This window comes from Pandoraea terrae, from assembly GCF_902459695.1.
In the GTDB taxonomy this organism is placed as follows: Bacteria; Pseudomonadota; Gammaproteobacteria; order Burkholderiales; family Burkholderiaceae; genus Pandoraea; species Pandoraea terrae.
In genome coordinates this window covers 1-51,310 of record NZ_CABPRZ010000035.1, presented here as the reverse complement: position 1 = coordinate 51,310, position 51,310 = coordinate 1, and the positions used below count along the sequence as shown (strand labels likewise).

The window sequence follows — 51,310 nt, the reverse complement described above, 5'->3', positions numbered from 1 at the left end:
ACAACGAACTGTTCTATCTCGACAAAACCATGATGGTGTTCGGCGACGCGAAGAAGGTCGTCGAGGATATGGTGAAGGCGGCTTGATCGATTGGAACGGCAGTTCGGGTCCCCAAAGGTCCGGGTTGGCGCGGTGGGGCGGCCGCGCCGGCCGCGCCGGCCCGGCGGCATTTTGGCGCTTGCGATTGAGGAGGTCACGATGCACAATCGAAGCGCAAAAAATCTTGACAATGGAGATATGCTTCCGGACACCGGCACCACCGGCCCGGGTGCGCCGGCCGCAGCCGGACCGGCAACGGCCCGCTGCGGCGATAGGGTAACTGCAGGGCCCATCCTCATGAACGTTTCGCTAAGACAGCTCAAAGTCTTCATGGTGGTCGCGCGCAGCAAGAATTTCAGCCGCGCCGGCGCCGAAATCGGTTTGACGCAACCGGCCATCAGCCGCTGCATCAACGAACTCGAAACGCAGCTCGGCCTGCGGCTCGTCGACCGTACGACGCGCGAAGTCGCACTGACCGACGCGGGACACACGCTCGCGGGCAGCCTCGACCGCGTGCTCGACGAACTCGAAATCGCCTTGCTCCAGACACACGGTGCGGAAGCCAAGACCAGCGGCCGCGTGCGCGTGGCCGCTGCACCGACCGTCTCGGCCACGCTGATGCCCAAGTGTCTGCTCGCCAGTCGGGCGCGCTACCCGGAAATCTCGCTTGCGCTTGTCGATCAGGTACAACGCGCGGTGCTCGGCAGCGTGCGCGCGGGCGATGTGGACTTCGGCATCGTCGTCGCCCCGCAAGGCGCCGACGATCTGTATGGCGAAGCGTTGATGAGCGAGCCGTTCTGCCTGGTGAGCCGCAGCGATCATCCGCTGGCATCGCAAGCCGCCGTCCATTGGTCGGAACTGTCAGGCGAGAATCTGGTGCTGCTCGATCAGGGCTCAGGCAGCCGTCCGCTCATCGACCGCGCGCTGGCCACGCAGAAAGTGCAATGCGCGGTGACCCAGGAATTGGGCCACGTGAGCACCATCTTCCGGATGGTGCAGGAGGGGCTGGGTGTGAGCATCCTCCCGCCGCTCGCACTGCCGTTGCCCGAGAACTCGGCGCTGGCCGTCCGTCCGCTGTTACCTGCTTTTGAGCGCACGATCATGCTCGTTCGCCGCAAGAACCGTTCGCTTTCTCCGGTCGCGTTGACCGTGTGGGAGTTGATCAAGGAAGTGGTGCGCGAGCGCCACAGTTTGCGGCAAGCGGTCATCTGAGGCGGCAGCGATGCGCAGACGCCGCGCGCGCATCGAAATGGCTTTCAGATCATGGGCTTGCGTGAGTTTTGCGTCGTTTGTCCACACCCTTGCTCACAAAATCTGTGGATAAGTGGCGGCCACGGAATCGTTAATACGCCGACAATTGCTCCGATCGCCGAGGGCGGATGCAAATGGCTTATGGCTCAATGAGTTAGATAGGCGTGTGAAGTGGTTATCCACAGTGTTGTGAACAAAATCTGTGGATAAGATTCCCTCGGGAACGGCGAGTCAGGGCGCGCCGTTCGCCAGCGGAAAACGCCACGATACGGAATCCAAAGCCACGTGAGCGAAATCGGCAGCGGCGGCGGTGGCGGTGGCGCAAACTCGCCATTCCGTATTGGTTTGCCGGATCCCGCGAGCATGACTTTGCGGCCGGTCTGGCGAGCCAGTCGCTTCGCTCCGCGCCATGCCGTCCACTTTCCCGTTGTCTTCCTCCCCTACGCAACCGTCGCGTTGCGTATTCTCCCCCGCCGATCCCCATTCCTTGATCGAACGGGCGGCAACGCAGTCCGTCGACGAGCTTCGCGAGACGCTGAGTTCGTCCGCGATTGGGCGCAAGATTCGCAGCGCCATGATGGCGCGAGCCATGTCCCCGCGCAGTCGGGTTGCCGAAGAAATCCACGCGATGCTGGCAGGATGCCATCGCCAGGATCGCGTGGTACGCGAGGCGCTTGCGGAATTGCTGCTCTGTGCGCCCGGCGAATTCGATATCGACATGTTGTTGCGCGCGGGGATGGAAAGACGCCTGGCGCGCCGCTTGATTCCACTGCTCCAAGTCGCCCCGCCCGGGGCGCTCGCACGCGAAATCATCGAAATACCGACGGCCGCCGATTGGATCGACGCCATGGATGAGACGGAATCCGGTGACCCGGCCGGCGTCGATTTCTTCACGTTATGCACCCTGCAGTTGTTTGGCCGCGACGTCCTCTCCGACCCGGTTGTGCGCCAGGCGATTGACAGGAGTTGCATGGCGCTGGCTCCGCTGCCGGCAGGCGGGGACCTGCACGCACGGGCTCGCGCACGGCAATTGCTTGCCCCGGTGATTGCACTGGCGCCGGACTCGCAGCGGTTGACCATGCACAGCGGCGAGCCGCCGTTGCTGTATGTGACCCGCATGAACGGGAGCGAGGCGGACGTCCGGTGGCTGCTTGCCCATTGCCTGCCGCCCAACGTGGCGTCGCCCAATTGCACGGCGCTGCCGAACCATCGTGGCCCAACCTATTCGGTGCCTGGCGCCTCGCCGCTTCACTACGCTGCACGGCATGGCAATGTGCCCGTGATACGCGCATTGTTGGCGGCTGGCGCCGACCTGCACGCGCGCGACAGCGGCGGACGTACCCCGCTACTCTCGTTCGGGGACCGGGAGGGGGTGCCGAGGCCATGCGATCGCGATCCGGCGCACCTCGATCATTGCCTGGACACCGTCGGCTGCCTGATGACTGCTGGCGCCGATGTGCGCGATATCGGCGGCACGCGAGAGACGCTCGTGATTGTCATGCTGATCGCCTGCTTCAACGCAGGGGGCGGCAGCGCGGGGGCTTATGACCGGCTCGTTCATTGGTTGGTGGACCTTCACATGCGGGGCTTTCCATTCCGTTCAGGCGAAGGTGAGCCTGCCATCGATCCGATTTGGGCACTCGACAAGCTGGCGGCGCGCGAAGGCGGCGAGTTCCTGAGATATCGGACGTTGCGCGAATTGCTGACGAGTTTCACCCGATGAACGAACCCAACGGAGACAGCGACGATGAACGAATGCAATGAAGTAGCGCGCAGCCGCACCCCGACGTCAGCGAGCGTCTACAGTCACGCCGCCATTGCCGTGCACGCCGGCTATGCCGATTTGCGCGCGATGCTGGCGGAGCACGCGCTTGCGGGGCAGGATTGCCTGAGCACCATGCGAGTGACTTGTGCGGCCGGCTGCGCCATGCGCCGAGCGGCATCATGTTTGACCGGCTGTCGGAGATCGCGGCGCAAAAGTTCAGCCCGCGAGAGGATTTCCTGCGAATCGGAGCGCCGTCGACGCCGATGGCCGAACCGCTACGACGCATCTCATGGCGGCAACGCTCGGCGCGGCAGCGCCCGCATCCTCTCAACCGTCCACCGGAAAAATTTCCCCAATCCTGCGCTTGGCGTAATCGACAAACGCTTTCGCCAATTGTGACGGCGGGTGCTGGTTCGAAGTGACGACCGCGAACTCCGAAAGGATGGTCGGCTCGAACGGTTTGACCACGACCCGCTGCGACGCATAATGCGCGGTGATCTGGTCGATCAGCGCGACGCCGGCGCCATGCTCGACGAGCACGCATATGGCGGCAGACAACTGGGATTCCGCTGTCATCACACGGTCGATGCGTTGCTCGGCGAACAGGCCGTCGATATGCATGCGCGCGTCGAACTCCTTCGGAAAGGAGATGAACGACTCGCCGCGCAGGTCTTCCGGCGTGATGACGGGCTTTTCGGCCAGCCGGTGCCCAAGCGGCAGGATGCAGCGCATCGGTGCGCTGTGAATCGTCTCGATGTTGGCGCCCGCGTGCGTGAGCGGATGCGCGATGAAACCGACGTCGCAGCGCCGTCCCACCACCAGATCGATCACGATGCTCGATGCATGAATCAGCAGCGTCGTGTTGATGCCTTCGTGCTCGCGAATGAAAGCCGTCAGCACGCCCGGCAGGAATTCGAGCGCCATGGCGGGCGCGCCGGCGATGTGCAGCGAGCCGCGCCGCAGCGACTTGATCTGCTCGGCCGTCTGCGCGATCCGGTCGAGGCCGGCAAACGAGCGCTCCACTTCCTCGAACAGCACCATCCCTTCCGGCGTCGGATGCAGCCGTCCGTTGGCGCGTTCGAACAACGCGAAGCCGACGTCGGCTTCCAGATCGTTGATCAGCCGCGTCACCGCCGGCTGCGAGACATGCAGCATTTGCGCTGCGCGGGTGACCGTCTGGCGCACGATCAGCGCGCGGAAGGCTTCGAGCTGGCGGATTTTCATGAAGGGCCCCGTTGAACGTCCCTATCGGAACGTCTCTATAACATTGGCGTATGGCTGACCGAAAAAATGTGATTTGACTGTCATCGTGTCGAAAACGATTCTATTGAAAACAAAGCAGTTTTGCGAATTTTTTGCCGTTTTCGCGTCATAACACGAGTCAGGAGATCACCAGATGAAGGTTTCGCCCCGCACCATTCGTAAGCTCGGCATGGCCGCTGCAGCCGCGTCGCTCGTGCTTGGCATGGCCAAGGCCAACGCCGACACGACGCTGTATGTCGGCGCGTATGGCGGCTCGTTCGAGCAGATGTTGAAGAAGGACGTGATTCCTTCGTTCGAACACGCCAATCCGGGCACCAAGGTCGTGGTGGTGCCGGGCGATTCCACCACTACGCTGGCCAAGCTGCAGGCGCAAAAGGGGAAAGCGGGCATGGACGTGGCCTTCCTCGATGACGGTCCGATGTACCAGGCCATCCAGATGGGCTTTTGCGGCAAGCTTGCCGACGCGCCCGTCTACAAGGATCTCTACGACATTGCGAAATTCAAGAGCGGCAACGCCGTCGCCGCCGGCTTGATTGCCACGGGCATCGCCTACAACACGCGCCTGTTCCAGGCCAAGGGCTGGCCGGCGCCGACGTCGTGGAAGGATCTGGGCGACGCGAAGTACAAGGGCAAGCTGGTGATGCCGAGCATCAAGAATACCTACGGCCTGCACGCGCTGCTGGTCGAGGCGAAGCTTAACGGCGGCAGCGATACCAATATCGATCCGGGCTTCCAGGTCATGGAAAAGCAGATCGCGCCGAACGTCCTGTCGTTCGATCCGTCGCCGGGCAAGATCGCTGAGTTGTTCCAGGCCGACGAAGTCGCCATCGCCGTGTGGGGCAACGGCCGTGTCCAGGCGTTGCGTCAGCAGGGCATCCCGGTCGAGTTCGTCTATCCAAAGGAGGGCGCGGTGGCGCTCGGCATGGGCGTGTGCGTGGTCGACAAGTCGGCCAACGATGCGCTGGCGCAGAAGTTCGTGCAGATGATCCTGTCGCCGCAGACGCAGGCGCTGCTGGCCGAAAGCCAGGGCGTCGCGCCGGCCAACCGCAAGACGCAACTGTCGATGGCCGTGGCCGCACGCGTGCCGTCGCCGGCGGCGATCGACAAGCTCGTACGCGTCGACTGGGATGTCGTCAATGCCAAGCGGGCCGACTGGACCCAACGCTGGAACCGTCAGATCGAGCGTTGATCAATCGCGCCGCCGTATGACGTGACGCGCGGCGGCGCGCGGATCTCCGCGCCGCCCGCTGCGCACCCCCGTTCCCGTGTTGCCCATGCAGGTGTGCCTGTCACCGCGCGTCGCATGGTTTGCCGCCACGTTGCGTGACGTTTCTCTTCCCCGGACGCCATCCTCATGAGCTACCTGCGCCTCGACAATCTCGGCAAGCGCTTCGGCGATACCACTGCCGTGGCGAATATCGACCTCGACCTCGGTCACGGCGAGTTCGTTTCGCTGCTGGGGCCGTCCGGCTGCGGCAAGACCACCACGCTGCAGATGATCGCCGGATTCGTCGATCCCAGTGAAGGCCGCATCTTGCTCGAAGGCCGTGATCTCACGCCGATGCCGCCCGAGAAGCGTGGACTGGGCATCGTATTCCAGAGCTACGCGCTGTTTCCGCACATGACGGTCGCGCAGAATGTCGCATTCGGGCTCGAAATGCGCCGCATCGACGCCCCGGCCCGCAAACGCCGGGTGCAGGATGCGCTCGAGCTGGTCCATCTCGGCCAGCACGCCGGGCGTTATCCGCGCGAACTGTCGGGCGGCCAGCGTCAGCGCGTGGCGCTCGCGCGTGCGCTCGTCATTGCGCCGCCGTTGCTGCTGCTCGACGAGCCGTTGTCAAATCTCGACGCCAAGTTGCGCGAGCAGATGCAGGACGAACTGCGCGCCATCCAGCGCAAGGTCGGCACCACGACGATCATGGTGACGCACGACCAGGCCGAGGCGCTGGCGATCAGCGACCGCGTGGTCCTGCTCAACGGCGGACGCATTGTGCGCATCGACACGCCGAACGCCGTGTATGAAGATCCGCAACACACGTTTGCCGCGCATTTCATCGGACAGACAAATTTCATTTCGGGCCATCTCGAACGCCTGGGCGAAGCCGCCGTGCTGTCGGCCAATGGCAGCCGCTTCAGCGTGCCGGCCCACTTGGGCGCAAGCGGCCCCGCGACCTTCAGCCTGCGGCCCGAACGCATCCGCCTTACCGGCGCGGGCGCGGGCCGCCTCGCCGGGCGCGTGGGGCAGCGCAGCTTTCACGGCAACCATTGGGTGTTGACGGTCAGCACCGGCGTCGGCGAACTGCGCGTGCTGCTGTCGAACGATGGCAATGACGCGGCACGCGACGGCGACGCGGTCGGCCTTGATTGGGCCGACGACGCGCTGCGCCGCGTGGAGGAGCGCGCATGAGCACCGCCGCAAATTCTCACGCGCCTGCCGCATCCGGCAAGCCGGACGCGGGCGTGCAATCGGCGGCAAGGCGTCAGCGGGCGGCCGGCTGGGCGCTCGTGGCGCCGGCCACCCTCTATTTCCTGTTGCTGCTCGCCGTGCCGCTGGTGCTGACGTTCGTGCTGAGCCTGAACGGTTTCGACCCGAACCTCGGTGGCATCCTCGCTGCGAAATCGCTGCACAACTACGCCGACATCCTCACCGACGCATATTTCTACGCCATCTTCCTGCGCACGCTGCTCCTCTCGCTCGGCGTAACGCTCCTGTGTGTGCTGATCGGCGTGCCGGAAGCGTATTTCCTGTTCCGCATGCGCGATCCGTGGCGCTCGCTGTGTCTCGTACTGGTGCTCGGCCCGCTGTTGATCTCGGTGGTCGTGCGCACGCTCGGCTGGTCGATCCTGTTGGGCCGCGAGGGGCTGATCAATCTCGTGCTCACGAAACTCGGCATCGTCGAGCATCCCTTGCAGATGATGTTCACGATGGGCGCGGTGACGTTGGCCATGGTGCACGTGCTCGTGCCGCTGCTGGTGCTGTCGGTGTGGACCTCGCTCACGCGCCTGGACGCGTCCGTCGCGCATGCCGCGCGTTCGCTCGGCGCCGGGCGTTTCACGGTGATGTGGCGCGTGGTGCTGCCGCAGATCACGCCAGGGATCCTTTCGGGCAGCCTGATCGTGTTTGCATTGACGGCCAGCGCCTTTGCCACCCCTGCGTTGATCGGCGGCCGCCGCCTGAAGGTGGTGGCGACGACTGCGTACGACGAATTCCTCGGCACGCTGAACTGGCCGCTCGGCGCAGCCATCGCGGTGGTGTTGCTGATCCTGAACGTGGCGATCATCACCGGCTACAACCGCGCCGTCGAAAAGCGCATCACGCGCCGGCTGGGGTAATGACGATGAACAACAACGACCGCAACGGCCTCGGCGCCATCGTGTTTCACCTGCTGTTCCTGACGTTCATCCTGGCGCCGCTGGTAGTGGTCTGCCTGGTCGCATTCACACCCGACAACTTCCTGTCGATTCCGACGAAAACGTGGTCGCTGCGCTGGTTCACATCACTGTGGGGCGACGAGGACTTCAAGGCGGCGTTGCGCACCAGCCTGTTGCTCGGCGTGCTGTCCGCGACGCTGTCGACGGCGTTGTCGGTGCCGACCGCGATGGGCCTCGTGCGCTACCGCTTCCCGGGCCGCGACGCGATCAATGCATTCCTGCTCTCGCCGCTGATGATCCCGCCGGTGGTGCTCGGCATCGCGTTCCTGCGCCTGTTCACCCTGATGGACCTGGGCGGCTCGTTCGAGAGCCTGGTCGTGTGCCATGCGCTGCTGATCTTGCCGTATGCGCTGCGTCTGGTGATGGCCGCGCTAACCGGGCAGGCCGACGACGCGGAACGGGCCGCCCGTTCGCTTGGCGCAGACAAATGGACGACCTTCCGCCGCGTGACCTTGCCGATGATCCTGCCCGGCGTCGCGGGCGGCTGGGTGTTGGCGTTCATCAACAGCTTCGACGAACTCACGGCGACGATCTTTGTGACGTCGCCGACGACGATCACGTTGCCGGTGCGCATCTACATGAACATGAGCGAGACCGTCGACCCGAGCGTGGCCGCGATCTCGACGCTGATCATCGCCCTGACGCTGGCGGTGATGCTGATCCTCGATCGCGTCTACGGACTGAACAAAGTGCTGGTAGGAAACCATTAAATGCAGAAAACCTACGATATCGCTGTCATTGGCGGCGGACTCGTCGGCATGGCGATCGCCTACGGTCTCGCCAAGCGCGGCCAGAAGGTGATCGTGTGCGACGGCGAGGACAATGCGCTGCGCGCCGCGCGCGGCAACTTCGGATTGGTGTGGGTGCAAGGCAAGGGCGCGTCGTGCACGAACTACGCACGCTGGTCGCTGCACTCGGCCAACGCGTGGCAAGCCTTTGCCGATGATCTGATGAAGCGCACCGGGGTGTCCGTCGGCTTCCAGCGTCCCGGCGGCTTCAACATCGCCGAGACGGCCGAACAGCTTGCGGTCAAGCAAGCGAGCATGCGCGACCTGTTCGCGGCGGAGCCGGCGTTGAAATACGAAGTCCTCGATCATCACGAACTGAAACGGCGCCTGCCCGCGATCGGCCCGGACGTGGCCGGCGCGATCTATTCGCCTAACGACGGTCACGTCAGCCCGCTCTATACGCTGCGCGCGCTGTTCGCGGCTTTCGAGCAGGCGGGCGGCGAGTATGCGCCGAACGAAAACGTCACTGACATCGCCCCGGCCGGCGGCGCGTTCCGCGTGCGTCTGGGCGAGCGCACGTTCGACGCGGGGCGGGTCGTGCTGGCCGCCGGTCTCGGCAACCGCACGCTCGCGCCGATGGTTGGCCTGTCGGCGCCGGTCAAGCCGCTGCGCGGCCAGATCATCGTGACGGAGCGCGTGAAGCCATTCCTCTCCCATCCGACGATTTACGTGCGCCAGACGGTGGAAGGCTCCGTGATGATGGGCGATTCGGCCGAGGATGTCGGCTTCGACGACGGCGTGACGCCGGACGTGCTGGCCGATATTGCACGCCGCGCCATCGCACCGTTCCCGATTCTCAAAGACGCGCGCATCGTGCGCGCGTGGGGTGCGCTGCGTGTGATGACGCCCGACGGCTTGCCGATCTACGAGGAATCGACGGCCCACCCGGGCGCGTTCCTCGCCACCTGCCACAGCGGCGTGACGCTCGCCGCGGCGCATAGCGAAACCATTGCGCCGTGGATTCTCGGCGCGCAACGCCCCGCCATCCTGGATCAGTTTTATGCCAAACGATTCGTTGTTTAAGCCGCTCGCGCGCGCCGATGGCGCGACCGTGGAAATCTATGTCGACGATGCCCCGCATCGCGTTGCGAGCGGTTTGAATGTCGCCGCCGCGTTGCTGCAACTGGGCGTTACCGCCTGCCGTACGACGCCGGTGTCGGGCAGCGATCGCGCGCCGTTCTGCATGATGGGCGTGTGCTTCGACTGCCTCGTCGAGATCGATGGCGTGCCCAACCGTCAGGGCTGCATGACGCCGGTGCGCGAGGGCATGCGCGTGCGCCGCATGGATGGCGCAAGGAGCCTCGCATGACCGTGAAGAATGTGGATCTGTTGATTGTGGGCGCGGGGCCCGCCGGTATTGCGGCGGCGCTTGAAGCGCGCGCCCATCGTGTCGACACGATGGTACTCGACGAGAACCCGTATCCGGGCGGTCAGATCTACCGCAACGTCAGCCATTCGCCGTTGGCCGACCCTGCCGTCCTCGGCGCAGACTATCTGCGCGGCCGGGCTTTGGTCGAAGACTTCGAACGCAGCGGCATCGCTTACTGGCCGCAGACACTTGCCTGGCAGATCGGCGCCGACAAGCGCGTGTCGGTCACGCGCCAGGGCGCGGGCGGCGGCACCCTGCAAATCGCGGCGAAGGCGATCGTGATTGCGGGCGGCGCGCAAGAGCGACCGTTCCCGGTGCCGGGCTGGACGCTGCCCGGCGTGATGGGCGTGGGTGCGGCGCAGACGCTGCTCAAGTCTGCCGGGCTCGCGCCGCAGGTGCCCGCCGTGCTGGCCGGTTGCGGTCCGTTGCTCTACCTTTTTGCCTGGCAGTTGATCAACGCGGGCATTCCGGTACGGGCGATTCTCGACACGACCGAATCGGCCGGTTTGCGCCGCGCGTTCGGGCACGTTGGCGGCGCCTTGCGCGCGCCCGGCTATCTGTCGAAGGGTTTGTCGCTGTTGCGCGCCATTCGCCGCGCCGGGGTCACCCATGTCAAGCACGTCGAGGCGTTGCGTGTGCTGGGCGACAAGCGGGCCGAAGCGCTCGAGTACACCGTCGGCGGCCACAAGCGCCGCATCGAAGCATCGCTCGTGCTGCTGCATCAAGGGGTGATCCCGAATACGCAGATCACGCGTTCGATCGGGTGCGACCACGCGTGGGACGAGGCACAGCTTTGCTGGCGGCCCCGTCTCGACGCATGGGGCGAAACGAATCTTGCGGACATTTTCGTGGCGGGCGACGGCGGCGGCATCGCCGGCGCGCTCGCGGCGGAACCATCGGGGCGTCTGGCGGCAGTGCAAGTTGCCCATCGTCTCGGTTCGCTCGACACGTCCAAACGCGATTCGCGCGCGTTGTCGCTGCGCCGCGCGTTAGACAGGCACGGCGCAATCCGTCCGTTTCTCGACGCACTGTATCGCCCGGCCGAGGCATTTCGCCGCCCGGCTGACGACAGCACCATCGTGTGCCGTTGCGAAGAGGTGACCGCCGGCGACGTGCGCGAGATGGCCAGGCTCGGCTGTGTCGGTCCCAATCAGACCAAGTCGTTTTCGCGTTGCGGCATGGGGCCTTGCCAGGGCCGCTTTTGCGGCATCACGGTGGCCGAGCTGCTGGCCGAGGCACAGGGTTGCCCCGTGCCGGACGTCGGCTACTATCGCATTCGTGCGCCGATCAAGCCGGTCACGCTCGGCGAACTCGCCGCCGCGGTGACCGCGCCCGAGATCGTGGGCGAGCGCGCGGGTTTTCCGAAATAGGTTTTCCCCTGCTTGCCGCCGACCGCGTTTTGACCGGCGCGGTGCAGCGGCGATTTTTTTGAATTCCTCGAAGGAGATCGCATGAGCGATATCAAGCGCATTCACACCAACACCCGCATGAGCCGCGTGGTGATTCACAACGGCACCGTCTACATTGGCGGCCAGACCGCCGATGACCGTACGCAGGACGTCGCGGGCCAGACCCGTCAGGTGCTCGCCAAGATCGACGGCTTCCTCGCCGACGCCGGCATCGACAAGTCGCGCTTGCTGACGGCGCAAGTGTGGCTCAAGGACATTGCGGCCGATTTTGCCGGCATGAACGGTGTGTGGGATGCCTGGACGGCCGAAGGCTGCGCCCCGACGCGCGCAACCGTCGAGTCGAAGCTGGCGCTGCCGGAGCTGCTCGTCGAAATCTCCGTGACCGCCGCGCTCATCGACTGAACGCTGGCCTGGCGGCAGCGCGGGGTACGATGCCCGGTGTTGTCGCCCATGGTGGCGATCCGCCGTCGAAACACTGCATCGCCCGGCGTGAAATGTCCGGCGAGGCGCAAGCCGCTATACTCCTTGGATTGAGGGGTTCATCCAGCGAACTTCGACACGCGAACAAGGAGCCGCCATGCAAGCACGTTCCGACACCCCGGCGCAGGCCACACGGGGCGATCAGCGCATCGCCATTCTCGGCGCGGGTTTGATGGGCGTGGGCATTGCCGCCCGTTTCGCACGCGCCGGCTACGGGGTGACCGTATTCGATGTCGATGGACAGCGCTTGCAGGACTTGCCGGCGCATGTGCGCGCCATCTTCGCGGAACTGATCGACGCCGGACTCGTACAGCCGGGGCAGGAAGCCGGCACCCTGGCGCGTATCGCCACCACGACGGTCATGGCCGATCTCGCGGGCGCGACATTCGCCATCGAGGCGATCCCCGAGCGGCTTTCGCTCAAACACGAAACGTATGCAGCGCTCGAGGATATCGTTGCCGCCGACGCGATTATCGCCAGCAATACGAGCGGCTTCTTGCCGGACGTCCTCGCGCAAAACTTGCGCCATCCGGCGCGCTTTCTGATCACGCATTTCTGGAACCCGCCGCACGCAATTCCGCTCGTCGAAATCGTGCCCGGCACGGCCACGTCGCCGGACGCGGTGGCCGCCAGCGACCGCCTGCTCGCCGCCGTCGGCGCGCGTCCGGTGGTGCTCGAAAAGGCGATTCCTGGATTCGTCGGCAACCGCCTGCAATTTGCCGTGCTGCGCGAGGCGCTGAACATCGTGCGCCTGGGCGCCGCGTCGCCGGAGGTGGTGGATACGGTGATGAAAGCGTCGCTCGGCCGCCGCTGGAACATGATCGGACCGCTCGAGGCAGCCGACATGGGCGGACTCGACACATTTCTCGACGTTGCCACGCATCTGATGCCGACGCTCGCGACGGACCAGGACGTGCTCGACCTCCTGCGCGAGCATGTCACACGCGGCGAGACCGGCGTGCGCAGCGGGCAGGGCTTCTATACCTGGACGGAACAGCGGCAGGCGGAAATCCGCGCGCGCCGCGCGCAGCAGTTGTCGCTGCGCGGCAAGGACGACGCGTGAGGTCAAAAGGGCCGGTCGTCGCCCGAACGTAATGTGAACTTCCTTGCGTGGAGTGGGTCCGTTGCCATGATGGGACGGTGGCCTGACAGGCCACAGCCGAGTACCATGTCCGGAATATCGCATTCGCGATTCCGTCATCGATGCCCTGTCCATTGGCAAACGAGGTGACCATGGCCGCACGAATCGAAGACTACGCCATGATTGGCGACTGCCGCAGTGCCGCGCTCGTTTCACGCGACGGTTCGATCGACTGGCTCTGCTGGCCCTATTTCGACTCTCCCGCGTGTTTCGCCGCGCTGCTCGGCGGCCGCGAGCATGGCCGGTGGCGGCTGGCGCCGGAGGACCCTCATGCGACCCTTTCGCGTCGTTATCACGACGACACGCTGATCCTTGAAACGCGCTTCGAGACCATCGAGGGGTGTGTTGCCGTCGTCGACTTCATGCCGTTGCGCGATGGCACCGCCGATCTGGTTCGCCTGGTCCGCGGCATTCACGGCAAGGTGACGATGTCGATGGAGTTGATCCTGCGCTTCGACTATGGCGCGTCAGTACCGTGGGCGCGGCCGCTGGACGCGGGCGATCCGAGTGGTCCGGGGATGCGGCTGGTCGCGGGGCCCGACAAGGTCGTCATTCGTACGCCGGTACCGATCGAGGACATCCCGGGCAGCCTGCGTGCAACATTCGACGTGTGTGCCGGCGAGACCGTACCGTTCGTCCTCGCGAGGGTTCCGTCGCACCACGCCGATCCGCGCGCCATCGATCCGTTGACCGCGCTGGCCGATACCGAGCGTTACTGGCGTGCCTGGGCGGGCCGTTGCGAGCTGGACGGCCATTGGGCCGACGCGATCCGGCGTTCGCTGATCACGCTCAAGGCGCTGACATTCGTGCCGACGGGCGGTGTCGTCGCGGCGCCGACCACGTCGTTGCCGGAGCAGATCGGCGGCGTCCGGAACTGGGACTACCGTTACTGCTGGTTGCGCGATGCCACGCTCACCTTGCAGGCGCTCATGCTGGGCGGCTACTACAACGAGGCGTGCGACTGGGAGCAGTGGCTGGTGCGGGCGGTGGCCGGCGCGCCGTCGCAGGTGCAGATCATGTACGGGCTAGCCGGCGAGCGGCGTTTGCCGGAGTGGGAAGTGGATTGGTTGCCGGGTTATGAGAACTCGCGCCCCGTGCGCGTGGGCAACAATGCCGTCGGCCAGTTGCAACTTGACGTCTACGGTGAAGTCATGGACGCGCTGCACCAGGCGCGCCTGGGCGGCATGCCGGCGGACGACGCGACGTGGGAGGTGCAGGGCAAACTCGTGGCGCACCTCGAGACCGTCTGGCGGCAGCCAGACGAGGGCATATGGGAAGTGCGCGGCGGCCGCCAGCACTTTACGTACTCCAAAGTCATGGCGTGGGTGGCGTTTGACCGGGCCATCAAATCGGCCGAGAAATTCGGACTTCCCGGACCGGTTGACCATTGGCGGGCGCTGTGCGCCGAGATCCACGAGGACGTATGCCGTCACGGCTTCAATCCCGAGCGCAATGCCTTCATGCAGGCTTACGATTCGTCCGAGCTCGACGCCAGCGTGCTGATGATTCCGATGGTCGGATTCCTGCCACCGGAGGACCCGCGAGTGCGCGGCACGATTGAGGCGATCGAGCGTGAACTGATGGTTGACGGACTCGTTCAGCGATACCGGACGAGCCGCGTCGACGATGGCCTGCCGGCGGGCGAGGGGGCATTTCTGGCGTGCAGTTTCTGGATGGTCGACTGCCTGATCATGATCGGGCGGCAGGACGACGCGCGGCGCCTGTTCGAGCGCCTGCTGAGTTTGCGCAACGACCTCGGATTGCTGGCAGAGGAATACGACACGGTGCATGCCCGGCAGGTCGGCAACTTTCCGCAGGCGTTCTCGCACATTGCGCTCGTTCACGCGGCGATCCGTCTCGATGCGCTGCGTGAGGACACGCGTGCCGAAGACGATGAGGACATTTACGAGCACGTCCGATATCGGCAGGCGCGGCCGGCCGTGGGCTAGGGCATGTTCGCGCTAATATCGGGTCGCTGCAAAGTCGGATTTCGCCCATATCGCCGGTTGTCGGCGGGCGCTACCATCGTTCTCAAACGTTCGGAGGGCAAACGAGAGGGGGCGCAGTGGATGAGACAAGCGAATGGGCGTGGGTGTATGGAGGTGGCGGCGCGCCAGGGCCAACGGCGTTACAGGAAATAAGCCCGGGGTTGCTAATGAAGTTCGAGTGCCACCAGCCCGGCGGCAATCACAAGACCCGCGCGGCGCGCCATATCGTGCGATCGGCGTTGGCGTGCGGCGCGCTGGTGCCCGGGCGCAGCACGATCGTCGCACGTGCGGGCGTGTCCTTCGGCGCTGGGTTGCTGGCGGCGTGCAGGGGGCTGAACATCCCTGTGGCGCTGGCGCCTTCGCGCGGATTGGGACCGCAACGCCGGGACGCACTGCAACGGGCGGGCGCGCGCTGGCTGGACGGCCCGGATCGCGCGTCAGGTGCGAATCCCCGGGCGGGCGCCGATGTGGCCCCGGATGCCATTGTCGCGTGGCACTTGCGTCACGCACAGGAGACCGGGCACAGCTATTTTCGCGCGGATCCGTTTATCGATGCGATGGCGCTTCGCGCGCATGAATTGGAAACCGGGCCGGAAATCGCAACGCAACTGGCCGCGCGATGGCCGCATGTCAGGCGGCTTTCATTCGTGGCATGCGCGGGCACGGGGGCCAGCCTGACCGGCATCGCCCGGGTCTTGCGCCGCGAGGGATTCGAGGTCGACGTTACGCTGGTGGAGCCCGCAGGTGCCTGCACGCAACGCGGCCTGTTTCCCGTCCACCGGCTTTCCGGCATGGCCATGGTGCATCCTGTGCATCTGGACTGGACGCAAGTCGATGCGGTCGCCAGCGTCGACTATGAAGAAACCTGCCACGCCGCTCGGCAATTGATCCGCCGCACGGGGCACCGCATCGGCGTTACCACTTCAGCCTGCGTCGCTGTCGCCTTTCGGCGCCTCGCATCGCACGGGCACAAGGCCCGCGGACCGCGTGGCCACAAGACGCTCGTGGTTTGTTATGACACCGGAGGGTGGCCGGCAACGGATCAGCCGCACCGCGGCGTCTGCCCCTGAGCGCTGGTCGAAATCGCCGTCGCGACCACTGCTGCAAGGCGGTCCACCAGCCGCCGGTGCGCGGCGACCAACGCGTCGATGCCGCCCGGCGCCGCTTCCGCGCCGGTAAACCGGCACGTCAGCAACACGTCGCCCGGCACGCGGCGCACCGTCCACACCGCGGCCAATCCTGCTTGTTCCCCGGGGGCGGAATCGAAGCGTTGCACCGAAGTTGAGACGCGGTAGACCGGCAACGCGTCGGCGCGCGGCAAGCCCCAGACGTCGATCGCCCCGAGCCGCTGGGTCAACGCCCCCGACAACGCACTCGTCAGTTCATTCTTCAATGGCGCGGCCCAGCGGGTCTCTTCGAGAATGTTGACCTGTCCCGGGGCGTGTCCGGTCACAAATTGCGGACGATCCACCTGTTCCGGCACGGCAACGGGGCCCACTTCCACCGCATACGGCGCAGCCGGCATCACCGGTCCGGCCACGCCCGTCGTGCCGTCCGCCGGCCCCGGCGAGGTTCGCGCCGCGCCCGACAAGGTGTAGAAATGGGTCGGCGGCGAACTGCCGCAAGCGGCCAGCATTATCGTCAGGGCCGCGGCAGCCGCTGCGCGCACCAGGGTGGACGGCATGCGACCGGCGTGGGACCGGCGTGAAGTCACGAACGGCGTCATTGTTGATCCTTGGTTTTGCCGCGCAGGAGCGCCTCGGGATGCTGCTGCAGGTATTCGGCGAGCACGTTGAGCGAGCGCAGCGTGCGTGTGAGTTCCTGCATCGCCTGGCGCACATCCTGCTGCACCGGTGCGTCCTCGGCGAGCGTGCGCTCGGCCGCGCCAAAGCTCTTGCGCGCCTCGCCCAAGGTGGCACGGGCTTCGGGCGCGATCTCGCTGTCGAGCTGCTTGAACAGGCCCTGCGCGCTGGCGAGCGTGGCGTCGAGTTTCCTGAGCGATGCATCGAGATTCTGGCCGATGCTGTCGAACGGCACCTTGTCGAGCTTGGTGGCGATGTCGGCAATCTGCAATTGCAACTGATCGAGCGTGTTCGGCACGGTCGGCAGGATGAGCGTTTCGTCGCCCTGGATCTGCGCCTTGGCCGGTGGGGCCTTCGGGAAGAAATCGAGCGCCACGTACAGCTGGCCCGTCAGCAGATTGCCGGTGCGCAGCTGTGCCCGAAGGCCCCGCGAGACCAGGACGTCGAGGAGTTGGCGATTTTCGCGGTCCTCCGTCGGCAGGGGATGCTTGGCGTCGCGCTTGCGCAGGCGGTCCGGATAAATCTGTATGGTGACGGGCATGTTGATCCGCTGGGCGGCGCGGTCGAATTCGACGCCGATCGCCTTGACCTCGCCCATCGTGATGCCGCGGAAGTCGACCGGGGCGCCGACCGTCAGCCCGCGCAGCGACTGCTGGAAGTTCAGGATGACGTCGACGGCGCGCGTATCCGGCTGTTTCATGGCCGCATCCTCGTCGGCGGCGAGCGTAAACACGGCATTCGCCTTGGCGACGACACCGCCGCCCCTGTCTTCCGGCGCTTGAAACGCGATACCGCCGATCACGACCGACGCGAGCGATTGGGTATTGACCTGGAAGCCGCTCGCGTCGAGGCGCAAATTGATGCCGCTCGCATGCCAGAAGCGGGTGTTCGAACCGACGTACTGATCGTACGGCGACTGCACGAAGACGCGCAGCGTCACGCCCTGACCGTCGGGGTCGAGCGTGTAAGCCTCGACCTGACCGACCTGAATATGACGGAAGTAGACGGGCGAGCCGATGTCGAGCGAACCGAGGTCGCGCGCGTGCAGCACGTAGGGCTTGCCCGGCTGGCCGCTGCTCACGACCGGAGGCACTTCAAGACCGACGAAGCTGGATTGGCTTTCCTTGGACTTGCCGGCATCCGCGCCGATAAACGCGCCCGAGAGCAGCGTCGTCAGGCCGGACACATTGCCGCCGGCGATCCGCGGGCGTACCACCCACCAGCGCGTGTCCTTCGCGGCGAAGCGCTTCGCGTTCTCCGTCAGGTCGATCGTGACACGCACATGCGTCAGGTCATCCGACAAGTCGATGTGCTTGACGATGCCGATGTCGACGTCCTTGTATTTGACCTTGGTCTTGCCGGCTTCGAGCCCTTCGGCCGTCTTGAAATTGACGGTCACGGTGGGCCCGCGTTCGAGTACGGCCTTCGCCACGAGCGTCAGGCCGATCGCGGCGGCGACCAGCGGAATCAGCCACACGAGCGACGGCGCCCAGCGCTTGCGCTTCTGGATGGCGGGCATCGGCAGTTCGCCCACGCCGGCAGGTGCGTTCGGGGTCGGCGGGATCTCGGCGTCTTTCGGGGTTTTGGGATCAGTCATCGTCTTGGTAGTACGCGTCGTCCTGGATTTGGTCCCAGATGAGACGGGGATCGAATTGCAGCGAGGCGATCATGGTCAACACGACCACCGAGCCGAAAGCCACGATGCCGGGCCCGGCCTGGATCACTGCCAATGATTGGATGTTGACAAGCGCCACCATCAGCGCCACGACGAACACGTCGAGCATCGACCACCGGCCGATAAACTCGATCAGGTGATAAAGCTTCGTGCGCTGGCGCGGCTTCCACGGCGAGCCGCGCTGCGCGGTGAAGCACAGCAGCGCCAGCGCGATCAGTTTGAGCATCGGCACGAGGATACTGGCGGTGAACACGACGGCGGCCAACTCCCACTCGCCGCTCGTCCAGAAATAGATCACGCCGCTCATGATCGTATCGGACTGCGATACGAGCAGCGAGCGCGTGTGCATCATCGGCAACAGATTTGCCGGAATGTACAGGATCGCCGCGGCAATGAGCAAGGCCCACGTGCGGGCGAGGCTGTCGACTTTGCGCTGGTGCAGGGGCGCGTTGCAGCGCGGGCAGCGCGTGCTCTCGTCGGTTGGCACGCGACGACTGAGCAACCCGCAGGACATGCAGGCGACAAGCCCGGCGTCTTTTGCGGTGAGATATTTCATTGTGCGCGCGCCTCCGGGCTCACGCGCTCGATCATCAGCCACAGGTTGCGCACGTCGAACGAGAGCACGGCGGCCACCAGCAAGGTCAGCGCGCCAAAGGCCCACAGGGCGATGCCCGGGATCACGCTGGCCATCGCGGACAGTTTCACGAGGGATACGAGCACGCCGAGCATGAACACCTCGATCATGCTCCACGCGCGGGAAAACTCGATGGCGCGCATGATGGGGAACACGCCAGCCGGCAGCCGCCCGCGCGCCAGCGGCCACACCAGGTGCACAAGCGCGAGCAGGTGTCCCAGCGGGAACAGGACGGTCGTGGCGAACACCAGCAGCGCGACAAGCCACATGCCCTCGTGCAGCAACGCGTAGGCCGCGCCGACCAGCGTCGTTTGCGTGACGATCCCTTGCACATCCAGTTCGACGATCGGAAACGCGTTGGCGATGGCGAACACGATCAGGCAGCCGAGTGTCAGGGCAAGGACGCGCGACAGGCGCAAATCGGGGGCGCGGTACATCACCGAATGGCAGCGCACGCACCGCGCCACTTCATGGGGCGGAAGATGCGCGCGGCGATGCAGGGTGTCGCAATGCGGACACGCGATCAGATCGGTCACGTCGTCGTCGGGGGGCAGGGTATCGTTCACCTGGGTCGAATCCGTCCGTGAAAAGGGTGTTTGCAGCGGCGATCGACCTGCCGCAGGCACCGGAAGCTCCATTGTACCGGGCCGCTACGACATTTCGGCATGGTTTGTGCTAAGTCACGGATTTCCCTCATAAAAGTGATCTATACTCGGAAAACTCCCGAAGATTCTCGAAGATTTGAGGAGAATTCCCCCATGGTCAAGATGTCCAGGCGCCAGTTCATGAAAGTGAGCGGCGCGACGTTGGCGGGGTCCAGTCTGGCGTGACCTTGCACGCGACCTGAATATTGGCGAAGACGCGGCGCGCGCGACCTTGCGCAAGCTTGCGCGGATCGGGCTCTCGTGGCGCAGTTAGCGTCGCAGGGCCTTGGCGGCGTGGTGTTTCCGAAGGCTGAGAACGCAGCGGATCTGGTTCCCATGGCCGAGGCCGTGGGGCGCGGCGGCATCTTGATCCCGCTGATCGAGTCGGGCAAGGGGTTGGATACTGTTGACGCGATCGCCGGCGCTCCCCAAGTGCTCCGTCTGGCCTTCGGGCATCTCGATTTTCAGGTCGATTTGGGTCTGTCCTGCGATCCTGACGAACTGGAACTAGCTTCCGTCCGCTTGATGCTGGTGATGGCGAGCCGCAGGGCAGATTTGCCGATGCCAATTGATGGCGTCACCGCGGACTGGAAAGACGTCGCGCGTTTGGAGAAGGACGCCCATCGTGCCCGACGTGGGGGGTTCGGCGGCAAGCTCTGCATCCATCCCTCGCAGGTTGCCATCGTTCAGAAAGCTATGGGACCGACGCCGGATGAAGTGGCTTGGGCGAAGCGGGTAGTAGAGGCAGCAGAGGCCGCCGCTGGCGGGGTCGTTAGCCTGGACGGTCGGATGGTTGACATGCCCGTGGTACTGCATGCCCAGCGTCTGCTTGCGCTCGATGCTCAGGGGCAAAGGAGAGGCTGAATGGAGAAATCGTACTGTTCGTGCGAAATCTGGCGGCTCCTCGCGATATTTTCTTTCGAAACAATGGTTTGACATCTACCGGGGCGCCACGCTGCTAGGAGGCGCGGGTCGTGGAGGTCGATGCCTGCGTCAAGTGCCCGGCTGAGCTTCCCCCAAAATTTCGCCCTCCACGAGGTCGTGTATAAACTCGAGGCGGGCGTTCGCACGCTGACTCCGAGCTAGATTGTCCATGGCACAACTCGCGCTGGCGCGGTCGCGGGATTAGCACCATTTGGGAAGTAGAGTAGGATATTATAAAAAATTAATACTTTGTTGCTTGCGATCAGTGCGTAACAAAGTGCTCAATATCTTAAAAATCATACTTTATTGCCTTGTTTGGCGTTGTGCAATATAGTAGGATAAATGCGTGAAATCCTACTTTGTTACCTATGAAGAGCGTAGCCGAAATCGCGTTGGCACTTCGTGCGCGTGCCAAGAACTTAGAAGTGACGCAGGAGGCCCTTGGCCAATCGGCGGGGGTCTCGCGTCGCACGCTCACGCACGTCCTGGGCGGAGAGAACGACTTCAAGCTCAGCACCCTGATGGCGGTCGCCGACCGCTTGGGGCTGGAAGTCGCCTTGGTGCCAAAGGGGGCTGCGCAGGGCTTGCCTGGTGCGGAAGTGCTATCGACGTCGACGCCGTCTGCTATCAAGACGCGGGTTGGCCAAGCGCGGCACCGCTTCGCGACGGTTCGACGTACGCCAACCTCGAAGTAGTGGGGGCGGTGTCGTGCGTTGCTCACAACGCGGGCTTGCGAGCAGGAAGTAGAAAGGCCTTTTGGAACAAGCAAGAGAACGCTAGATGAACGTAAAAGCACTGGGCATTTTCCTAGGTACGCTGCGCGTGGGCGTTTTGTTTCAGTACCAGATGCCGGGGGCGCCTGTCGTCAACCGTTTTGTCGCGGACGATGCCTTCGCCAGTCTCCGGAATGCGCCGGTGTTGTCACTGTCCATGGTGGCTGACGAACCGGAAGATCAGCGTGCACTTTGGGCGGACTATCGGGCCGAGCTATTCAATGGAGGGTTCTCTCAGCACAATGGCTGGTTGCTGCCTGCGTTCTTTCAGAATTTGTTACCCGAAGGGGTGTTTCGGGACCACGTGGGGGCGCTGCGCGGTTGTGACCCGAAGGACCATTTCGAGATGCTGGCGGCGTGCGGTCGGGATTTGCCGGGCAATGTCCATGCGCGCCCGCTTGAACTCAGTCGAGATGAACTTGCTCACTACGTAACTCAAGATGCCGACTCGCTTGAGATGTCGGTGACGGCCGACCCGATGGACGACGGCGTATCGCTCTCCGGAGTTCAACCGAAGGTAGCGGTCATCAAGGACGGGGACCGCTATGTTGGACGAACGAAGCTGCAAGACACGCACATCATTGCGAAGCTGCCTGTCGTTGGGCAGCCTCGTCTTCCCGAGCTCGAGGATTTGTCGTTGCGATTGGCTAAGGCCGCCGGTGTGAATGCGACCGAAGCCTATTTGGAGCCGCTCGAAAAACTTGCTGTCCAGCACGGCTATGACCTGGGCGATGTTGACCGGAAGACCAACTTTCTGGCCGTTGTGCGTTACGACCGCACGACGAATGGCCGAGTGCACTGCGAAGACTTTGCCCAGATTCTGGGCATTATGCCCGAGCAGAAGTACGTGGGCGCCACCTACTACGACATGGCAACGGTCATGATGGCCTTCCCGTCGCTGGGTGAGCCGGCCGTTCATGAACTGCTCCGCCGACTCGTCGTCAATTCGATGCTCGGCAATGCGGACTGTCACGTGAAGAACGTGGGACTCTATTATCCTGACGGCGTGACGCCTGAGTTGCCGCCGGCGTACGACATCGTCGCGTACTCGGCGTATCAGAAGCGTGTTGGCCACGCGCTGCACATTTTGCCGCCGGACGACGAGGCTCACGCCAAAAAGCCACGCATGTCGGTCGCAGATGCGAAACAATCCAAGGCGACCAAACCGGACTTGACGCCCGGCGTGGTCCGCGCTTTCTGCGCGGGACTGGATATTCCCGAGAAGCCGGCGATGACGGTCATCAAGCAGTGTGTGGCGGCTGCCTACGCAACATGGCCTGCGATGATTGAGGAGTCTCTGTTGACGGACGGCCAGAAAGATCGACTGCTGAGCTTTTTCCGGGAGCATCCCTTTATCGTGTCGCTGGATAAGCGCAAGGCACAAGCGCTTGACCCAGGAGGCGGAGCGACAGGCAGTTGAGACTGCTAGCGGGCAAGATTAGTCTTTCCCGACAAATTAGCGTCAGCACCATCGTCCTTGTGGGAAACAAGGCGCAGCAAGCGGAACGTGTCGTCCGGCCGTTGAATCTTCGGATTTTCAGTCCGCACACCCGGGGCCATTGCTGAAAGGTCCGAACCGCGCTTCGGCGCCACTTCACCGGCCTTTTCGGTGACTTGGCGTCGGTTTCTGCCCGCGTTGCCGCAGGTACTGCCACTGCGCACGGATTTGTCCCAGCGAGCGCATGCGCACCAGGTTGTAAGCGGCCATGCTCAACACAAACAGTTGGTCGATCTTCTTCAGGCCGCGCACCATCACCTGGCGCATGCCTGCGACGGTCTTTGACCTTTCCCCACAGAAGTATCCCGCGGCAAAGTTTGCGACAAGGCTGCGGGAGAAGTCTTGTCATAAAGAAGTCACGGTCCATATGAGAACAGATTATCGGCGTTTTGAAAGAGGCCGATGCAGGAATGCAGGTCGCGGATCTGTGCCGCAAGCACGGCTCCCGGCGTCCCTCAGGATCTGAGTGCCTGGGGCGACATCTTTGCCGGCAAAGTCAGGGTGTCAAGGTAGTGAAGGAAAATCGGTCAGATATAGGGGGATTTGACGAAATTTATTAGGCCCGATATGCTAACGTTAGCATTTGTCGGTCGTGCTCGCCGCTCATCGCACGGCACCAAGTTAGTTATCGTCACAGGAGAGGTGCATGTCGAAGCCGTATCAAGTCGCCGTTTTGGTTGGTAGCCTTCGTAAGAAGTCCTTTAACCGGATGCTTGCGAATGCGCTCGCGCAGCTTGCACCCCCTACGCTCGCACTCGAGATTGTCGAAATAGGCGAGCTGCCTTTCTATAACGACGACTTGGAAGCAAATGCGCCTGCCGCTTGGCTGGCTGTAAGACGGTATGTGGCCGAGGCAGATGCTGTTCTATTTGTCACGCCAGAATACAACCGCTCTGTTCCCGCGGTGCTTAAGAACGCTGTCGATGTTCTTTCGCGGCCTTTTGGCGCCAACGCGTTAAGGGGCAAGCCGGCGGCCGTCGTAACTACCTCGCCGGGGGCAATGGGCGGGTTTGGTGCAAGCTACCACCTCCGGCAGTCACTCGTTTGTCTTGGCGTAAACGTTATGGCAGTGCCCGAAGTATATCTAGGCGGCGTCGCCGCGTTGTTCGGCGATCAAGGCCTGCTGACCAATTCCGACACTGCCAAATTCCTGCAGCAATTCACCGCCGCGTTCTTGCAATGGGTCGAGACGTTTTCGAAGCGCTAGTGAAGAATGTATGGACTTGCTTCAATGCATGCGCATCTTTGCGAGGGTCGCCACTGACGGAGGCTTCGCCATTGCTGCGCGCAAGCTCAACCTGACGGCGCCTATTACGTCCCGCGCCGTTTCGTACCTCGAGAATCACCTTGGCACTCGGCTGCTGAACCGGACTACCAGGAGTTTGGCACTGACAGAGGCAGGAGAGCGCTATTTGCGTCGCTGCCAGAACATTCTCGACAGCATCGATGAGGCGGAAGCGGAAGCGAGTGCTGCGGTGGAGCAGCCCTCGGGCTGCCTGCGCGTGCACGCGCTTTCGAGCTTCGGGCATCATCTTGTGGTTCCGGCAATACTGCGGTATCAGCAGCAACACCCCTCGCTTAGAGTAGAGCTCTCGCTTTCGGGAACAGTGCCCAACATGTTGGAGGAGGGATACGATGCGTCTATCGTCGTCGCTCCGGAGCTACCGGATTCGGGCCTGGTCGGTGTCGGGCTTGGCAGGATCGTGGGCGTCGTTTGCGCCTCGCCGCAATATCTGGCGGTTCATGGCGAACCGGAAACCCCAGACGAGTTACGCGCTCACCAGTGCCTCCAGCTGGCAACACCCGTGTTTCCGCTCGACAAATGGATATTCAGTGGGGCAGATGCACCGTTCGCGGTCAATATCGGCTCCGCACGGTTAAGCGTCAATGTCATGGAAGGACTCGAGCCGGCTGTCAGGAGTGGCCTTGGAATAGGCATTCTCCCTGCGGGAGTGGCATTGCCCGGATTAGCTTCCGGTTCGCTCGTCAGAGTCCTGCGAGGGTACGAGGTTCAGCCTGTCAACGTCTATGCGCTGTACCAATCGCGGCGGTTCCTCGATGCCAAGATTCGAGCCTGGATTGCGTTTTTGCGCGAAGATCTACCTACTGCGCTCAATGCCGACAACCACGCGCTAGCGGTGCTTGACGCCGCCTAACGCGGGGCCACGCGAAGCCGCTCCTGCTTCTTTATATTCGAACGCCTGCCTTTGCGGCAAACGACAACGTCGGGAGCTCGGCTCAATCGAGTGACCGTGCCGCCCCGACTTGTCCATTCGCGAATCACGTACGGTCATTGAATAATCGGCCACAGTTAGCGGACGCTTGATTCCGACGAATTTGGGACCGTGCCGCCACAACGCGTTGGTGCTTTGTCGCTGTCGCCTTGCAGTGCCAAGCGCGCTTCGGCAGCCTGCAGGTTGGCAGGGTAGTCGATGTCGCTGCCGGTGGGGAGATATCCTGCCTTTTCGAGTCGCGCGAGGTCGGCCTTGACTCGGGCAGGCGTAAGCGGGGCGTTCGACTGCGCGAACGAAACGATCGGTGCGGCAACAGCAGCGACGATGAGGGCGGATTGAATCAACGATTTCATGACTTACCTCCAATGTTGTTTGGGCTGCTTTCGGTTGGCGGGTTCGCTTCAACCGATGACTGCAGTGTAGGGAGGCGAGACATTAGGGTAAATATCTATGAATTAGAAATCACTATTGCCAGATGAAGCTGTAATCCGCATAAACGCATGCGTCGATGCGATCGTGAAAAAAAACGGCCAGCAACTCGGCTGGCCTAAGGCAGTTTAGCGGCTGCGGACGGGTACGCCGCACCGGTCCACAGCAAATTGGAGTCAGGGAATCACGACATAGTTGCTGAAGCCGCCGTCCCGATCCTTAAGACCGGAAATAGCTTCGTTGACGCGCGAAAGCGGGAAGGTGCGATGTTCGAGATACGACAGATCGAGCGTGCCCGTTTTGACCATGTCCGCCATCTCCTGGCCCTGTTCCGTCGTGAACCAGTTCGAGCCGATCAAGTGGATCTGCTCGTCCATCAGCCACTTCACATCGATCGGCAGATCCTCCGCCACGCCGCCGACGTTGACTACCTTGCCGCCGCGGCGCACGCCTTTCATCGAATCGAGCATCGTTGCCGCCGGCGCTTTAGCGCCTAGCGCGCTAACGACGAAATCCGCGCCTTCGCCGCCGGTCAGGGATTTCGCCCATTCGCCGACCGATTCTTCGCCGAGCCTCATGACCTCGATGCGGTTAGGCGCGAGTGCTTTCACGCGTTCGAGCAGACGTTCATCGCGTCCAGTACCGAGAATGCGTGAGACACCCATCGCAAGGCAAAGCACCGTCGCGGCCACTCCGAGCGTACCCGTGACGCCGTCGATGATTGCGACTTGGCCGGGCCCTGCGCCTGCATGTTTCAACGCACCGTACGAAGTGCCCATATAGCCGAATCTTCCCGCCTGCTCGAATGTGATGTTGTCGGAAAGATTGACGATCGCGTATTCAGGCGCGGTCATGTACTCGCTGAACCCGCCGTATGGATACAGGTCGAAAATGCGCTGCCCGTCGCGGCTGGTGCTGAAGTAACCGTTGAGCGTGTAATAGCGGCACTCGCTGCGTCGGCCGCCCCGGCAAGCCTTGCAGGAGCCGCAAGAGCGCAGCGGGCTTACATATACGCGGTCACCCGGCTTCACACTGATGACTGCCTCGCCGACTTCTTCGACCACGCCAGCGGGATCCAAGCCGAAGATGGCGGGAAACTTCGCCAACGGTTGATGGGGAAACCACGTGGGCCAATTGTTAATGACATTGGCCATGTTGGGCACGATGCCGCAGGCCTTGACCCGTACCAGTACATCCGTCGGCCGCGGCTTCGGGATGGGGATGGTGTCGAGCGTCATTGGTGTACCGAGGGCATGCAGCCGTGCTGCAACCATTGTCCTTTCCATGCCTAACCTCTTTTCACGTGAAATCTTCCGTGTTGCCCGCCTTGCGCCGACGGAAGAACGCAGCTTTAAATTAGTGTCTGCTCAAGGGGCAATGAAGCGCTGCCCCGCCGGGCGAAATCTTGTGGGCCACACGGTGCTTGCCGAAGCGAGGCGTTACGCAACGCCTAGCGTCTCCTGCGTTCCTTAGGCAGACGATTGCGGTTGGCGGTAGCCGTCTTCCAGTTCGATCGCGAGCGCACCCATGATGCGCACACCGGAGTTGTACCAGGCAATGTTCAGTGCCAGTTCAACGAGTTGGCGCTCGCTCAGGAAGGCGGCGGCTCGGCCCCACGTCTGGTCGCTTACATTGACCTTCAAGGTGCACTCCTTGGCCACCGCCATGATTGCACGCTCTTCCTCGTTGAAGAGCGGCGATGTTTCGAAATCGGCAATGGCCTTGAGCTGTTCCGGACTAATGCCCGCTTTCAACCCATGCGACTTATGATGCGCAATCTCATACTCGGATCCCGTAGCGTGTCCGACGGTCAGGATCGCCAGCTCACGAAGCTTGGGGTCGATTGACGAAGCCCTGATTGCGTTCGCATAGGACAGGAACTGATCGAGGATCTCCGGAGCGTGCGCGAGCGCACGGAAGATGTTCGCAGTGGGAACCTTGCGCTCGCGCTCGAGCCTGTCGAAAAGGGCATCGCTGACGCCTGCGACGTCTGAACGCTGGAGGTATTTGATGCGTGCCATTGATTGATGATCCTTACTCTGTCAGTTTTTTTCCGAAAGCTTCTGTACATAGCTCTCGAGTGTTTGGGGTTTGGGCTTGTTCGGTGTTTCGATTAGCTCGGCGCCCTCGAATCTGGAAGCCTCGAAATACCAGCGGCTCGGCGCCGGCAGCCCCCAGCGCACGTTCGTGCTCAGTGAGGCTGCATCCCAGCGGACAGGCTCAATCTCAATATCGATCGTCTGGTAGTGACCGTCGCAGAGTTCCACGCGGTGACCGTCCGGGTCGCGCAGATACACGAACAGCATGCCGCCCGGGCCGTGGCGGCCAGGGCCGCGCTCCACTTCGTGCGCATATCCGTAGATGCCGGCCAGATCGCAGCCGGTGAAGATGTCGTGCGATTCAGGGACGATATAAGCGAAGTGATGCAGGCACGGGCCGTCGTTTTCGATGATCGCGAGGTCCAGACACGTTCCCTTGCGGTACATGAAGGCACCGATGAGTTTCTCGCCGTGCGACAGATACTCGGAGTTACGAAAGCCGAGCCGGCTGTAGAACGCGCAAGACTCATACGCATTCGGAGCGAAGATCTGGTAGTGGTCGATGCGCTGGGCGTGCGCGCCTTTGTACTTGTCGCGCTCCAGATGAAGCCGCGGACGCGTTTCCATTTGCGCGCACAACTCGATCTTCGTGCCAAACGGATCGGAAACATGCAGGGTCCTGCCCTGATGCGCTACGTCTACCCACTCAGCGGGGAGCCCTTCCGCCTTGAAGAACTGATAGGCAAGGTCCAGATCCTCCTCGAGGAAGACTCGGAAGCCGATACGCTTGCAAGTCGACGCTGCGCTCGATTGCACAAGCACCAAGCTATGATGGCAAGCCTCTGATAGTCCGCGCAGGTAGCAAATGTTGTCGGCTTCCTCCGTGACCACGAGGCCGACGATGTCGACGTAGAAAGCGCGGCTCTTCGCCAAGTCGGCGACATTGAGTACGACATGGCTGGCGCGTGTGATATTGAAGGGCGGCCGGTGATTGACGGCAGGCAACATAATGACCTCGCTATGATTGATGGCCAAGGAATGTGTGCAACGCAATGCTAACGTTAGCAATTATATTGCACGCATAGGCTCGTGTAACGTCAGGGATTTTCCTTATGAGGCGGCTTGAAATGGCAGTGCGGACCAGCCGCTGAATACCGCTTCCCGGCCCAGCGATTCCTCGATGCGCAGGACCTCGTTCCATTTCGCCATCCGCTCCGAGCGGGAAAACGAGCCCACTTTCAATTGACCTGCGTCCCAGCCGACAGAAAGGTGGGCGATGGTGAGATCCTCTGTTTCACCGGAGCGCGCCGATACGATTGTCCCGAACCCGGCGGCTTTGCCCGCCATGAGGGCTGCGTGCGTTTCGGTCACCGTACCGGCCTGATTCGGCTTGATGAGTACGGCGTTGACGGCCCCCTGGGATGCGGCTTGCTCAACGCGCGCGGCGTTTGTTACGAGGAAATCGTCGCCGATGACTTGGCAGCGGGCGCCGTATGCTTGCATGAACTGGCGAAAACCTGCCGGATCGTCTTCCGCAAGCGGATCTTCGATCGACAAGATCGGGTAGGTATCTAACCAGCACCCGAGCATCTCGATCATCTGCGTCGTATCAAGCACACGGCCGTCGAGCGCAAGCGTGTACTGCCCGTTGCGGCCGAAATCGGAGGCGGCGATATCTAGCGAGATGCCGACGTCCTTGCCTGGGCGAAGTCCGGCGTCAGCGATGGCCTGCACCAAGGTATCGAGGGCTTCTTCATTGCTGTCAAAGGCGGGCCAGTAGCCACCCTCGTCTGCGACTCCCTGCAGTTTGCCGGCCTTCTTCATCAGGGCTCCGGCAGCGCGGTACACCTCCGCGGTCCACTCCAGTGCCTGGTTGAAGCTGCTCGCCGCCGGGCACATGATCATGAAGTCCTGTACGTCGACGCGTCGGGCCGCATGCGCACCGCCCCCAAAGATCTGTATTTCCGGCAGCGGCATGCGAACTTGCCGTCCGCCCGCCAGGTAGTGCCACAATGGCTGTCCGCTGGCTGCTGCCGCAGCATGCAGCACGGCCATCGACGTCGCGACGATGGCGTTGCCGCCGAGGCGGCTGAGGTTAGGCGTGCCGTCCACGTTCACCAGGCACTTGTCGATGCCCGATTGGTCGGCAGCATCCATACCTTCGAGCGCTTTGGAAATTTCCCCATCGATTTGCGAAAGCGCCGTCGTGACACCGAGGCCGCCGAATTCGGTGCCGCCGTCACGCAGATCAAGCGCTTCGCCGCTGCCCGTGGATGCTCCTGCCGGCGCAATCGCGCGACCGCGCGTGCCGCTGTGCAATGTAACTTCCGCTTCCACCGTAGGCCGTCCGCGCGAGTCCCAGACTCGGCGCCCGTGTACACGGGCGATTGTCGTATCAGTCATATGCGTTCCTTGCGTTGATCTAAGTGTTGAATGTATGTGCGGTGCGTACACTCATCGCCGTTATTTGCCCTTGCGTGCCCCGATCAATATGAATGCGAGCGTTGCGGGGCGATTGCTTTTATTGCGCCAGGCATGGCGGGTCCCGTTTTGCACAACCACGTCGTGCCTATGCAGGAATTCTGCGCGACCGTCGTCCAGTTCAAGCCAGATCTCTCCGTCAAGGACGATGCCGTAGTCGACCGTCGGTGTGGCGTGCATGCCGTCCGCTTCGAACAGCTCGGCCAAGCCGGGGCTGATGGCCAGGTTTTCAGCGGCAGCGGCTTCGGCATCGAAGCCCGGCGCGAAAAATACGCTGTCCGGTGGAAAGGTCACAACGAGAAAACGCGTGCCGGACAGCGGGGGAACGATGCTCGTGACGGCCAGCGTCTGGTCCGTGCCATCGAAAGGCAGGGTCGGCTCAGGCTCGGTTGCCCAGACCAGACGCGAAACCATGCCGGGGATATGCTGAAAAGCATCGCTGCGCGGCGGCGGGCAATTTAGAGCAACCATTGATGAGCCATTTTCATCGTGGCCGGTCACGACACGGTGAATTGACAGCGGCACGCCGTCAGTGGCGAATGGATCAGATGCCAAGATGAGCCTCCCTTGTGCAAGGATTGTCGAGCGACGCGCCCAGGCGCATCGACGTCGCGATTTGCCACCCACATCGATGGCATGGCGTGATGCGAGATTGAACGCTGCCGACAACCGTGGCTTGAAAGCGGAACGGGCACCGCTGTGCGCGTGATCACGCCCCTCATGGTTTGCTAACGTTAGCATAATTGTGGCAAACTGTCTTTGCCTTTGTCAATAGTCCATTCCAGAAGCACTTCGTACGACACCAAGCGAAGCGGCTATGTAAGGTTGACGACATACCCCTGATCTGCTAACGTTAGCACATATGAATCGATGAGAGGTTGCTTCCGTGTCATCCAATCACATCGTCAGGTACGCGCTGGACGGACTCATTCACTACGGAATCATCGAGGACGATGAGACGATCGCTCGCTTGGCCGACTCTCCTTTCAACGAACTGCGCGTGAGCGGCGCAAGGGATGCTTTAGGTTCGGCCCGGATTCTTGCGCCCGTCCACGAGCCCCGCGTGTTCGGTCTTGGCTATAACTATAGGGCGCATTCAAATGAGGTTGGAAAGCCTGTCCCGGATGTGCCGGTCCTGTTCATGAAGCCGAGCACGTCGGTCATTGGTCCAGAAGAATCGATCGTTTACCCGGACGGCGCGGAGAACGTTCATTTCGAAGGCGAACTGACCGTCGTAATTGCCAAACGCGCCCGTCATGTGCCCGAATCCCAGAGCCTCGACTACGTACTAGGCTACACGTGCGGCAACGATATAAGCGACAGAGTCGTGCAGCGCCGCGAAAGCGCGTTTGGCTGCTTGCTGGCCGGCAAAGGGTACGACACGTTTGCTCCGATAGGGCCGGCGATTGTCACCGGGCTGGATCCAGCGAACTTGCAGATCATTACGCGCGTCAACGGCGAAGTAAAGCAGAACGGAGCAACAGCGGATCTTCTGTTTTCGGTGCCATACCTGATTTCCTACCTTAGCCGATACATGACGCTGCTCCCGGGCGACATGATCATGACCGGCACGCCTGCCGGTGTCGGCCCGATCAAAGTCGGCGATACGATCGAAGTCGAAATCCCCGGTATCGGCGTGTTGCGCAATACCGTTGTGGCAGAAGATCGCAGCATCCTCGCGCGCTGATCGTGGGCTCGCTAGTACGCGCTGACTTTAAAGGGCAGGGCGTGCAAGCGATCGCGTTCGCTAGTAGGCCGGTTATGGTGGCCACTTCGATCGTGGCATTTCAAAGCCTTAAAGGTCCGACTAATTCCGCCGGCTTGGTAGCTTGCGTCTGCATGCGACGCGATTGAACCCATCACCTTATACACAACTCTCGGTGTCGCCCGCGCGTAACGCTTGCAACGTCTTGGAAGCCGAATCGACGAGCACATATTCGACGTCGGCGACGGTCTTGTCAGGTCGCATCGTTGTTCTGTCTTCGTGGCTATTGTTGCCGGCCGGACTCTTGGTATGTTGATGCCTGTGTTTTTGTCCGGGGCGGGCTTGACGAGCGATTACGCGTGCTCGCTCGTCAAGTCTTCACAGCGTGCCTGCCGCTAACGCGGCAGGCAATGCCTATCGATTTCCTCCAGCCAAACCGCGGCGACTTGCGAAAGATATTCGGCGGGCCGACGTAGCAGGGTCGTCGCGACTGTGCGCACCACGCCGCGCTGGCGTTCGTCGCTTAAGTATTCCACCGGAGATTTGCCGTCGACCCGCGCCAGCAGCAATGCAGGCAAAAGTTCGGCGGCGCGTGCATCCAGGGATGCGCGCGGCTCCCAGTCCGCATCGTCGAAATAGGATTCGGTCAGCGCTTTAAAGCAAGCGATCAGCGCATCGCGTTTTTCGGGGTGAACGAGGCACTTGAGGAGCAAGTGGTTCAAGCAGAACGCGAGATCGAAGGCCGGATCGCCGAACCAGGCGCACTCCGCGTCGAGTAGCACCGGCCCCTTGGGGCCAACAAGAATGTTCTTGGGGCTCACGTCGCCATGCACGAGCGCCGCACGCACGTCCGCGGTGCGCTGAGCCAGCTGCTTCAACCTGGAAGCGAGATCGGGGTGCCGCGCCGATGTGGCGATGAGGTACGGCTCGAGGCGTAGCGCGCGGAAGTTTTCGATGGTGTCGAATGCCTTGCTGAGCTCGCTGCTGTCAGCGGCGCTTGCAGCATGCAGGCGGCCGAGAATATGCCCGAGCGCAATCGCCGTGCCGACTTCCACATGGCCGGCCATCAGTTGCTGCTTCCAAACCGGATGTTGATTCGGTTCAAGGAAGGACATGGCGAACACGCCAAGTTGAGGGTCATGCGCAAGCGGATGCGGGATATTGTCCGGGCAGTGTTGCGCAGCGAACTGAATCCAGGCCCATTCGTAAGCATTGCGCGACACTGGCGCTTGCCAGTCGGCCGACACCTTGAGCTTGGAGAGGGCACGCTTCACGCAGAGAGAACGTCCCGGAAGATCGACGCGCCATATGTCGGACGAGACACCGCCCGTCAATGCGTGCCAGGACGCGGTTTCGTTCGAGCGCGCAAGCTTATGCTCGACGAGAAAGGCGTCGAGCCGCGGGTCCGGACTGTTCTGTTGATTCATGGTCGTTGAGCTATGAATGGAACGAATCGCCGGCTTCATGACCGGCGCAGATTGCACGGATTCTGCGGTGCTTCGCCGCGCAATACGCGCACAACCTCTTCGGCGCCACGTCTGCGCAATTCGAGCAGCGATGCATCAGATGAAAACGCGACATGGGGCGTCAGCATTGCGCCTCGCTCGGTGAGCAGCGCGGGCGGAACGCTGGGCTCTGATTCGAGCACGTCCAGTGCGGCCGCCGACAGCCGGCCGCTTTGCAGTGCGTCGATCACCGCATCGGTATCGACGATAGCGCCGCGGCTCACATTGATGAGGAGGCTGCCGGGCCGCACGAGCGCAAGTCGCTCCTGGTTGATGAGGTGCCGGGTTCCGCCGGTAAGCGGTGCATGCACGATGAGGATATCGCTTTGTGCAAGCAGCTCCTCGAGGCTTGCGAATTGCACGCCGGCAGCATCCTTCGGCATGTACGGGTCGTACGCCAGCAGGCGGCAACCAAAGGCCCCGAGCTTGCGGGCCGTTGCGCGGCCGATGCGACCGAAACCGATCAGTCCGCAGGTCAGCGAAGCAAGGCGGCGCAGATTGGCGTCAGCGGGCACCCAGCGTCCGGCGCGCACTTCGCGATCGAATTGAATCAGGCCACGGGTCCAGGCAAGCGCGAAACCGACCGCGTGATCGGACACCTCTTCGACGCAGTAGTCCGGCACATTCGTGACCAGCACGTTTCTCGCAGCCGCTGCGTCGACCGCGATGTTATCGAGACCTACGCCGAGCCTTGCGACGATCTTGAGATCTGGAGCAGCTGCGATGGCTTCTGCCGAAACGGGCGCCCAACAAGTAAGGATGGCCGAAGGCCGATGTTCCCGCACAAGGGCTTCGATTTCCGAAGCAGGCAAGGGGGTTGCCGGTCCGCTGATGAGCCGCATTCCGGCGGATTCGACGATGCCACGCTCCAGTCTGTCGTCGGGCCAGGCGTAGTCGGTCAGGAAAACAGTGTTAGTCATGAGTGTCAACCTAGCGTGTTGTAGTGCGAGCCACCGCTGTCTCGGTGCTGCAAAACGCCAGGCGCTGGTTTGCGCAATGGCTCGCACGTCGTGCCCGCGCTTGCGGGAAGAAACCCACCTTGGGTGAGGTCTTGGGGGAATTTAGACTAACGTTAGCATAAACGGCCATCGATGCCAAGTCGAGGGTCGTATGACGAAATCCATTGCGGTTTGGAGAAAGGCGCCAAGGCTGACGCGGGGGGGCACGATTGTAGAAAACCCCTATTGGTCCGGTCCCGGCAAGGCCACTAGACTAGCTTAGAATGCTAACGTTAGCGCATGAGGTGCATGAGGCACCCGGCTTGGAGAGGGCGATCGCGGTGCCCGACTTCCTCGATCCAGCAGGAGCAAAGTTTTGGAAAAGGGAGGCGCAGCGGAAATGGTCTGACGACATGATGAGTACGAGGTGCAGCGGATGCGTTCTCGCCGGACGAACGGCGTAACACCATCAAACCAAGGCAACACAAAAATAGACAGGAGACAAGGAATGAAACGGCAACTCGCATTCGCGATCGGCAGCTGCATTTGCGTCACGGCCCATGCGCAAAATTCCGTCACGCTCTACGGCTTGATCGACAACGGCATCTCGTACGTGAGCAACCAGAGCGGGCACGGTAACGTATTTGCTTCCTCAGGGAATATCGTGGGCAATCGGTGGGGCCTGACCGGCAGCGAGGACTTAGCTGGTGGCCTCAAGGCGATTTTTAGGCTGGAAAACGGGCTTACCGGGACGAACGGAACATTCCAGCAGGGTGGCCGCATGTTTGGCCGTCAGGTATACGTGGGGCTGTCAGATCCGACCTTTGGCACAGTCACGATGGGGCGCCAATACGATTCCGTTGTCGACTATCTCGGGCCCAGAAGTCTCGCTCAGAGCTTCGTGGGCGGGCTGGAGTTCGTTCATCCGATGGACAACGACAACTTCGGGGATTTCTTCCGGCTCAATAACTCGGTGAAGTACACGAGCATCGATTACGACGGCCTGAAATTCGGGGGACTCTATGCCTTCTCCAATAAGGCCGGCGGTTTCAACGATAACCGTGCGTTTAGCGCCGGGGCAACCTATGTCCGAGGTCCGCTCACGCTTAGCGCATCGTTCATGCAAATCGACCACGCGGGCGACGGAGCGGCCGGTGCGCTCGACGGTTCTTCCACCTCCGGCGACGCCACGTTCCACGCGGAACGTCAGCAAGTATGGGGAGCCGGAGTGAACTACGTCGTTGGCGCCGCGACCTTTGGCCTGGTCTGGAGCGAATCGCATATGACCAATGCGACGTCTGTGAACCGCGGCAGCTCGTTTACTCCGGTGTCCACGGGTTCTCCTGCCGATCTGCGCTTCAACAACTTTGAGGCAAACGTACGGTACCTGATCAACCCTGCGTGGGTGGTTGCTGCATCGTACACGTTTACCCTCGGCTCATATTCCAGTGCCTCGGTCAGTGCTAAGCCGAAGTGGAATCAGTTCAACGTGATGACGGCGTACTCGCTGTCCAAGCGCACCGATCTCTATTTGATGGCCGAGTATCAGACCGTCAGCGGCGCGGCCGGAACGATTTTCAATGGCGCATTCATTGGGGGTAGCGGTGGGCCCTCGTCGACGAACCATCAGTTCCTCACGAGCGCGGGGCTGCGCGTCCGGTTCTAAGGATGTAGCGGATCGCCGGGCAGTCGATGCGCGAAAGTATCAACCGCCCGCTTTCGGCGCTCCATGTTTTCCGCAGCAACGCAGGCTATCGGCCTTAAAACGCTTCCAGCGATAGTGTTGCAGCACATCAATTTTTTGACGAGTACGAAATGAGCTCAAAGCACAAATATGAGGCGTTTTAGTGGGATGTTCCCTTTCTGCTCGATCAGCAGCTGACCGATGAGGAGCGCATGGTGCGCGACTCGGCCAGGGCGTACTGTCAGGAGCGTCTCGAGCCGCGTGCTCGACCTCGCGCGCGTGCTGGCCGGCCCGTGGGCTGTCCGCTTAAGCGGCAGCGCCGCGCAAAGGGGCGCCGGCCCGCTCTTTTGAGGCTGCAACGAATGGACGCGTGCTGCCGCGGACGATGAGCGTTGCGGGCGAAATCGACGTGTAGGGTGCGGAGGTAAACGAATTTTGCTTGATTTGATGGACAAACCAAAGGCCGCACGACGTTGCCAAATCGGAGACAGGAAGGCCGACCGTGGTCAGTCCCGGACCCCACCAGCGAAAACCCAGCTCGTCGCCGAAACCGACGACGGAAATGTCATCAGGGGCGCGGACGCCTTGCGCCATCAGTTCCTCGAGGACGCCTTGTGTGATTTGCACTGAGCCTGCAACGATGGCCGTCGGTGGCGCGGCAAGCGATAGCAAATGACGCGCGGCTTCACGTCCAAAGTCGGCCGAGCCTGGAGCGCCGAGCTGCACAAGCGCCGAGCCAAGCTTTGCGCCGCGCGGCAGTGCTTTGTGAAAGCCTTGCAAACGCGCCGCACCTGTGGGCAGCTCGTCAATGCCGCCCACGTATCCGATGCGCCGATGCCCCAACTGAACGAGATGGTTGGTGGCTTCGTAAATCGCTTGCGTGTCGTCGATTCCGAACCATTGGTCGCCGATTGCGGCATGCCTGCGAATCAACTGGACATGTGGCGACATTTTGAGCATGCGCACCGTGTCTCGATGCGGTTTCGCAGTGGGAACGATGATGATGCCCGCCACGTTCGCGCTGATCAGTTCTCGGATGTGATGCAATTCCACCATGCGATCGTCTTCGGTTTCCGACAGCGTGAGCTGAAGCCCGGCACCTTGAAGGCACGTTGACAGCGCATGGGCAATCGTCGAGTAGAAACCGTTGCGAATGTCCGGTAGCACGAGGCCGACGAGGTTGCTTGAAATTCCCCGCATCATTCGCGCGGCCAGGTTGGCCACATAGCCCATTTCATTGGCAACTTCTGTGACCTTCTTTTTCGTGGCGCCGCTGATTCTCGGATCATCGGCGAGCGCGCGTCCTACCGTCGACGGCGAGACCTGGAGGCGGGCAGCGATGTCTTTGATGGTGACCATGGCGTTTCAATGTAACGGTTTGGTAAAACGATAGCATGTTACGTGGATGCTGCATAGCGGATCCAATACGCATGACTTGGCTTTACTCGCATGCTCCGCTCGAATTTCAAGTGTGGCGACTGGCTATCGATATTGCTATCGATAGCATTTGTTGCGCCACGCCAGAGGCGATCGCGTACCGCGTAATGTGTTCGCCCTATTCATATAAAAAGATCGTTCCGCATCACATCTACCCTGCTTCAGGGGCAGCTTTGTCGCAAGCTCTTGTTCTGAGGAATGCAGGCCGCGAGGGCGAATTCTCCGGATTCACGTGCCTACTGTCAGAGGGCGCCTACGCCCGCGCCCAATGCTTACGTAAGCACGAATTCGATAGAAAACGACATTTGACATGGTGTATTTATGGGTCTAATCTACGCTAACGTTAGCACTGGAGTGCGATGTCGTGAAGCCGATGGTATCGAGCGCTGGCCGCCTGATGGCGGGCCGCGTCTAGTCTCGGTGCTGCGGTAGTGACGCGGGTGGGTATTGAACGAAGGCGCGGCAGGATAGGGAAATGCCGCGTTCATCGAGGAGCCAGTCGTTTGCGTCGTGTTGCATTGCCGACGCAGGGGAGGTGGAAATGCTAACTGAGGACAGGTCGCTGCGAAGCGTGGTTGAAAAGTGGTTTGGCCGAGACTCGCATTCGTCGTTGCATCTGAGTCGCGTCATGCATTCCCAGCTAGGCCGAAACCACTGTCTTCGGGTCGATCTGCCGCACTCCGGTAATTTCATAACCGTCTTTTTCTTTCGACACGACGATGGTGGCTGGAGTGTGTTCCCGCCGGCCACCAAGCGTGGCTCACTCTATGTCTCGAGCTTCTGAGGCGAGGTGGGCTATACGATTCCGTCCACTGCTTTGGTCGAGAGCTACGAGGACCTCGCGCTCGACGCGACAGCAAGAACAACATATCGATGGAGACATTTCATGACTGCTTTACGGCATGACACCAGGTACGAGCGCAAAACGCTCGTGTTGATGGGCGTAGGTTTCGGGCTCGTTGGTTTCGACCGGTGGCTGATGGCGCCGCTCTTTCCGCACATGATGAACGAGTTGAGCCTGAATTATTCGCAGCTCGGTGGCCTGATCGGAGTGCTCGGTGTTGCGTGGGGGCTGTGGTCCATTGCGATGGGCCCTCTGTCGGACCGTGTCGGCCGAAAGAGGATCCTCGTCATCGCGATGGTCGCTTTTTCGCTGCTCTCGAGCTTGTCCGGACTTGTCACCGGTTTTGTGAGCCTCATGCTGTTGCGCGTGGCAATGGGTGTGGCAGAGGGTGCATTTACGCCGCCGAGCCTCGCTGCGAACAGCGAAGCGTCGCTTCCGGCGCGGCGCGGGCTGAATCAAGGCTTGCAACTAAGCATGATGCCGCTCATGGGGCTGGGCTTTGCGCCCATCGTGGCCACGCAGCTACTGGAAATCGTACCCTCCTGGCATTGGGTATTCATGGTTTCCGCGGTGCCGGGCCTCATTGTGTCTGCGTTGATTTGGCGCAATTTTCGGGAGCGCAGTGCTGAGACCGTGGCGCACGGTGTGCCAGCGGCCAGGCCGCGCTGGACGGAATTGCTGAGCAGCCGCAACGTCGTCGTTGCGACCGCCGCGATTCTTTGTGCGATGAGCGGAATCTTTGTAATTGGTGCCATGGTGCCGACCTATCTGGTCACCGTGCTGCATCTCGATTCACGCAGCATGGGCTTTGTCGCCTCGGCTGTCGGCTTTGGAGGCTTCGTCGGTTCGTTTGGACTCGCGGGACTCTCCGACTACATTGGTCGGCGCTCGACCGCTCTCATCGGCTTTGTCGCCGCGGCCGTGCTGCTGTACTTGTTCTCATGCACCGGCCCGAATCCGCAAGCGTTGTTCGCACTGCTCTTTGGCGTTTCGATGTTCTCTATCGGTCTGCTGTCCTTGCTAAGCGGCCCGGTGGCTACCGAGGCTGCGCCGCTGGGGCTAGTGGCGTCAACTATTGGTTTCGTCTCGGGAGTGGGCGAGACCTTCGGCGGCGGAGTCGCGCCCGTGATTGCGGGATTCATCGCACAGCATTTCGGCCTTGCTCGAACCATTGATTTTGCGCTTTATAGCCTCATCGCGGGTGCGGGTATCGCCGTGTTCCTCGTCGAAACCGCGCCTTGCCGGCGCGCTGCCGCAACTGCGAGCGGCGACATCGTAACGGGCATCAACCGCAAAGGCGACGCGCCGCTCTAGTGGCGATGCGATGGGTTGCGGCCGTTATCGAGAATTGCTCGAATCGGCCGCCGCCTGTTAGCCAGATCGTGGCGCAGAATCTCTTTAAACAAGACCTATGTGTGCCGATGCCTCGCGTTTCCCGTCAACCCATCAAGATTGGATTGTCATGTCCCTGGTACTGGTGAATGTCTCGGTTGCCGCGTGCACGCCGTTTCCGGCGTTGCTTTTCGAAGAGCGAGTGATCGCCTTGGCGCACTGGCGCTCGGCGGGCCTTCGTGGGACCAGCACGATGGCTGAGTTTCTCGATAATTGGGCGTCCAACGCGGACATACTGAAGGCGCTACGCGCCGCGGAAATTATGCGGAAATTGTTCGCGGAGCATGGTGCCGAGGTTTCCGATTTTAATCTGCACGAGCCTGTCGCTCCGCGGCAGGTTTATTGCACTATTGGGAACTATCGCAGCCAGCTCATGCAGGCTGCCCTCGATGCCGATGACGGACCTCAAGGGCCACAAGCGGCGACCCGGCGCGATGCGGCGCTCGCCGCGATCGAGAGCCGCAGTCGTGATGGTGCTCCGTACGTATGCCTTAAAGGATCGGCTTCGGTGTCGGGGCCGTACGATCCGCTTTCTATTGAAGCGCAAGATTCGACGCTCGACTGGGAAGCCGAGATCGGAGTCGTAATCGGGCACCCCGCAAGCCATGTCGAACCGGCGCATGCGCTCGAGTACATTGCCGGCTATTGTGTGGTCAACGATATTACGCTGCGCGACCGTGTGTTTCGACGCGAACTGCCGACGTTCGGTACTGATTGGCTGCAGTCGAAATCACGGCGAGGCTGGCTGCCGACAGGGCCATGGCTTGTGCCCGCATGGGAAATCGAAGACCCTTCTGAGCTGCGGCCATGGCTGCGCCTTAACGGTGAGCTGATGCAGGACGGCGTGGCTAGCGACATGATTTTCGGCATCACTGAGCAGATCGCATATCTGTCGACACAGGTTTCGTTGCAGCCTGGCGACTTGATCTGCACCGGCACGCCCGCGGGAATCGGCAGTCATTACGGGCGCTATCTGCGCGTCGGCGATGTCGTAGAGGCCGGCGTGTTCGGCTTGGGGCATCAACGGGTCATCTGTACAAGCCTGCGGTTCTAACACGCTTATTATTCGTGCCCCACGTTTTGCTACCCGTGTGAAATGGGGCGCTGCGTTCCTTCGTTACCACCGCGACGGTACGGCCACCATGACGGCAGCATTGATACGAGCGAGTCGCCGCGGTCGATGAAGTGATGCTTCAGCGCCATGAGTACATGTCCGCAGACGAGTACCGCGATTGTGTAGGCCAGCAACATGTGAACCTGTTTGAAAATCGGTGAAAGCGCTGGTGTCTTGGCCATCAACGGCGGTATAAAGAAGAGGCCTGCTACGGGAATTTTGTAACCTGCGGCAGAACTCCAAAGCCAACCGGACAACGGCAGCGCCACCATACAGACGTACAGCAGAAGGTGCCCCACACGCGCAGCCACGCACTCCAAGCGCGGCCTATCGGACGAATGGGCGGGCGCGCCATGTATGAATCTCCATGGAATCCGTGCCGCTAACAAAAACAGCGTGATTGTCGCGATCGACTTGTGCAGCATGATGCTGTCGGTTTGAATCTTCTGCGGCAAGCTAAGCGTACTGGAGTAGTAGCCGGCCGCCCAGGCGACGATGATCACAATAGCCATGGTCCAATGAAGGGCCTTGGCGACGGGCGTGTAACTCCTCTGCATGTGGGTCTCCTCTGCTGTTCGGGTGAGGGCGAATCTTGTTGCATCAGGCCGGTAGCGCCGGGGGTAATCAGGTGCGACTGGAAGGCTAACGTTAGCATTAAAGGTACGGCGTGGGGTAACGAATGCCAATGATCGTTTTCCCTATTGATGCGTACGTTAGCAATTTGTTGCCACCAGGAATCCGAAGCCTCGAAAGGAGAACCTGGAAGGCGCGCCGTCCGTGAGTTAGCGGCGGGCAGGCGGCTGCGAAGCGGCTGGCGAACTGCAGCGTCTCGAAGCGATGCCGGTGCACGCATTGCGCCTGAGCGTTCGAATGGCGCGCTCGACCGTCGTGTCCAGCTGCGGGCAATGCGGCGCGTGATGAATTCCTGGCGCAGGCCGTAGCCGCGTACCAAGGCGGTATAGCTGCGCTCGTGAAGACCAGGCAGGCCGTTGTCATTTCGAAGCGGGAATGGCTCGGTAACCGTCCGAGTGTGCCGAAGCGAGCGATCAGTGTATGCTCCAGCGCGCGGCAGGTATGCCGGCGAAGATTTCGCGGAATCGGCATAGGGGGGGGGCGATGTCGGCAAGGCCTTCGAGACCAGCCGGGATTCGCTCGAACGCCAGGTCGCAGGCCTTCGCGCTGCGTTGTCCAAGGTTCAACAGTGCCTCGACGGGCTGGGTGGTGAAATCACGCGAGACACGGTCGTGGGCAACAAAATCGACTATGTCGCATGTGCGCGATATATCGCCGAAGTCGCTTTGGGAGATCGCAACGAGTTCCCCGAGCATGACGATGAACCGTGCGCGACACCGTCGCCAACCACGTAAAGCACCAACCGGAAACCCGCCCGCCACGTCTCCCTTCCGGGAGGCCGGCGGGCTCCTTTTTTTGCGCAGGAGGCCCGGATGTATTCCAAGCTGCTTTACGACCCTATCGGCTGCCGGGGCGTCGCACCGCAACGCCGCAGTCTATTCTGCGGCCGCGTGGGCGTCATCATCAGACGCGAGAGCGATGGTTCGGCTCGTGGGATGGATAGAGATTCTCACTATGTCACCTGCGTCGTAGCCCTGCGCGAGCATCTCGTGCACAAGACGGTTAATCACAGTAGCGCCTGAAGAACGGTTGACACACTCAGCGGTTGCCCCGAAGTCGGGAATGCAATACAGGCCGGCACGACTTGTACTCCGGCCGCCGGAATATGGAGGGTCTTGTTCTCTACAGCGAACTCGGTGAGAACAAAGGGGAAGCTAACACTGCCATCAGCATCGAGACGTACCTCGATCCTGTTTGGCGTGCCTTCGCCTGGCGAGGCAGCGCGGGCAAATGCTGTCGGGTTTAGAGGCCATCCAACAAGGGCATAGATGCCCCTGCAGACAAGCCGCAACGCCGGAGTTGTGCTGAGCGCCGCCGACAAGGTGATCAGCTTCACGTCGGACAGTGCGGTTCGCAATTCGTATCGGCTCGCGACTCGGCCACGCTTCTCGAGCTCGGTCACGAGACGCCGTGAGAGCGACAACCAGCAGGTCGTGTCGTACTGCTTTCTTGCATGTTCAATCGGCCGTTGATTCCATCAAATGAAGGGGGCGATGCCTGGCCCGAGAGCGTCCAGCGCAGCCTGGCGCAGCGGCTTTGGAATTCGACGCAGGGTACACGTTATTGTCGCAATATCGTGCACAATTAAATCATTGACAAAGCACTGATTTGGACGTAATTTTCTCGATGCGTCGGCACCGCCGCCGATGAGCCATCCCGTGCAGCAGAAAGCGCCATCGCTGTGGCGTGCTGCAGCCAGGAGCTTGCAATGAAAATATTCGATCCGAACCGGTGGGTGTTTGCCATCAAGTTATTCCTGGCGGGGATGATCGCCTATGCGGTCTCCGTGCGTGTCGGGTTGCCGCAGAGCTATTGGGCGGTGGTGACGTGCTGCGTAGTCATGAACCCGACCACGGGCGCCATCCACACCAAGGCGATATACCGTTTCTGCGGGACCCTTTGCGCGGGTATCGCGTCGCTGTTGCTGGCCAGTGCGTTGGCCAATGTCCCGCATTTGATGATCGTGTGCGCCGGTGTTGTCTCGACACTGGCCTTTGCGGTCGCGTTACTCGACCGCACACCTCGTGCCTACGGGGCCCAGCTCTTCGGTGTGACGCTGATAATTGTCGCCGTAGCCGGCGTGGATGCCCCTGGGCACATGTTCGACACCGCGGTCGAGCGCGTGTGTGAGATCGGTTTGGGCATTGCCTGCTGTGCCTTCGTCGACAGCATCGTGGCGCCGCGCTCACTGGCGCCGGCGCTGCACGCGCGGCTGCAGTCGTGGCTGGATCACATGGGGGCGTGGATCGACGATGCGATGTCGGGCCACAGGGATGACGCGACTGCCCGCGCGGACCGCAGCCGCGTCATCGTGGATATTGCGGCGATGTCGACGCTGGCCGGCCAGCTTGCCTATGACCCGCACGTCAGTGCCTGGAAGCGCCAGTGCGTATTCGCGATCCAGGGCCGCTTGCTACGCCTGGTGCCGATGCTGTCGGGCCTGATGGCATATGGCCGCGTCGTGCCCGGTGACACGGATGAGCAGGTGGCCGGGCTGCTCACGCAGGGCCACCAGGAACTGGTCGCCGAGCTCACCGCGCTGTGGTCGGAAGTCGGACAGATCAACGCCTCGCTGACGCACGGCGTAGCGCTGGCAGCCGACCTGGCGCAGCGTGTCTGGCAGGCGAGGGCGTTTCCGTTGCCGCCGGATGTCGGCCTGGCCGCGCGCGTGTCGGGCGGCATCCTGCTTGCCTATGCGTTGCTTTGTGGCCTGTGGTGGGTGACGGGGTGGTCGTACGGCGCCAATGCGGTCCTGATGGGCATGGTGGCGGTGGGCTTCTTCGGCAACCTGGACGAGGCCGGCAAGGCAATCCGGACGTTCGCGCGCTTCAGCGCGATGGCGCTGGTGCTGGCGGCGGTGATCAGCTATGGCCTCCTGCCCATGGCGGCGGACTTTCCTCTGCTGGTAGTGGGGCTGGCGCTGCTCATGCTGCCGATCGGCGCCTGGGCCGCCTCTAATTCCATGGCAATCCTGCTGCTTGGCATAGGACTGGGCAATACCAACCTCCAGGCGGTGTATAGCCCGGTTGAATTCGGTGTGTTCCTGGAGAGTTGCCTGAGTTCCTTGCTGGGTATCCTGGTGGCCCAGGAGTGCATCGGCATGGTCCGGCGCATGGGCTCGGCCCATGCTGTGCAGCGTCTGCTGCAGGCCAGCCGCGTCGACTTGCAGCGCGTGACGCGGCAGGCCGACGCCGCGGACCCAGACGGCTACGCCAACCGTGCCCTTGACCGGATCGCGGGCATGATCGGCCGGAACGCGCCGGTTGACAGCGGTGACGACATGGCTGGACCGCAGCTCGCGCTGTTGCGCGCGGGAATGGCGATCGCTTCGCTGCGTCAACTGGCCGGATCGCGGGCGGGAGACTTGCGCCACACGGTGGAGTCACTGCTGACGGGCATCCGCGCCGGCCTCGACCACAAGGCGCAGCTCGAAGCGATCCGGCCACAACTGGACCGTGCACTGCGCATGGCCGCGGCGGCAGCGGGGCCGGAGCGCCATGCGGTCATGCGTGGCCTGGTCGGGCTGCGGCTCGCGCTGCCGGAAGCTTCGGCCGCGCTGGAGGCAGGCGCATGATCGGTGAGTTCGATATCGCCGGGGTTTTCTTCTCGCCATTGCTGCTGTGCCTGCTGTCGGGCCTGATGGCACGGACGGCCGTGTCCAGGGTGCTGGAGCGAACCGGGCTCTACCGGCTGGTCTGGAACCGGCCCCTGTTCGACATGGCTCTGCTCACCCTGCTGGCCGGCGCGGCCTTTTTGCTGCTTTGGGTCCTCAATTAGTCGTTCCATTCCATGAGTCAAAAGACATCTCCCCACCAGGCGCTCAGGATCGGCGTGACCGTGCTGCTGGCGCTGCTGGCGGCCTGGACGCTGTGGCAGCTCTACGCCTACTACACCTATGCGCCGCAGACCCGAGACGGAAGGTTGCGGGCCGACACGATACCGCTGGCGGCCGACGTCTCGGGGCGCGTGGAGGCGGTCATGGTCCACGACAACCAGGTGGTGCACCGTGGCCAAACTCTGTTCGTGATCGACACGGTTCGCCTGACGAATGACCTGGCTGAAGCCGAAGCTGCGGTGGCAACTGCGCAGGCACAACTGGCTTCGGCGCAGCGCGAAGACAAACGATACCGGGCGCTCGCCGATGTGGTGGCACCGCAGGAAGTGGACACCCGGCGTTCCGCGGTCGAAGAGGCGCGGGCACGGCACGCCCAGGCTCTTGCCAGCCGGGACCGTGCACGGATCAACCTGGAGCGGGCGAGGGTGGTGGCACCCGTCAACGGCATCGTGACCAACTTCTCGCTGCGGCCCGGCGCCTATGCCACGGCCGGCCAGCCGGTGATGGCACTGCTGGACCGTGACAGTTTCTATGTTTCCGGCTATTTCGAGGAAACCAAGCTGGCACGCATGCGGCCCGGCATGCCCGCGCTGGTGCGCCTGATGGGCGAAGACCGATCGCTGCACGGTCATGTTGAAGGGGTGTCGGCCGGCATCGAGGACAGGGAGCGGACAACCGCGCCCGGCATGCTGCTGGCGAACGTGAACCCGACGTTCAGTTGGATCCGGCTGGCGCAGCGCGTGCCTGTGCGCATCGCGCTGGATGAAGTGCCGCCGGATGTGACGCTGGTCGCCGGCCGCACGGTGACGGTGTCGCTGGTCGAGGGCGGTGGCGCCGGCAAGCCATGAGATTGAGGAACTTTGCGACCTTGGCCGTCGTCGCAGCGGGTGCGGCATTGTCGGCCTGCTCTGCGGTCGGACCGGATTATGTTGCGCCGCAAGGGCCTGCCGTACACGCTGCCGCTTTCGAGGCGGTCCGTCCGGATGCGCTGTCGAGCGACCCATTGCCGCCACACTGGTGGCGTCTGTACGACAACGCGCAGCTCGATACCTTGGTAGCGGAGGCGCTGCGCGTCAACAGCGACCTGCGCGTGGTGCTGGCAAACCTGGAGCGCGCGCGGGCGGAAGCTGAGGAAGCGCGGGCCGCCTATGGCGTGCAGGCGGCCGTTGATGCAGGGGTGTCGGTTGGGCAGGCGTCCACGCAGGGGATCGGCCCGTCCACCGGGACGCACGGCGTCGTCAATGCCGGCCTGGGGATCGCCTACGAGGTCGACGTGGCGGGCCGCATCCGCCGCGCGCTGGAGGCGGTCGACGCCAGTGCGCAGGCGCGCCAGTCCGCGTACGAACTGGCGCAGGTCACCGTGGCGGCTGGTGTCGTCAGCGCCTACACCGACGCCTGTGCCGCCGGCGCCCGCCTGAAGGTGGCGCGCCAATCGGTGGCGTTGCAGCGGCAGAGCCTGGCACTGACTGCCAGGGGGGCGTCGGCCGGCATCTACTCGACGCGCGACACCTTGCGTTCCGAGACGCTGCTCGCGCAGCTGGAAGCCGTGGTGCCACCGCTCGAGGGCGCCCGCAGGACCGCGCTCTACAACCTGGCGGTGCTGACAGGACATCCGCCGACCGAATTCCCGCCGGCCCTGGCGCAGTGCGAGACCATGCCCGCGCTGAGCCGGCCGTTGCCGGTTGGCGATGCCGCCGGGCTGATCCGTCGCCGTCCCGATATCCGCCGCGCCGAGCGTGAGCTGGCGGCCGCGACCGCCGTGATCGGCGTGAAAACCGCGGGCCTGTATCCCACCGTCACGCTCGGGGCGAACCTCGGCACGATCTTTCGCATGGGGACCGAGCCGTTCAGCGGCGCGGCCCTTCAATACGGTCTGGGTCCCGTGATCTCCTGGTCATTTCCCAACCACCGAGTGGCCAGGGCACGCATCGACGAGGCCAGTGCCACGGCCCGCGCCGCACTGGCCCAGTTCGACGGCACCGTGCTAAACGCGCTGCGCGAAGCGGAAAGCGCGCTAACGCTCTACGTCCGCCATCTTGAGGAGAACGAGCGCCTGCGCCTGGCCCGCGATGCCAGCCTGGCCGCCGCGCTAGTCGAGCAGCGGCTCGCCGCCGGCGGCACGGTATCCGGCCTGGAGCGGCTCGATACGGAGAGGACGCTGGCCATTGCCGAGGGCGCACTGGCCGCCTCCGACGCCACGCTTGCCAGCGACAGGGTCAGGATCTTTCTGGCACTCGGCGGCGGCTGGGAGGCGACGGCACGCCCGCTTGAATAATAGATAAAGCAATCATTGAGAAGGCACTGAAATAGCGCTAGGATCGAAGCATTTTCTCACTGCCGGAATGGCGCCTGCGCAGCCGCAGGCGCGATGAACCATCATGAATGCCATCGAGCACACCTTGCTTTCCTTTACCGGGTCGATCCAGCCGGCCAAGCGCGCCTGGACCCAGGCGGCGGCAACGGTCATGGCAGACGAAAGCCTGACCATGTCCCTAGCCGTGGTACTCGTGCTGGTCCACCGCAACCCGGACGTGCACCAGAAGATGCTTGCCGACGAGGTGGGTGTCAACCCGACTGCCATTGTCAGGCTGCTGGACCAGGGCGAAGCGGAAGGGCTGCTGGATCGTCATGACGCGCCCTCAGACCGTCGCATCAAGCTGGTGAAGCTGACGCGCAAGGGCAGGCAGGTGGCGGAGCGCCTGGAAAAGACCGCATCGGCGCTGCGCGTGAACCTGCTTGGCGATATTCCCAACGCGGACGTAGAGACTGCCACGCGTGTGCTGCGCTTGCTGGAGGAGCGGTCGATCCGGTACCTCGCAGAAGAATCGCCGTTGGTTTCCACTAAGTCCTGACCCACCGTTGGAGTGAACCCTTGGAGCTGGACCGGGAAGCGGTGAGAATTTAAGGTCACACGTGTTGACACTGGGACGGTCTACGCAGTGTCGTCAAATGACGCTTGCGCCCATGAAATAGCCGAGCATGAATGTGGTTGCCGCGGCGAGGTTCCAGAGCTCATAGAGGAAACGCCATCGCGCTGGCGCATGCCTGGCCTCCATGTAATGAAGAATCACCATCCGTGATTTTGCTGTCGTTATCAGAATGATGATGGCCGACGAATACGTACCCGGCCAGCCTTTCTCGGCCACGAAGACAGAAAGAGCGGTAAGGCTGACCAAAGTCGCCCAGGTCAATGTTGGCGTCCGCCGAGCCCCCTTCATGAGAATCTGCCGAGGAGGTAAAGCGATGGGAAGATGAAGATCCACAGAACGTCCACGTAATGCCAGAAGAGCCCGACATTTTCCAGGGTCGACAGAAAACGCGTTGTCCGGCTGTGTGTTCTCATCTGGTGCCAGCAAACACCCATGAATAGCATGCCGGCGAGCACGTGTAGAAAGTGAGCAACGGTGATGAAAAAATAAAATGAGAAGAACGGGTTGGTCGCTGGTGTGACACCCGCGCCAAGTTCCGATGCGTACTCGCGCAGTTTGTTTACTGCAAACGCGAAACCGAGAAAAAGAGTCAGGGCAAGATATTGGGAGGCGCGTTTCGGCACGGCCTGTCTCGCAGACTGAACCGCCTTCATGATCGTCCACGAGCTGGTCAACAGAATCAACGTATTGGCCAGGCCAAACCATTCATTCAGTTGTCGCTGGGATGCTGTGTATAGTGCCAGGTAACGCAGCCGCTCGCTCATAAAGGTGAGAAAAATCAGCAGAAAGATGCACATGTCGATAAATACGAAGGTCCATATGCCTTCGGTGCCCGGCATTCGAGCACTTGGCGCCGCGTTCAGTCGACGTGCATCCTTCTGCATGCAGAAATCTCCTTGTTCAGGAAGCGCAAGGGTACGAAGCGAGGGGGCGCGCTGTTGTAATTCGTGACCGCGGTATCAGTGAGAATGGACGAAGGCGGTCTCACGCGTGCTGTTGTCGCGTGAGAGATCCTTCAACATGTAGTAGCTGTAAGGGCAGAAGAAGGCAAATAACCAGGTGCCGAAGACGACGTAAAAATTCCACGTGCCGGCCAACGTGAAGGGCCCCTCGTGGACGAAGGGAATCAGCACCAGCGGTAGGAAGATGATCCCCACGGCAATAGCGCACCAACCCGCCCAGGCTGGGAAAATGTTCCGTTTTCTATTCAAAACGGTGTGCAAGCCAAGTCCCGCAAGCTGCACCGATGTAATCATGAAGGTGCAGTCGTAAATGACCCATGCGAATACGTGCATCGACTTGATTATGGCCGGATCGATACTGTTCGCCAGGACAGCGCAGGCGCCCCAGATCGCTGGACAGAATGCGAGCACCCAAGCCGTAAGCGTGCCGCCCGCGGCTTCCATGAGGCCGGTGATCCCGAGGGAGCCGTCTTCGTCGCGGAGTCTGGTAGCAAGCAACAGCGACCACGGGAGATAGAGCATCCCGACCACGCAGCACCCGATCATGCCGATTGCAATGTCTTGCTGAAACTTTGCGTAGTACCCGGTTACCAGTTGTTCCGGTGTCATGGCCATCATATTGGGCGGCGGCACGTTATGGCCAAGAATGGCCCAAAAGACGATGTAGCCCAGCACAAACAGTGGGCCGCACCACGCTACCGCAATCTCGATCAATCGCTTGCTGTCCTTCTCCATCTCAGTCTCCTTTGTGAAAATTCGTTGCCGCGTATCGTCCTGCCGGAGGCGCATCGGAACGCGGTCCGATCAATGCGTGGCCCAATCCGCCGCGCGCGCCTGCTTTACTCGTCACGATGGTCGCAAGGGGATCACCGCGCCTGATGAATCCCTGCCGGTCGGCATCAGTGTGTTCAAGATCATCGACGCAAGACGGTCAAGAAACGCCTCTTCATCGATGACGTGCGTCGATTCCGATAGGTAATGCTTGATGCTGGCCGTGAAGACAAGGTTGAGAAACTGGTGGTTGGCCTCGATGTCCTTTCCGCCCACCTGTTCCTCATAGATGTGTAGGTACATCAGGCTTGTTCGATGGATCAGCTTGTCTATCGAGTACAGGTCGGCGAGCGGCCGCAGTGCAGGCACCTCGTTGACCAGGTGGATCAACACACTCTTGTGACGCTTGTAGCTCAAATAGATCTTGCGGATCACCTTGGGAAGACTTGTTTCTATTGGTTCCTTGCCGTGCTCGACGAAGAGCAGGCGCGAACCGTCGGCGATTCCCATCGAGATGTTCTCCAGCAAGGCCAGCGCGATCGCTTTCTTGTTGGGAAAGTAGTCGTACAGGGAGCCCACACCGATGCCCGCGCGCAAAACGATGTCTTCCGCCGTCGTCGCGTCGTAACCCTGGGCGGTGAACAACTCCTCAGCCGCTTGCAGGATGCTTTGCACGGTGCAGATGGAACGTCCCTGCTTCGGCTGCTTGCGCCAGATGCTCCCGTTTGACTCGCCTTCGTGCATCATTTGGTGTCCTTTATTCGTTACCTGGCGTCGCTGCATTGATCCAGTGTAATCCGCAGGGTGGCTGCACCGCACTCGGATTCGCCTCGGATTTCCGCTGAGGGCGGCGTTTAAATGCAATCGCAAGCTGGCTGCTGTTCGATGTCGAGCAGGCGTTGCCGCAGGGCACGTTTGTCGACCTTGGTGGCGGACATTGGCCAGGCGCCGGGCGCGACGAAATACACGGCGCGCGGGACCTTGAAGCTGGCGATGCGCCCTTTGCAGAACTCGATGAGCGCCTCGGCGCACAGTTGTGCGCCGGGTTGCAACTCGACGAAGGCGACGGGGACCTCGTCGAGGCGCGCATCGGGCCGTCCCACGACCTCGGCGAGCTTGACCGCGGGGTGTTCGCACAGGAACGCCTCGAGTTCGATGGCTGCCACGTTCTCGCCGCCGACCTTGAGCATGTCCTTGGTTCGGCCGTGGAAGGTCAGACTGCCGTCGGACGCCTGGCGATAGAGGTCGCCGGTGTGAAGCCAGCGCTCGGGGTCGAGCGCCGCGGCGGTCTTCACGGGGTCGTGATGGTAGCCGTCCATGACGCAGTAGCCGCGCACGAGGATCTCGCCGACTTCGCCGGGCCGCGCATCCTCGCCGGTCTCGAAGTCCACGATCCGCACCTCGATGCCGGGGACCGGCTTGCCTTGGTTGGTGGCGCGTTCGAGCGCTGAGTCGGCGCGCTCGCTCAAGGCGTAGATGCCGGCGGTCTCGGTCATGCCACA

Annotated in this window: 50 protein-coding genes and 2 pseudogenes; 30 read left to right on the top strand and 22 right to left on the bottom strand. The window is 62.3% G+C overall.

Annotated features, from left to right (window positions below; all coding sequences use genetic code 11):
* The 3 genes from PTE30175_RS25840 to PTE30175_RS25830 form a co-directional block, all read left to right on the top strand.
* A partial coding sequence (locus tag PTE30175_RS25840; protein WP_150699935.1) for an NAD(P)(+) transhydrogenase (Re/Si-specific) subunit beta occupies positions 1-86 on the top strand: 86 nt, incomplete at its 5' end.
* 250 nt (positions 87-336) lie between these two features.
* Complete coding sequence (locus PTE30175_RS25835) at positions 337-1,251, top strand: LysR family transcriptional regulator (protein WP_150699934.1); 915 nt, start codon at positions 337-339, stop codon at positions 1,249-1,251.
* Between the two features lie 448 nt (positions 1,252-1,699).
* Positions 1,700-3,013: an ankyrin repeat domain-containing protein gene (locus PTE30175_RS25830; protein WP_150699929.1), complete on the top strand. Its 1,314-nt coding sequence runs from the start codon at positions 1,700-1,702 to the stop codon at positions 3,011-3,013.
* 369 nt (positions 3,014-3,382) lie between these two features.
* Here the strand turns inward: PTE30175_RS25830 and PTE30175_RS25825 are convergent, their stop codons facing one another.
* Positions 3,383-4,279 carry a LysR substrate-binding domain-containing protein gene (locus PTE30175_RS25825; protein ID WP_150699928.1) on the bottom strand — a complete coding sequence of 299 codons (897 nt, stop codon included), beginning with the start codon at positions 4,277-4,279 and terminating at the stop codon, positions 3,383-3,385.
* A 172-nt stretch (positions 4,280-4,451) separates the two neighbouring features.
* Here PTE30175_RS25825 and PTE30175_RS25820 point away from each other — a divergent pair, with 172 nt between their 5' ends.
* The 11 genes from PTE30175_RS25820 to PTE30175_RS25770 all read left to right on the top strand — a co-directional run bounded on the left by PTE30175_RS25820 (position 4,452) and on the right by PTE30175_RS25770 (position 15,995).
* A complete protein-coding gene (locus PTE30175_RS25820; RefSeq protein WP_150699927.1) occupies positions 4,452-5,507 on the top strand; it encodes an ABC transporter substrate-binding protein in 1,056 nt (351 codons plus the stop codon).
* Positions 5,508-5,672: 165 nt separating this feature from the next.
* Complete coding sequence (locus PTE30175_RS25815) at positions 5,673-6,725, top strand: ABC transporter ATP-binding protein (RefSeq protein ID WP_150699926.1); 1,053 nt, start codon at positions 5,673-5,675, stop codon at positions 6,723-6,725.
* Positions 6,722-7,651, top strand: coding sequence for an ABC transporter permease (locus PTE30175_RS25810; protein ID WP_150699925.1), 930 nt, complete (start codon positions 6,722-6,724; stop codon positions 7,649-7,651). Before PTE30175_RS25815 ends, PTE30175_RS25810 begins: the two co-directional genes overlap by 4 nt.
* Before the next feature lie 5 nt (positions 7,652-7,656).
* Positions 7,657-8,460, top strand: a complete 804-nt coding sequence (locus PTE30175_RS25805) for an ABC transporter permease (protein ID WP_191629224.1) — start codon at positions 7,657-7,659, stop codon at positions 8,458-8,460.
* Positions 8,461-9,561, top strand: coding sequence for an NAD(P)/FAD-dependent oxidoreductase (locus PTE30175_RS25800; protein ID WP_150699923.1), 1,101 nt, complete (start codon positions 8,461-8,463; stop codon positions 9,559-9,561).
* Positions 9,539-9,847, top strand: a complete 309-nt coding sequence (locus tag PTE30175_RS25795; protein WP_191629223.1) for a (2Fe-2S)-binding protein — start codon at positions 9,539-9,541, stop codon at positions 9,845-9,847. The genes PTE30175_RS25800 and PTE30175_RS25795 overlap by 23 nt, the downstream gene beginning before the upstream one ends.
* Complete coding sequence (locus PTE30175_RS25790; protein ID WP_150699922.1) at positions 9,844-11,277, top strand: FAD/NAD(P)-dependent oxidoreductase; 1,434 nt, start codon at positions 9,844-9,846, stop codon at positions 11,275-11,277. The genes PTE30175_RS25795 and PTE30175_RS25790 overlap by 4 nt, the downstream gene beginning before the upstream one ends.
* An 81-nt stretch (positions 11,278-11,358) precedes the next feature.
* The gene (locus tag PTE30175_RS25785; RefSeq protein ID WP_150699921.1) at positions 11,359-11,718 is read left to right on the top strand and encodes a RidA family protein; all 360 of its coding nucleotides are present in this window, start codon (positions 11,359-11,361) and stop codon (positions 11,716-11,718) included.
* A gap of 175 nt (positions 11,719-11,893) precedes the next feature.
* Positions 11,894-12,859, top strand: coding sequence for a 3-hydroxyacyl-CoA dehydrogenase family protein (locus PTE30175_RS25780; protein WP_150699920.1), 966 nt, complete (start codon positions 11,894-11,896; stop codon positions 12,857-12,859).
* A gap of 170 nt (positions 12,860-13,029) precedes the next feature.
* Complete coding sequence (locus PTE30175_RS25775; protein WP_150699919.1) at positions 13,030-14,886, top strand: glycoside hydrolase family 15 protein; 1,857 nt, start codon at positions 13,030-13,032, stop codon at positions 14,884-14,886.
* Between the two features lie 116 nt (positions 14,887-15,002).
* A complete protein-coding gene (locus PTE30175_RS25770) occupies positions 15,003-15,995 on the top strand; it encodes a pyridoxal-phosphate dependent enzyme (protein WP_191629222.1) in 993 nt (330 codons plus the stop codon).
* Here the strand turns inward: PTE30175_RS25770 and PTE30175_RS25765 are convergent.
* The 4 genes from PTE30175_RS25765 to PTE30175_RS25750 are packed head-to-tail and all read right to left on the bottom strand — an operon-like array spanning position 15,968 to position 19,602.
* Positions 15,968-16,609: a PqiC family protein gene (locus PTE30175_RS25765; RefSeq protein WP_191629221.1), complete on the bottom strand. Its 642-nt coding sequence runs from the start codon at positions 16,607-16,609 to the stop codon at positions 15,968-15,970. The two genes, PTE30175_RS25770 and PTE30175_RS25765, sit on opposite strands and share 28 nt — an antisense overlap.
* A gap of 38 nt (positions 16,610-16,647) precedes the next feature.
* Complete coding sequence (locus PTE30175_RS25760; RefSeq protein ID WP_150699916.1) at positions 16,648-18,324, bottom strand: PqiB family protein; 1,677 nt, start codon at positions 18,322-18,324, stop codon at positions 16,648-16,650.
* Positions 18,317-18,958: a paraquat-inducible protein A gene (locus tag PTE30175_RS25755; RefSeq protein ID WP_150699915.1), complete on the bottom strand. Its 642-nt coding sequence runs from the start codon at positions 18,956-18,958 to the stop codon at positions 18,317-18,319. The genes PTE30175_RS25760 and PTE30175_RS25755 overlap by 8 nt, the downstream gene beginning before the upstream one ends.
* Positions 18,955-19,602, bottom strand: coding sequence for a paraquat-inducible protein A (locus tag PTE30175_RS25750; RefSeq protein ID WP_224788977.1), 648 nt, complete (start codon positions 19,600-19,602; stop codon positions 18,955-18,957). Before PTE30175_RS25750 ends, PTE30175_RS25755 begins: the two co-directional genes overlap by 4 nt.
* A gap of 99 nt (positions 19,603-19,701) precedes the next feature.
* Between PTE30175_RS25750 and PTE30175_RS29310 the strand changes: the two genes are divergently transcribed.
* The 4 genes from PTE30175_RS29310 (at position 19,702) to PTE30175_RS25730 (ending at position 22,797) form a co-directional block, all read left to right on the top strand.
* Complete coding sequence (locus tag PTE30175_RS29310; RefSeq protein WP_150699914.1) at positions 19,702-19,866, top strand: twin-arginine translocation signal domain-containing protein; 165 nt, start codon at positions 19,702-19,704, stop codon at positions 19,864-19,866.
* Positions 19,867-19,941: 75 nt separating this feature from the next.
* Positions 19,942-20,544: an HpcH/HpaI aldolase/citrate lyase family protein gene (locus PTE30175_RS25740; protein ID WP_150699913.1), complete on the top strand. Its 603-nt coding sequence runs from the start codon at positions 19,942-19,944 to the stop codon at positions 20,542-20,544.
* 428 nt (positions 20,545-20,972) lie between these two features.
* Positions 20,973-21,299, top strand: a complete 327-nt coding sequence (locus PTE30175_RS25735) for a helix-turn-helix domain-containing protein (protein WP_150699912.1) — start codon at positions 20,973-20,975, stop codon at positions 21,297-21,299.
* A gap of 85 nt (positions 21,300-21,384) precedes the next feature.
* On the top strand, positions 21,385-22,797 hold the full coding sequence (locus PTE30175_RS25730) for a type II toxin-antitoxin system HipA family toxin (protein ID WP_150699911.1): 1,413 nt from the start codon (positions 21,385-21,387) through the stop codon (positions 22,795-22,797).
* 174 nt (positions 22,798-22,971) lie between these two features.
* Here PTE30175_RS25730 and PTE30175_RS25725 read toward each other — a convergent pair.
* Positions 22,972-23,160, bottom strand: a pseudogene (locus PTE30175_RS25725) (hypothetical protein); the annotation flags it as partial.
* A gap of 361 nt (positions 23,161-23,521) precedes the next feature.
* On the opposite strand from PTE30175_RS25725, the gene PTE30175_RS25720 reads away from it, so the two are divergent.
* Both PTE30175_RS25720 and PTE30175_RS25715 read left to right on the top strand, forming a co-directional pair.
* Complete coding sequence (locus tag PTE30175_RS25720) at positions 23,522-24,082, top strand: NADPH-dependent FMN reductase (protein ID WP_150699910.1); 561 nt, start codon at positions 23,522-23,524, stop codon at positions 24,080-24,082.
* Between the two features lie 10 nt (positions 24,083-24,092).
* Positions 24,093-25,031 (top strand): LysR family transcriptional regulator, encoded by a 939-nt coding sequence (locus PTE30175_RS25715; RefSeq protein WP_150699909.1) that lies wholly within the window; start codon positions 24,093-24,095, stop codon positions 25,029-25,031.
* Between the two features lie 155 nt (positions 25,032-25,186).
* Here PTE30175_RS25715 and PTE30175_RS25710 read toward each other — a convergent pair whose 3' ends face one another.
* The 6 genes from PTE30175_RS25710 to PTE30175_RS25685 form a co-directional block, all read right to left on the bottom strand.
* On the bottom strand, positions 25,187-25,462 hold the full coding sequence (locus PTE30175_RS25710) for a DUF4148 domain-containing protein (protein WP_150699908.1): 276 nt from the start codon (positions 25,460-25,462) through the stop codon (positions 25,187-25,189).
* A gap of 252 nt (positions 25,463-25,714) precedes the next feature.
* Entirely contained in the window at positions 25,715-26,812 is a 1,098-nt protein-coding gene (locus tag PTE30175_RS25705; RefSeq protein ID WP_224788976.1) for an alcohol dehydrogenase catalytic domain-containing protein, read from the bottom strand.
* 195 nt (positions 26,813-27,007) lie between these two features.
* Positions 27,008-27,559: a carboxymuconolactone decarboxylase family protein gene (locus PTE30175_RS25700; protein WP_150699906.1), complete on the bottom strand. Its 552-nt coding sequence runs from the start codon at positions 27,557-27,559 to the stop codon at positions 27,008-27,010.
* Between the two features lie 21 nt (positions 27,560-27,580).
* The gene (locus PTE30175_RS25695; RefSeq protein WP_224788975.1) at positions 27,581-28,612 is read right to left on the bottom strand and encodes a VOC family protein; all 1,032 of its coding nucleotides are present in this window, start codon (positions 28,610-28,612) and stop codon (positions 27,581-27,583) included.
* 75 nt (positions 28,613-28,687) lie between these two features.
* The gene (eno, locus tag PTE30175_RS25690; protein ID WP_150699905.1) at positions 28,688-29,980 is read right to left on the bottom strand and encodes a phosphopyruvate hydratase; all 1,293 of its coding nucleotides are present in this window, start codon (positions 29,978-29,980) and stop codon (positions 28,688-28,690) included.
* A 60-nt stretch (positions 29,981-30,040) separates the two neighbouring features.
* Positions 30,041-30,727: a cupin domain-containing protein gene (locus PTE30175_RS25685; RefSeq protein WP_224788974.1), complete on the bottom strand. Its 687-nt coding sequence runs from the start codon at positions 30,725-30,727 to the stop codon at positions 30,041-30,043.
* Positions 30,728-30,944: 217 nt separating this feature from the next.
* On the opposite strand from PTE30175_RS25685, the pseudogene PTE30175_RS29015 reads away from it, so the two are divergent.
* Positions 30,945-31,094 (top strand): annotated as a pseudogene (locus PTE30175_RS29015) (DUF2437 domain-containing protein); the annotation flags it as partial.
* A gap of 27 nt (positions 31,095-31,121) precedes the next feature.
* Positions 31,122-31,745 carry a fumarylacetoacetate hydrolase family protein gene (locus tag PTE30175_RS25680; RefSeq protein ID WP_263596303.1) on the top strand — a complete coding sequence of 208 codons (624 nt, stop codon included), beginning with the start codon at positions 31,122-31,124 and terminating at the stop codon, positions 31,743-31,745.
* Positions 31,746-32,158: 413 nt separating this feature from the next.
* On the opposite strand, the gene PTE30175_RS25675 is transcribed toward PTE30175_RS25680, so the two are convergent.
* Positions 32,159-33,190 (bottom strand): phosphotransferase family protein, encoded by a 1,032-nt coding sequence (locus PTE30175_RS25675; protein WP_150699903.1) that lies wholly within the window; start codon positions 33,188-33,190, stop codon positions 32,159-32,161.
* A 35-nt stretch (positions 33,191-33,225) separates the two neighbouring features.
* The gene (locus PTE30175_RS25670) at positions 33,226-34,188 is read right to left on the bottom strand and encodes a C-terminal binding protein (protein WP_150699902.1); all 963 of its coding nucleotides are present in this window, start codon (positions 34,186-34,188) and stop codon (positions 33,226-33,228) included.
* A gap of 526 nt (positions 34,189-34,714) precedes the next feature.
* On the opposite strand from PTE30175_RS25670, the gene PTE30175_RS25665 reads away from it, so the two are divergent.
* Positions 34,715-35,872, top strand: a complete 1,158-nt coding sequence (locus PTE30175_RS25665) for a porin (RefSeq protein WP_150699901.1) — start codon at positions 34,715-34,717, stop codon at positions 35,870-35,872.
* 324 nt (positions 35,873-36,196) lie between these two features.
* On the opposite strand, the gene PTE30175_RS25660 is transcribed toward PTE30175_RS25665, so the two are convergent.
* The gene (locus tag PTE30175_RS25660; RefSeq protein WP_150699900.1) at positions 36,197-37,249 is read right to left on the bottom strand and encodes a LacI family DNA-binding transcriptional regulator; all 1,053 of its coding nucleotides are present in this window, start codon (positions 37,247-37,249) and stop codon (positions 36,197-36,199) included.
* A gap of 964 nt (positions 37,250-38,213) precedes the next feature.
* Here PTE30175_RS25660 and PTE30175_RS25655 point away from each other — a divergent pair.
* Together PTE30175_RS25655 and PTE30175_RS25650 are read left to right on the top strand one after the other, a co-directional pair.
* Positions 38,214-39,485, top strand: a complete 1,272-nt coding sequence (locus tag PTE30175_RS25655; protein WP_150699899.1) for an MFS transporter — start codon at positions 38,214-38,216, stop codon at positions 39,483-39,485.
* Positions 39,486-39,633: 148 nt separating this feature from the next.
* On the top strand, positions 39,634-40,617 hold the full coding sequence (locus PTE30175_RS25650) for a fumarylacetoacetate hydrolase family protein (RefSeq protein ID WP_150699898.1): 984 nt from the start codon (positions 39,634-39,636) through the stop codon (positions 40,615-40,617).
* A 29-nt stretch (positions 40,618-40,646) separates the two neighbouring features.
* Here PTE30175_RS25650 and PTE30175_RS25645 read toward each other — a convergent pair whose 3' ends face one another.
* The gene (locus tag PTE30175_RS25645) at positions 40,647-41,234 is read right to left on the bottom strand and encodes a cytochrome b (RefSeq protein WP_150699897.1); all 588 of its coding nucleotides are present in this window, start codon (positions 41,232-41,234) and stop codon (positions 40,647-40,649) included.
* 1,082 nt (positions 41,235-42,316) lie between these two features.
* Positions 42,317-42,712, bottom strand: a complete 396-nt coding sequence (locus tag PTE30175_RS25635; RefSeq protein WP_150699896.1) for a hypothetical protein — start codon at positions 42,710-42,712, stop codon at positions 42,317-42,319.
* Positions 42,713-43,018: 306 nt separating this feature from the next.
* Here PTE30175_RS25635 and PTE30175_RS25630 point away from each other — a divergent pair, with 306 nt between their 5' ends.
* The 5 genes from PTE30175_RS25630 to PTE30175_RS25610 all read left to right on the top strand — a co-directional run bounded on the left by PTE30175_RS25630 (position 43,019) and on the right by PTE30175_RS25610 (position 47,997).
* On the top strand, positions 43,019-44,884 hold the full coding sequence (locus PTE30175_RS25630; RefSeq protein ID WP_150699895.1) for an FUSC family protein: 1,866 nt from the start codon (positions 43,019-43,021) through the stop codon (positions 44,882-44,884).
* Positions 44,881-45,087, top strand: a complete 207-nt coding sequence (locus PTE30175_RS25625; protein WP_150699894.1) for a DUF1656 domain-containing protein — start codon at positions 44,881-44,883, stop codon at positions 45,085-45,087. The genes PTE30175_RS25630 and PTE30175_RS25625 overlap by 4 nt, the downstream gene beginning before the upstream one ends.
* A 54-nt stretch (positions 45,088-45,141) precedes the next feature.
* Positions 45,142-45,993 (top strand): efflux RND transporter periplasmic adaptor subunit, encoded by an 852-nt coding sequence (locus PTE30175_RS25620; protein ID WP_263596302.1) that lies wholly within the window; start codon positions 45,142-45,144, stop codon positions 45,991-45,993.
* Positions 45,994-46,013: 20 nt separating this feature from the next.
* Entirely contained in the window at positions 46,014-47,420 is a 1,407-nt protein-coding gene (locus PTE30175_RS25615; RefSeq protein ID WP_224788973.1) for an efflux transporter outer membrane subunit, read from the top strand.
* 103 nt (positions 47,421-47,523) lie between these two features.
* Positions 47,524-47,997, top strand: coding sequence for a MarR family winged helix-turn-helix transcriptional regulator (locus PTE30175_RS25610; RefSeq protein ID WP_150699891.1), 474 nt, complete (start codon positions 47,524-47,526; stop codon positions 47,995-47,997).
* A 93-nt stretch (positions 47,998-48,090) separates the two neighbouring features.
* Here the strand turns inward: PTE30175_RS25610 and PTE30175_RS25605 are convergent, their stop codons facing one another.
* The 5 genes from PTE30175_RS25605 to PTE30175_RS25585 all read right to left on the bottom strand — a co-directional run.
* Entirely contained in the window at positions 48,091-48,363 is a 273-nt protein-coding gene (locus PTE30175_RS25605) for a cytochrome C oxidase subunit IV family protein (RefSeq protein WP_150699890.1), read from the bottom strand.
* On the bottom strand, positions 48,360-48,959 hold the full coding sequence (locus PTE30175_RS25600; RefSeq protein WP_150699889.1) for a cytochrome c oxidase subunit 3: 600 nt from the start codon (positions 48,957-48,959) through the stop codon (positions 48,360-48,362). Before PTE30175_RS25600 ends, PTE30175_RS25605 begins: the two co-directional genes overlap by 4 nt.
* Positions 48,960-49,034: 75 nt before the next feature.
* Positions 49,035-49,772: a hypothetical protein gene (locus PTE30175_RS25595; protein WP_150699888.1), complete on the bottom strand. Its 738-nt coding sequence runs from the start codon at positions 49,770-49,772 to the stop codon at positions 49,035-49,037.
* A 111-nt stretch (positions 49,773-49,883) separates the two neighbouring features.
* Positions 49,884-50,555: a TetR/AcrR family transcriptional regulator gene (locus PTE30175_RS25590; RefSeq protein ID WP_191629220.1), complete on the bottom strand. Its 672-nt coding sequence runs from the start codon at positions 50,553-50,555 to the stop codon at positions 49,884-49,886.
* Positions 50,556-50,662: 107 nt separating this feature from the next.
* Positions 50,663-51,310, bottom strand: a 648-nt coding sequence (locus tag PTE30175_RS25585) for a class I adenylate-forming enzyme family protein (protein WP_150699886.1), incomplete at its 5' end; no start/stop codon positions are given.

Coding starts and splice junctions, on each gene's coding strand:
- PTE30175_RS25835 (WP_150699934.1), top strand. CDS start 337: ATGAACGTTTCGCTAAGACAGCTCAAAGTCTTCATGGTGGTCGCGCGC.
- PTE30175_RS25830 (WP_150699929.1), top strand. CDS start 1,700: ATGCCGTCCACTTTCCCGTTGTCTTCCTCCCCTACGCAACCGTCGCGT.
- PTE30175_RS25825 (WP_150699928.1), bottom strand. CDS start 4,279: ATGAAAATCCGCCAGCTCGAAGCCTTCCGCGCGCTGATCGTGCGCCAG.
- PTE30175_RS25820 (WP_150699927.1), top strand. CDS start 4,452: ATGAAGGTTTCGCCCCGCACCATTCGTAAGCTCGGCATGGCCGCTGCA.
- PTE30175_RS25815 (WP_150699926.1), top strand. CDS start 5,673: ATGAGCTACCTGCGCCTCGACAATCTCGGCAAGCGCTTCGGCGATACC.
- PTE30175_RS25810 (WP_150699925.1), top strand. CDS start 6,722: ATGAGCACCGCCGCAAATTCTCACGCGCCTGCCGCATCCGGCAAGCCG.
- PTE30175_RS25805 (WP_191629224.1), top strand. CDS start 7,657: ATGAACAACAACGACCGCAACGGCCTCGGCGCCATCGTGTTTCACCTG.
- PTE30175_RS25800 (WP_150699923.1), top strand. CDS start 8,461: ATGCAGAAAACCTACGATATCGCTGTCATTGGCGGCGGACTCGTCGGC.
- PTE30175_RS25795 (WP_191629223.1), top strand. CDS start 9,539: ATGCCAAACGATTCGTTGTTTAAGCCGCTCGCGCGCGCCGATGGCGCG.
- PTE30175_RS25790 (WP_150699922.1), top strand. CDS start 9,844: ATGACCGTGAAGAATGTGGATCTGTTGATTGTGGGCGCGGGGCCCGCC.
- PTE30175_RS25785 (WP_150699921.1), top strand. CDS start 11,359: ATGAGCGATATCAAGCGCATTCACACCAACACCCGCATGAGCCGCGTG.
- PTE30175_RS25780 (WP_150699920.1), top strand. CDS start 11,894: ATGCAAGCACGTTCCGACACCCCGGCGCAGGCCACACGGGGCGATCAG.
- PTE30175_RS25775 (WP_150699919.1), top strand. CDS start 13,030: ATGGCCGCACGAATCGAAGACTACGCCATGATTGGCGACTGCCGCAGT.
- PTE30175_RS25765 (WP_191629221.1), bottom strand. CDS start 16,609: ATGCCGTCCACCCTGGTGCGCGCAGCGGCTGCCGCGGCCCTGACGATA.
- PTE30175_RS25760 (WP_150699916.1), bottom strand. CDS start 18,324: ATGACTGATCCCAAAACCCCGAAAGACGCCGAGATCCCGCCGACCCCG.
- PTE30175_RS25755 (WP_150699915.1), bottom strand. CDS start 18,958: ATGAAATATCTCACCGCAAAAGACGCCGGGCTTGTCGCCTGCATGTCC.
- PTE30175_RS29310 (WP_150699914.1), top strand. CDS start 19,702: ATGGTTTGTGCTAAGTCACGGATTTCCCTCATAAAAGTGATCTATACT.
- PTE30175_RS25735 (WP_150699912.1), top strand. CDS start 20,973: ATGAAGAGCGTAGCCGAAATCGCGTTGGCACTTCGTGCGCGTGCCAAG.
- PTE30175_RS25730 (WP_150699911.1), top strand. CDS start 21,385: ATGAACGTAAAAGCACTGGGCATTTTCCTAGGTACGCTGCGCGTGGGC.
- PTE30175_RS25720 (WP_150699910.1), top strand. CDS start 23,522: ATGTCGAAGCCGTATCAAGTCGCCGTTTTGGTTGGTAGCCTTCGTAAG.
- PTE30175_RS25715 (WP_150699909.1), top strand. CDS start 24,093: ATGGACTTGCTTCAATGCATGCGCATCTTTGCGAGGGTCGCCACTGAC.
- PTE30175_RS25710 (WP_150699908.1), bottom strand. CDS start 25,462: ATGAAATCGTTGATTCAATCCGCCCTCATCGTCGCTGCTGTTGCCGCA.
- PTE30175_RS25705 (WP_224788976.1), bottom strand. CDS start 26,812: ATGGTTGCAGCACGGCTGCATGCCCTCGGTACACCAATGACGCTCGAC.
- PTE30175_RS25700 (WP_150699906.1), bottom strand. CDS start 27,559: ATGGCACGCATCAAATACCTCCAGCGTTCAGACGTCGCAGGCGTCAGC.
- eno (WP_150699905.1), bottom strand. CDS start 29,980: ATGACTGATACGACAATCGCCCGTGTACACGGGCGCCGAGTCTGGGAC.
- PTE30175_RS25675 (WP_150699903.1), bottom strand. CDS start 33,190: ATGAATCAACAGAACAGTCCGGACCCGCGGCTCGACGCCTTTCTCGTC.
- PTE30175_RS25670 (WP_150699902.1), bottom strand. CDS start 34,188: ATGACTAACACTGTTTTCCTGACCGACTACGCCTGGCCCGACGACAGA.
- PTE30175_RS25665 (WP_150699901.1), top strand. CDS start 34,715: ATGAAACGGCAACTCGCATTCGCGATCGGCAGCTGCATTTGCGTCACG.
- PTE30175_RS25660 (WP_150699900.1), bottom strand. CDS start 37,249: ATGGTCACCATCAAAGACATCGCTGCCCGCCTCCAGGTCTCGCCGTCG.
- PTE30175_RS25655 (WP_150699899.1), top strand. CDS start 38,214: ATGACTGCTTTACGGCATGACACCAGGTACGAGCGCAAAACGCTCGTG.
- PTE30175_RS25650 (WP_150699898.1), top strand. CDS start 39,634: ATGTCCCTGGTACTGGTGAATGTCTCGGTTGCCGCGTGCACGCCGTTT.
- PTE30175_RS25645 (WP_150699897.1), bottom strand. CDS start 41,234: ATGCAGAGGAGTTACACGCCCGTCGCCAAGGCCCTTCATTGGACCATG.
- PTE30175_RS25630 (WP_150699895.1), top strand. CDS start 43,019: ATGAAAATATTCGATCCGAACCGGTGGGTGTTTGCCATCAAGTTATTC.
- PTE30175_RS25625 (WP_150699894.1), top strand. CDS start 44,881: ATGATCGGTGAGTTCGATATCGCCGGGGTTTTCTTCTCGCCATTGCTG.
- PTE30175_RS25610 (WP_150699891.1), top strand. CDS start 47,524: ATGAATGCCATCGAGCACACCTTGCTTTCCTTTACCGGGTCGATCCAG.
- PTE30175_RS25605 (WP_150699890.1), bottom strand. CDS start 48,363: ATGAAGGGGGCTCGGCGGACGCCAACATTGACCTGGGCGACTTTGGTC.
- PTE30175_RS25600 (WP_150699889.1), bottom strand. CDS start 48,959: ATGCAGAAGGATGCACGTCGACTGAACGCGGCGCCAAGTGCTCGAATG.
- PTE30175_RS25595 (WP_150699888.1), bottom strand. CDS start 49,772: ATGGAGAAGGACAGCAAGCGATTGATCGAGATTGCGGTAGCGTGGTGC.
- PTE30175_RS25590 (WP_191629220.1), bottom strand. CDS start 50,555: ATGATGCACGAAGGCGAGTCAAACGGGAGCATCTGGCGCAAGCAGCCG.